This window comes from Actinophytocola algeriensis (assembly GCF_014203735.1).
GTDB lineage: Bacteria > Actinomycetota > Actinomycetes > Mycobacteriales > Pseudonocardiaceae > Actinophytocola > Actinophytocola algeriensis.
The window spans coordinates 282,480-339,079 of record NZ_JACHJQ010000004.1; the positions used below are offsets into that span (position 1 = coordinate 282,480).

The following is a 56,600-nucleotide window of genomic DNA, read 5'->3' on the forward strand; positions in this document are numbered from 1 at the left end:
GAGGACGTCGCCCAGATCTACCGGTCCGTGAGCCCGTTCAACATCAAGCGGACCGTGACCCTCTGCAACGGGACGCACCAGCCGGGAACGCTGGGCATGGTGCGGGCGCTCACGGACTCGCGGTTCCGGGACCGCAACGAGCGGTTCATCCGGGAGCGTTTCGCCGGGTCGGACACCTTCACCCTCATCAGCCGGGTGAGCGTGATCAACGGTGTCGCCATCACCCCGGACTGGTCACTGCCGGGTGACCGGCTGTTCGAATGGTCACCCGGTGACGACGGCTGAGCCCGGCAGGCTCGCGGCCTCCGTCCACCACCACGGTCGGCACGACGCCCTCATCGACACCCCTCCGCACGCCGCGCCGGGCAAGGTCGACGCGATCATCGTGCCGACCGCCCGTTCGGCGAAGGAGATGGCCTACGCCGTCAACCTGGCGAAGAGGCTCGGCTGTGTCCTGGTCGCCCTGTGCAGCAGGTGGTCCATCTTCACCGAAGTGGTGAAGGTCGCCCGTCCGTTCGGGACGGAGGTGATCGTCATCGACGCCCGGCGGCTGCCTCCCGGTGTCCTGCCGCGGTTCTCCACCGACCGGCTGCTCGCGGGCACCCGGTTCTACCGGACGACCGACACCAGCCAGAAACGCAACCTGGGCCTGCTCATCGCCCGGCTGAGCGGCTGGGAACGAGTGGCCTTCCTCGACGACGACATCACCATTCCCGAGCCTTCGGACCTGAAGGTGGCGGCAGGGCTCACCGATCGCTACGCGGGTGTCGGTCTCCAGATCGATCCGCGATCGCCCAGCTTCCCGGACAACTCCGTGGTGTGCCACGCCTACCGGGACGCGGGCGGTGACCAGGGCATGTTCGTCGGTGGTGGCGCGCTCGTCGTCGGGTCGGCGTCGATGACCTCGTTCTTCCCCAACATCTACAACGAGGACTGGTTCTTCCTCCTCGGCGAGGACAACCTGCGCCCGGTCACGATGGTCGGCCGGGCCCTGCAGCGGCCCTACGACCCGTACGAGGACGGCAGTCGCGCCCAGGTGGAGGAACTGGGGGACTGCCTCGCGGAAGGGCTGTTCTGGCTGTTCGACAACGGCGGGTCCATCCAGGACGCCGACGCGGTGTTCTGGCAGAGCTTCCTCGCGAGGCGGATCAGCTTCATCGCGGACGTGGTCGCCATGGTCAACCGCATGCCGGGGGGCGGTGGGAAGCGGCTGAGGATGCTGGCGGCCCTCAAGGCGGCCAGGGACCGCAGTGAGCGGATCAAGCCGGACCTCTGCACCCAGTTCGTCGCGAGGTGGCGGAACGACCGGGTCACCTGGCGCAACCACGTCGACGAGCTCCAGGAGCGGCACCGCGTCAAGAACGCGGAGAAGGTCCTGACGACCCTGGGGCTGACGGGGCAGTCGCGCTACCTGTCGTCATGACAGGGCCTTGACCAGGATCCGGCAGATCTCGACCTTCCGCAGCTCCCCGTTCTCCGGGTGCGTGAGGCAGGGGACGAGCCCGAACGGCCATTCCGTGAAGCCGCGGTGGTCGTAGAAGCGCGCCACGTCGTCGTTGGTCCGTTCGACCGCCAGCGCCACGCGGTCGTGTCCCCGGCCCGCCAGTTCCCGCTCCGCCGCGCTGATCAGCGCGGTGCCGAGGCCGTGGTCCCGGTGGTCGCGGTGGACCTCGAGGTGGGTCAGCAGCGGGATGCCCGGCAACCGGTCGCGGATCTCCGGTTCCTCCGCCGGTTCCAGCCACAGGTAGACGTCGCCGATCGGGCGGGTGCCCCGCCACGCGCTGAGGAGCACGCCGAGGTTCTTCGCCTGCCGGGCCAGGCGGTCGGCGAAGTAGTCGCGCTGGCCCAGGTGCGCGACGAGTGCCGCCAGGTCCTCGTCGTCGGCTGTGCGGATGTGTGTGCGCTGCATGGGCTCGCTCACACGGCGGGTGCGCTTTCGCGGATGACCAACGAGGTCGGGACCACCAGGGGTTCCTCAGGTGGGGTCTCTCCGGCCAGGTGGGCCAGCAGCATGGTGGCGGCCGCCTCGCCCATCTCCCTCGACGGCTGGCGGACCGTGGTCAGCGCCGGCTGGGTGTGTTCGGCGATGGAGATGTCGTCGAAGCCGATCACCGCCACGTCGTCCGGGACGGTGCGGCCCGCCGCGCGCAGGCCGTCCAGGACGCCGACCGCCATCAGGTCGTTGTGGGCGAAGACGCCGTCGAACTCGACGTTCTTCGCCAGCAGCTCCTCGATCGCGGCCTGGCCGCCGTCGCGGGTGAAGTCGCCTTCCGCGGTCAGGGCCGGGTCGAAGGCGTTCGCCGCCGCGCCGTGGAAGCCCGCTGTCCTGTCCCGGGTGCAGCCGAACGCCGCCGGGCCCGTCACCATGGCGAGACGGGTGCGGCCCAGGGTCAGCAGGTGGGCCGCCGCGTCGGCCGCGCCCTTGTCGTTGCTCGTCGCCACCGACGGGAAGCCGGGGTGGTGGCCGCGGTCGTCGATCATGACCACCGGGAGGCCGCCTTCGTGCAGGCTCGTGATGTAGGACAGCGTGTCCGGCGGCTCCACCAGCAGCAGGCCGTCGAAGGCGTTCGCCGACACGTGCCGCTGGAACTGGGTCAGGGACTGCTCGCCGCGGTTGACCGTGTGCAGGAGCAGGCCGTAGCCCCGCGCCTCCAGCACGTCCGACACGCCCTGCAGCACGTCGCCCATCCACGGCCACGTCAGGCCGGGGACCAGCATGCCGACGGTCTGGGTGCGGCCCCGCGCCAGGCCGACGGCACCCGCGCTCGGGGTGTAGCCGGTGGCGGCGATGACCTCGCGCACCCGGATGGCGGTCGCCGCGTCCACGTCACCCTTGTTGTTGAGCACGCGTGACACGGTGGTCTTGCTGACCCTCGCTCTTCTCGCGACCTCGGCGATCGTCACGCGCATGCAGGTCAGGATACGTTCACGACGCCCACTCCGAGGGCTGGACGGTCAGTTCCGCGGCGACCAGCTTCGCGAGCGGGCCGATGCGGCCGTCCTCCAGCAGGCCGTGTTCGACCAGGCGCCTGGCCACGTGCGGTGGCAGCTCGCCGACCGGCATGCCGCCGCCGAGGTGGCGGAACGCCGTGGCGGACATGGGGTCCGACGCGGTCAGCTCGCGGTAGCGGCCGAGCAGCCTGGCCCTCGGGTCGAGGTCGTCGACGGCCAGTTCGTCGAGCAGGTTCTCGTCGTGCAGGCGGGGCACGAGGTCCTCGATGCCCAGCCGGGGGCTCTGGATCAGCACCGCGGCGACCGCGCGGATCGCGAGCGGCAGGTGGTCGCAGCGCGCGACGAGGTCCCGCGCGTGCCGCTCCGACACCAGCCGTGCCCTGCCGACGAGCCTGCTCAGCATCGCGATCGCGGCGCTCGGGGTCAGCCGCGCCACCGGCACGCGTGCGGTGGCGTCGACCGCGGCGAGTGGCGAGTCGGCCGTCACCACGAACGCGCAGCCCGGCTCGGACACCAGCAGCGGCCGCAGTTGCGCGGCGGTCGTGCAGTGGTCGATCACGACGAGCGCCCGCTTGCCGGTCAGCGACTCGCGCCAGCGCGCCGCGGTGTCCGAGGACAGGCCCGCGCTCGCGAGGTCCACGTACAGCTGGCCGTCCGGGAAGCGCCACGCCGCCTGGTGCGCGGCCAGCAGCGCCACCGACGACTTGCCCGCGCCCGCGGGCCCGTGCACGACCACGACCTGCGGACCGGTCGCGTCGTCGCAGACGGCCGACACCACCGACCGGACCTCCTCTGCCCGGTCCACCACCGGTGCCTGGTGCGGCAGCTGGCAGCGGGTGCCCGCCGCGACCGGCGCGGTCGCGACCGGCTGCGCGAGCAGCGCGCTGTCGCGGTTGAGCATGGCGGCGTGCAGCTGCTGCAGCCGCGGCCCCGGTTCCAGGCCGAGCCCCTCGACCAGGCGGTTCCTGGCCTCGGTGAACGCCTCGAGCGCCGCGGCCACGTCACCGCTGCGGTACAGCGCGAGCATCAGCGCCGCCCAGCAGCGTTCGCGCAGCGGGTGGTCGGTGACGAGCCTGCGTGCGACGCCGACCTGCTCGGCGTGCCTGCCGACGGCCAGCTCCGCCTCCATCAGGTCCTCCTCGGCGAGCAGGCGCTGCTCGGCGAGCGCGTCGAGGTGGCCTGCGAGCGCGCGGCGGGGCGGCAGGCCCTCGCCGGCGTGGCCGCGCCACAGGCCGAGCGCCTGGCGCAGGTGGGTGCGGGCGCTCGCGGCTTCCCCTTCGGCGAGCGCGCGCCTGCCCGTCTCGGCGAGCCGGGCGAAGACGTGCACGTCCAGTTCCTCCGGCGCGGTGGCGAGCAGGTAGCCGCCGCTCTTGGACACGAGGCGGTTGCGGGAGCCCTGGTCGAGCGCGCGGCGCAGCGCGGTGGCGTAGGTGCGCACGTTGGACCGCGCCGACGGCGGCGGCCCGCCGTCCCACAGGACCTCGCCCAGCGCCTCGAACGACACCACCGTGTTCGGCGCCAGCGCGAGCGCGGTGAGCATGAGCCGGATCTTCGTCGACGACAGGTCGATGGCCGACCCGTCGTGGTACAGCTCCACCGGACCGAGCAATCGATAGCGGATGCTTTCGTACGTGTCCATGACATGCACCTCCCCAAGCGGTTCCATGCTGGGTGAGGCCGCTAACAACTCGCTAACAGGCGATGCCGGGTACGGTCCTGTCTGTGATCGTCGACGTGGTGCTGGCGGCGGAGGCGCGGCTGGCCGAGGGCCCGATCTGGGATCCGCGCAGCTCGTGCCTGCGGTGGGTGGACATCCAGCGGGGGCAGGTCCACCGGTTCGACCCCGCCTCGGGGACGGACACGTACTTCGAGGTCGGCGAGGACGTCGGCACGGTCGCCGTGCGGGCCGCGGGCGGGCTGGTCATCGCGACCACGTCGGGCCTGTACACGTGCCTCGACGACGGCGGCCGCAGGACACTGCTGCACGCCGTGGACACCGACCCGCCCGGCGGCCGCTTCAACGACGGCAAAGCCGACCCGTGGGGCCGGTTCTGGGCGGGCACCATGCTGGACGAACCCCGTGGCGCGGGCGCGCTGTACCGCATGGACCCGGACCATTCGCTGCACACGATGGTGACTGGAGTGTCCTGTTCCAACGGTCTGGCGTGGTCGCCCGACGGTGCCGTCATGTACTACATCGACACGCAGACCGGTGGCGTGGACGCGTTCGACCACTCGGTGTCGTCGGGTGAGCTGTCCGGCCGGCGCCGGATCGCCGACATCGACCGCGGCCACCCGGACGGCATGACGATCGATGCCGACGGTTGCCTGTGGGTCGCGCTGTGGGACGGGTGGGGGTTGCGGCGGTTCGCGCCGGACGGGCGGTTGCTGGCGACGGTCGAGGTGCCCGCGCAGCGGGTGACGTCGTGCGCGTTCGGCGGGCCCACGTTGTCCACGCTGTACATCACGACGGCGCGGGCCGGGTTGCGGGACTTCACGGACCAGCCGCTGGCCGGGTCGTTGTTCGCGCTGGAACCGGGGGTGCCGGGCATGGCCCCGGGGGAGTGGGCCGGGTGAGCTGGCCGACGCGGCTGCGGGAGCGGGGCGAGGATCCCGATCCGCGGTTCAGCTTCGCCAATGAGCGGACCTTTCTCGCGTGGATCCGCACCGCGCTCGCCCTGCTCGCCGCGGGGATCGGTCTCGAGGCGTTCGCGCCGCCGCTCGCGGTGCCCGGGTTGCGGCAGGTGCTCGCGGCGGCGCTGGTGCTCTCGGGCGTGTGGATCAGCGGACTCGCCTTCCGCCGCTGGTTGCGGAGCGAGGAGGCGTTGCGGGAGCGGCGGCCGCTGCCCGCGCCCCGGCTCGCGCCATGGCTCTCCTACGGCATCGCCGCCGTCGCCCTGGCCGTGTTCGTGCTCCTGGTGGTGGCCAACCTGCGTGGCTGAGCCTCCCGGTGTGCAGAACGAGCGGACGTCCCTCGCGTGGGTGCGGACCGCGCTCGGGCTCGTCGTCTGCGCCCTGCTCGCCGGGCGGTTGGCGGTCGTGCGCGGGGAGGGCTGGGCCATCGGGGCGGGCATCGCCGCCGCCGTGCTCGCCATCGGGGCCCTCGGCTGGTCGCACGACCGCTACCGCCGCGCCGCCCTGCGGTTGCACGCACAACGTCCCGTCGACTTCGCCGTGCCCGCGCTCGTGCTGACCGCCACCGTGGTCATGGTCGGGGTGCTGGGGTTCCTGCTGGTCGTGCTCTGACGAACGGTTCCGTCAGGTGCGGCGTCGCCAGTTCCGCGTCGCGGGCCAGCAGCGCCATGCGGCTGGCCCGCGCCAGCCCGGGGTCCTCCTCGTACACATAGGACACCGAGGGCGCCACCAACTGCACCGCGTGCACCAGCACGTCACCCGTCACGACCACCTGTGTGCCGCCGCCATCGACCACCACCGACTGGTGTCCCGGTGTGTGACCGGGCGTGGGGATCACCGTCACCCGTTCGCCTGACGGCAGCGACGACAGCACCGTCTCGCCCGGCACCTCCTGCAGGACGTCCGCCGCGCGCAACGGCCGCACCACGTACGACGCCACCGGGTCCGTCACCCACGCCACCTCGTCGCGGTGCAGCACGTACCGCGCGTTGGGGAACATGGGCTCCCCGGACGGTGTCACCGCCCAGCCGCAGTGGTCCGAGTGCAGGTGGGTCAGCACCACCGTGTCCACATCGGACAGCGCGACGCCGAGGGCGGACAGCGCGCCGGGCAGCGCACCCGGGACCGGCGCCCAGCCCTGCGCCGGCGCGCCTGCCGGCCCGATGCCCGCGTCCACCAGCGTCACGCCCGCCGCCGACCGGACGAGGAACGCGCGGAAGTCCAGCAGCCACCGGCCGTCGTGGCCGAACGCCGCCGGGTCCGCGCTCCTCGCCAGGACCCAGTCCCTCGGCGACGCGCCGGGGAACGCCGACTCCCACGCCACGTACGGGCCGCGGGCGTCACGCAGCGCTGTCACCGTCACCGCACCGACTGAACGTGTGCTCACCCGGTCGAGCGTAGGCCGAACTGCCACACATCCAGATACCGCGACCGGAACCCGGCTTCCGAGTACGCCAGGTAGAACTCCCACAGCCGCTCGAACACCTCGTCGAACCCCAGCGCCGCGACCCGGTCCCGCGCCGTGCCGAACCGGGTCCGCCACTGCGCCAGCGTTCGCGCGTAGTGCGGGCCCAGGCCGCGGCGCCGCTCGATCGACAGCCCCGCCTGTGCCGCCTGCTCCTCGATCACCGGCACCGACGGCAGCAACCCGCCGGGGAAGATGTACTTCTGGATCCAGTTGTGCGAGTGCCGGGTCGCCAGCAGCCGGTCGTGCGGCATCGTGATCGCCTGCAGCCCGATGCGGCCGCCCGGCGCCAGCAGGCGGGCCAGCGTGGCGAAGTACTCCGGCCAGAACTCCGCGCCGACCGCCTCGATCATCTCGACCGACACGACCGCGTCGTACGTGCCGGTCGCCGCGCGGTAGTCCAGCAGCTCGACCGTCACCCGGTCGGCCAGCCCGGCGGCGGCCACGCGCTCCTCCGCCAGCTTCTTCTGCGCCACGGAGATCGTCAGCGAGGTCACCGTCGCGCCGCGCAGCGCCGCCCGGATCGCCAGCGCGCCCCAGCCCGTGCCGATCTCCAGCACCCGGCTGCCCGCCGCGACCCCCGCGTAGTCGAGGATCCCGTCGATCTTGCGCAGCTGCGCCGCCGCCAGGTCGTCACCGGGCTCGAACCAGGCCGCCGAGTACGTCATCGACTCGTCCAGGAACGTCTCGAACAGCTCGTTCGACAGGTCGTAGTGCCGGTGGACGTTCTCCAGGGCCCCGTCGGGGGTGTTCAGCTCGGTCGCGGGACGGCGGGCGTCCACCCACCGGCGGAACGCCTGCAGCGGCGCGGGCACCAGCGTCGCCATCCGCGCGGCGAACGGGGTGAGCACGGCCGCCGGGTCGGGGCTGCACCAGTCGCCCGCCATGTGCGCCTCGCCGAAGCCGATGTTCGCCTGCGTGCCGAGCCGGTGGAAGAACGCCGACGGCCGCACGACCCGCAGCTGCGGGCCGCCCCGGCCGATCGTGGCACCGTCCGGAAAGGACACGGTGACCGGCAGGTCCCGCGCGGCGTGGCGGAAGAGCCGTTCCGCCACCCACGCGCGGAACGGCGAGGACGGTGGTGCGGGCAGCGCCGTCCGGCCGGTCCCGGTCGTCTCGGTCGTTTCGGTGGTCACTGCACACCCTCCTGTGGTACGTGGGGCGCGCGCGGCACCACCGGCAGCTTTCGCAGCCACAGCACGATGCCGTGGCGCTGGATCAGGAACCGCACTCGTTGCGGCACAAGGCAAAGCGTGTAGCCGAGCACTCGTCGTGCGGTGCCGGGGCCGACGCGGCGGCCGGTGAGCGTCGCCGTGAACGCGGGCTCGTCCTCCTGGCGCAGCGCGATCGTCAGTGACAGCCGCTCGTCCGGTGGTGGCAGCCGCATCCGGTAGTGGCCCGACACCTCGAGGAACGGGGACACGTAGAACTCCTTGTCCACCTCCGCGTGCCACCGCTCACCGGGGCGCAGCAGGTAGCAGTGCCGCTCGCCGTAGGTGTTGTGCACCTCGGCCACCACGCACAGCGGCGCCCCCGCCGCGTCCTCGCACCAGTAGACGGTCAGCGGGTTGAACACGTACCCGAGCGACCTCGGTGCCGCCAGCATGGTGATCCGCGCGGGCGCGGGGATCCCTCGGGTGGCGAGCCATTCCGTCAGGTTCGTCCGGATCGACCGGTCCGGGTCGCCGAGGTGGTCGGCCGCGCGGAACGACACCAGCCGGGACAGCGGCGATGTCAGGGGGAGGTCGTCGACGTCCACGAGCCACAGCCGCACGCGGTGGCTGAAGCGCCGGTCCAGCGCCCTGTGCCGCACGTGCGTGAGCTTCGCGGTGTACAGGATCACCAGTCCACCCCGAACGCGGCGGCCGCCCGCACCCCCGACGCGCAGCCGTCCTCGTGGAACCCCCAGCCGTGGTAGGCGCCCGCGTACACCGTCCGGACCGTCGCGAGCGAGGGCAGGAACTGTTGTGCCGCAACGGACTCCGGTGTGTACACGGGGTGCTCGTAGGTCATCTTCGCGAGCACGGCGCCGGGGGCGACCCGGTCGGTCGCGTTCAGCGTCACGACGTAGGGCACCGGTCCACCCAGTCGCATGAGCCGGTTCATGTCGTAGCTCACCAGCACCTGGTCGGCGCCGGCGCAGGCCGGTTTCAGGTAGTTCCACGAGGCACGCGCGCGGCGGGCCACCGGCAGCAGCGAGTCGTCCGAGTGCAGCCAGGTCTCGTTGCGGGAGTAGGTGAACGCGCCGAGGACCCGCTTCTCCTCCGGCGTGGGGTCGGCGAGGAGCGCGAGCGCCTCGTCGGCGTGCGTGGCCACGACCACCCGGTCCACGGTGTGCGTCTCGTCGCCGTCGTCGCGCACCTCGACACCGTGCGGCGTGCGGGCGACCGCCCGCACCGGCGTGCCGACGTGGACCGCGGTCAGCTCCTTCGCCGCGCGCTCGACGTACTCGCGGGACCCGCCCGCGACGGTCCGCCAGGTCGGTGCGCCGCCGACGGACAGCAGCCCGTGGTGGGCGAGGAAGCGGAACAGGTACCGCACGGGGTAGGCGCGGCTCACCTTCTCCGGTGCCGACCACACCGCGGAGACCACCGGCAGGAGGAAGTGCTCCGTGAAGTACCGGGAGTAACCCGCGGCGAACTCGCCCAACGTGACCTCCTCCCCGTCGCCGGCCAGTACGCGCCGCGCGTGGCGGTGGAACCGCGTGATCTCGGCCAGCATGCGCAGGTAGCGCGGTCGCAGCGCGTTGCGCGGCCGCGTGAACAGACCGGGGAGCCCCCGGGCGCCCGCGTACTCCAGGCCGCAGCCGAGGCAGCGCACACTCATCGACATCTCCGACTCGCGCGTGGTCACCCCCAGCTCGCCGAACAGGCGCAGCAGGTTCGGGTAGGTGCGTTCGTTGTGCACGATGAACCCGCTGTCCACGGCGACCGTGCCCGTGGGTGTCGGCACGTCGTGGGTGTGCGCGTGGCCGCCGAGCCGGGGCGCGGCCTCGAACAGCAGCACGTCGTAGCGGCGTTGCAGCAGGTAGGCGGCGGTCAGGCCGGCCACACCGGACCCGATGACGGCAACCCTCTCGGTAGTCATGCCAGTGATTCGGTGCCGGAGGGTGTTCGGCTTGCACCAGTCGCCCGCGCGCGTGGACGGTGCGCGGTCCGGCCGTGGATATTTCGGCGATGCGGGTCCGCGGTGGCATTTTTGACGCATCTGTGGCGCCAGTCGGCCGAACTTGTAACGAGCGCGGCCCGGGCAGCGATGCTGTATCGGCTCGCCCGTTGTTCGGGTAAACCATTGCTCTCGGGAATATCCGGCCGCGCCGTCCGGAATCTTCCCGTTGCCTTCGGAAAAAGCCTGACCGAAATGGGAGACATTCTCGCCAATGTCGCTAACATGTGCGGGTGGCAGCAACAGGCGCGGGGACGCCCAGGAGGCCGGTCAGACGCAGCGACAAGGTGTCAGAGGCGATCGCACGAGATATCGTCCGCCGAATCGGCGCCGAAGAGCTCGCCCCGGGAACGCAGCTGCCACCGGAAGCCAAGATGCTTGAGGAGTACCGCGTGGGTCGCGGCTCCCTGCGTGAGGCGCTGCGCATTCTGGAGGTGCACGGGCTGATCTCGATCAAGCCCGGCCCGCGCGGTGGCCCCACCGTCGACCAGGTCCACACCGAGAACTTCGGCCGCATGGCCACCCTGTACTTCCAGATGGACGGGGTGACCTTCGCGGATCTCATCGAAGCGCTGATCATCATGGAGCCCACGCTCGCCGCGCTCGCGGCGCAGCGGCACGACCCCCAGCTCGTCGTCGAGATGACCCGGTTCACCCGGCCGGCCCGCACCGACGACGAGGAGTACGCCCGTGACGCGGCCGACTTCCACCGGCTCGTCGCGGCCATGTCCGGTAACCCGGTCATGAGCCTGTTCGGGCAGTCGCTCAACGACATTGTGCGGGACCGGGTTTCCCCGCCGCTGTTTCCGAAGTCGCGACGACCCGCCGTCTTGAATGTCCACTGTGACATCGCGCGCGCGATCATCGACGGCGACGCGGACCGCGCCGAGGAACTGATGCGGGAGCACATGGCTGAATATGCGGCATATGTGCGGAGGCGGCATCCTGGACTCATGAAGGAGGTCGTGGACTGGCGCTGACTGGCCCTGGCTGGCCCCTGGCCGGCCCTGACCGGGCCTTGCGCCGGGCTCTGACTGAGCCATGACTGACGCTGGACGTGCTGACCGGAGCGCGCGGGTCCGGGTTGACGACGTTGTCGTTGACTGCGTGGTTCACAACGGATTAGGTAGGTTTGGTGACAGGGGACCGGAGGTCCGACGCGGAGCTCATCGCGGCTGTACGGCGCGGTGACTCCGAGGCGTACGGTGAGCTCTACGAGCGGCACCTGCACGCGGCGAAACGAGCCGCGTCGTGCCTGTCGAAGACGGCCGCGGAGCGGGAAGACCTGGTCGCGGACGCTTTCACCCGGGTGCTCCGGGTGCTGCGTGACGGCGGCGGCCCCACCGAGGAGTTCCGCGCCTACCTTCTCGTCACGCTGCGCAACGCCGCCATCAGCGGGGCGCGCGGCGCGACCGTGTCGTTGTACGCCGACGTGCCGGAGGTCTACCTCCCCCAGCCGGGTGGTGATCCGGTGCTGCACCAGTGGGACGCGAACGCCGCCGCGAGCGCGTTCGCGAGCCTGCCGGAGCGGTGGCGGACCGTGCTGTGGCACACCGAGGTCGAGGACGAGTCACCGGCCGAGATCGCGCCGCTCCTGGGACTGCGGCCCAACGGTGTCGCGGCGCTCGCGTACCGGGCGCGGGAAGGGCTGCGGCAGGCGTACCTGCGTGCGCACCTGACCGAGGTCGAGGGCCGCGAATGCCAGGCGACCGTCTCGAAGCTCGCCGGGTGGGTGCGCAGCAGCGTGCCGGACCCGCTCAGCCGCAAGATCAGCAAGCACCTCGCGCGGTGCGCCGAGTGCCGTGTCCGCGCCGACACCCTCGCCAAGGCCAACGCCGAGCTGCGCTCGTCGGTGGCGCCGCTGCTGCTCGGCGCGTCGCTGGCCGCCGGCTACCTGCCCGCGGCCGCGCCGGTGACGGTCGCGAAGACGCTGGTCGCGAAGGCCGCCGCGATCGTCGTCATCGCCGCGACGGCCGTGACCACGGTGGCGTCGTCGCCGCGCGTCGCCGCGTGCGACCCGCTGGCCCAGGTGCCCGCGCTGGCCGACCCGACGTCGGCCACCGAGACGATCATCCATGGCCCGGTCTCGTTCGCGCGGCCGACGGCGGGCGCGCCGTCCACAGGGGAACCCGCGGTCGACGGCGGTGGTGGCGCGATGCCGGCCGGCACGGAGGTCCCCGCCACGTCCGTTCCTGCCACGTCTGTCCCCTCGGCGGTCCCATCCCCGCCGCGTGCCTCCGTGGCCGAGGAGCGGATCGCCGCCAAGGAGGAGCGCAAGGCCGAGAAGGAAGCGGCCAAGTCGGCCCGCAAGGAGGCCAAGGAGCAGGCGAAGGCCGAGAAGAAGGCGGAGAAGGACGCCGAGAAGGACGACAAGGGCAAGTGACCCCGGGTCGGCGGTAGGCACCGCTCAGGGGTGCCGAACGCGAGACCCGTGGGGGTCAGCGCTCCGGCAGTCCCGCCGCCTTCCTGGTCAGGTACTCCCGTTCCGGGCGGCTCGACGTCGCCTTGGCCGCCCGCAGGTAGTGCTCGCGGGCCGCGGGCAGGTCACCCGACGCTTCCAGGAGGTGGGCGCGCAGGCCGTCCACGCGGTAGTGGCCTGCCAGGCGCGGGTCGGCGGCCGCCCGGTCGAGCGTGGCCATGGCCGCGGCCGGGCCGTGGACCTTCAGTTCGGCCACCGCCTGGTTGAGGGTGGTCATCGGGTTGTCCGCGATGCCGGCCAGCAGCCGGTACAGGCCGAGGATCTGCGGCCAGTCCGTCTCCGCGTCGCTGTCGGCCTCGTCGTGGACCGCCGCGATCGCGGCCTGCAGCTGGTAGGGGCCGAACCGGTCCGTCGACGTCAGCGCCTTCGACACCAGTGCCACGCCCTCCGCGATCGCGTCGCGGTCCCAGCGCGACCGGTCCTGCTCCGCCATCGGCACCAGGTCGCCCGCCGGGCCGGTCCGCGCCGCCCGCCGGGCGTCGGTCAGCAGCATCAGTGCCAACAGGCCCGTGACCTCGTGGTCGTCCGGCAGCATCCGGTGCAGCAGCCGCGTCAGCCGGATCGCCTCCGTCGTCAGCTCGACCCGCTGCAGCGACTCACCCGCCGTCGACGCGTAGCCCTCGTTGAAGATCAGGTACAGCACGTGCAGCACCGCGGCCAGCCGCTCGGGCAACTCCGGCGGCGCGGGCAGCCGGAAAGCCGAGCCCTTGATCTTCTGCTTCGCCCTCGTCACCCGTTTCGCCATGGTGGCCTCGGGCACCAGGAACGCGGTCGCGATCTCCGCCGTCGTGAGACCGCCGACCGCCCGCAGTGTCAGCGGGATCTGCGCCGACGCGGCCAGGTCCGGGTGGCAGCACAGGAACAGCAGCATGAGCGTGTCGTCCGCGTCGGCGGGTGGCGCGTCGGCCGCGGGGGACAGGAACCGGTCGCGCGGGATGTGCGTGCCCTCCGTGTCCTCCCGCCGCCGCCGCGCGATCTCGCTGCGCAGGTGGTCGGTCATCCGCCGGTGCGCGACCCGGATCAGCCACCCGGGCGGGTTGTCCGGCCTGCCGTCCCGAGGCCACTGCAGTGCGGCGTCGATCAGCGCCTCCTGCACCGCGTCCTCCGCGGCACCGAAGTCGCCGAACCGGCGCACGAGCGCCCCGAGGACCTGCGGCGCCAGCTCGCGCAGCAGGTCCTCGAGCGGGGCCGGGGTGCTCAGAACGGCTCCGGTCCGGACGGGATGGGCCGGACCTCGACGGTGTCGCCGACCGCGTCGACCACTCGTGCGGCGATCTCCATGACCCGTTCGTGTGACGCGCAGTCCAGGATCGCGTAGCTCACCAGCACCTCCTTGACCTCGGCGTACGGCCCGTCCGTGGTCACCACGCCGTCGGCGCTCTTGCGGATGGTCTTGGTGTGCGACGGGTCCGCGAGGCCCTCGGTCGCCACGAACTCGCCGGTCGCCGTCAGCTCCTTGTTCAGCTGCTCGTAGAAGTCGCAGGCCTCCTGGACCTCCTTGGGCATGGGCGCGTTCGGGTCCCAGTTCGCCATCGCCTCTCCCCAGGCCTCGGCGTTCGTGTAGGCCAGCATGATGTACTTCATGGTCACTCCTCCGTTCGGGGCTTACGGCGATACGTCGTAGCCGCCGGACCGCGCGGGACATCCTCCTCCAGAATCTTCCCGGCGGGATCCCCCGCGCCGGAGGCCGTGCGCGGCGGGCCGCGGTCGCGGCGGGTGGCGCACGCCCGCCGCACACCGGGTGGAACGAAACTTTCGGGAGCGCTCACACCAGGAAAGCCTTTTCCTCGGGAAAGACTGCCGCTACGCTCCGAAGCATGGATCGGCGCGACTTCCTGCGGTCTGCCGGAACCACGGCGGCAAGCGGTTACCTGCTGGCCGCGACTGCCGGCGTCGCCGCCGCGAGTGATCGTCCACAGTGGAACAGACGTTGGCGTTCCTACCTGTCGAACCCGGATTCCCACCCGCTGATCCCCAACGTCTCCCACGCGGGCTACCGGCGTGGCGAGTTGCCGCTGCCCAGGCTGGGCGTCCGGGTGAGCGTGACCGCGTTCGGCGCGGTCGGCGACGGCGTGACCGACTGCACGGCCGCGTTCACCGAGGCCGTCGAGCGGGTCGGCGCCACAGGTGGCGGCACCGTGTACGTCCCGCCCGGCACCTACCTGCTGACCGGCATCGTGTGGGTCCACCACAGCCGGGTCGCGATCCGCGGTGCTGGCCGCCACCGCACGCGCCTGTTCTTCGACCGTTCCCTGACCGAGTGCTACCGCCCCGGGTCGCGCAACGAGTGGTCGTGGTCCGGTGGTCTCGTCTGGTTCATCCCGCGCGAGCTGCGGGGCGCGCTGGAGGAGAGTGGCTTCACCGGCAACGAGGGCTGGCTCGCCAACCGGGACCTGTCCACCGTCACCGCCGACGTGCCACGCGGTCGCCGCCGGATCCCGGTCTCCGACCCGTCCGCGTTCCAGACCGGCCGCCACGTCCTGCTGCTGGCCGACAACACGACCGACAACTCACTGCTCGCCCACCTCGCGGGCGACGTCCCGGGCACCGCCACCTACGCGTGGGCGACCGCGGCCAAGCGCCTTCGCCCGGAGCTGACCGACTGGCCGCTCGCGGTCAACTTCGCGCGGTACCGGTTCCCGGTGCAGGTGCACCGGGTCGAGAAGGACGCGGTCGTGCTCGCGCAGCCGCTGAAGATCGACCTGCGGGCGGGCTGGTCGCCCCGGTTCGCCACGCTCGGTCCGGCGATCACCGAGTCGGGCATCGAGGACCTCACGATCGAGATGCGCCAGGTCCCGCAGACCGCCCACCACCTCGACCCCGGCTTCAACGGCCCGCACTTCCAGGCCGCCATGAACTGCTGGGTGCGCGACGTCGACCTGTGGCACGCCGACAACGGCTTCGGCTCCACGACCACCAAGGGCGTCACGATGACCGGCGTCCGGGTCGGTGGCCGCGCCCGGCACCACACGTTCATCTGCCGCGTCCAGACCCACGACCTGCTGGTCGACCACTTCGAGATCCCGGCCGCCACCACCCCGCTCGCGCCGGGCGCCGCGCACCACGGCATCAACACCGAGGGGTTCTCGTCGGGCAACGTGTGGTCGAACGGTGTCATGGAGGGCACGTTCGACTCGCACCGCGCGCTGCCGTTCGAGAGCGTGCGCACCGCGATCACGGTGACCAACAACGGCATCACCGGTGGCGCGGGTGACGCGGGACCCCGCTGGGGCGCGCGGTTCTGCCACTGGAACGTCGACGTGCTCGGCGGCCGCGCACACGGGGTGCGGCTGGAGGAGCACGCCCCGTACAGCGCGGCGGTCGGCGTGCGCGGGACCACCGGCCCGACGGATCATCCGAAGGACTTCACCGGCGAGCTGTCGTCGGTCGTCGACGCGCTCGACGAGGCGGTCCTGCCTGCGAACCTGTACGAAGCCCAGCTGCGCCACCGGTTGCGCGGCACGACCCAGGAGCGTGGCGATGCGTAGGACAACGAAGTCGACACTCGCGATCACGGCGGTACTGGTGGCCGCACTGGCGTGCGGCGCACCGGAGACGACGGCGCCCGCGAACCCGCCGAGCAGCGTTCCCGACACGCCGTCGGCGCCGGTCGAGCTGAACATCCTCGACGTGGCCGGCAACCTGCAGCTCACGCAGGGCATGATCGACGAGTTCGCCGCTGAGCACCCGGACATCGTCAGCAAGGTCAACTACACCAAGGCGACCGCGCCGGAGATGCCCGGCAAGCTGCAGGCCGAGCAACGCGGCGGATCGTCGCAGACCCACCTCGTGCTCACCGGCACCGACGGTCTCGCGTCGGTGATCGAGCAGGAGCTGGTGCTGAAGCTGTTGCCGGACTTCGAGGCCCGGTTCCCGAACCTGACCGGGAACTACCTGCCCGCGGCCGCGGACATGCAGGAACTGGCACAGGGACAGGGGATCACGGTCACGTTCTACCCGTCCGGCCCGCTGTTCGAGTACGACCCGAACGTGGTGAAGGACCCGCCGAAGACCACCGACGACCTGCTCGCGTGGGCGAAGGCCAACCCCGGAAAGTTCCAGTACGCGCAGCCCGCGAACTCCGGTCCCGGCCGGACGTTCCTCATGGGACTGCCGTACCTGCTGGGTGACGAGGACCCCAAGGACCCGGTGAACGGCTGGGACAAGACGTGGGAGTACCTGGCCGAGCTGGGCAAGTACGTCGACTACTACCCGACCGGCACCACCGACACCATGAAGAACCTGGCCAACGGCACGGTCAACATGGTCGCCACCACCACCGGCTGGGACATCAACCCGCGCGTGCTCGGCACGGTGCCCGCGCACATGGAGACGACCACGCTCGACGGCTTCCACTGGGTGACGGACGCGCACTACGCCGTCGTGCCGCGCGGGGTGTCGGAGGACGTGCTGTCGGCGAACCTCGCGCTGATCGAGTGGATGCTGCAGCCGGAACAGCAGGCGAAGGCGTACGACAAGGGCTACTTCTACCCGGGCCCCGCGGTCAAGGACGTGACGCTGGACATGGCGCCGCAGGAGTCGCAGGACGCGATCGAGAAGTTCGGGCGGCCCGAGTACGACCAGCTGATCGAGCACAACCCGCAGGAGACGTCGCTCCCGGCGGAGCAGCAGGTGGCCGCGTTCCAGCGCTGGGACCGGGAGATCGGCTCGGGGAAGACCAAGTGAGCGGAGCGAGCGGAGCGAGCGGAGTGAGCGGAGCGAACAGTTGAACACAGCCTTTGCTGAACTCCACATCGATCACGTCAGCCGTGCGTTCGGTGAGCACATCGCCTTGCGGGAACTCGATCTCACCATCAAGGGCGGCGAGTTCGTCGCGCTGCTGGGGCCCTCCGGGTGCGGGAAGTCGACCGCGCTCAACTGCCTCGCCGGGCTGCTGCCGTTGACCGGCGGGCAGATCCTCATGGACGGCAAGCGGGTCGACACGCTGCCGCCCGAGAAGCGCGGCTTCGGCATGGTGTTCCAGAACTACGCGCTGTTCCCGCACATGTCGGTGCGGCGCAACGTCGCGTTCGGACTGTCCATGCGCAAGGTCGCCCGCACCGAGCGGGAACGCAGGGTCGACGAGGCGCTGCGGCTCGTGCAGCTCACCGACCACGCGGCGAAGTTCCCCGCACAGCTGTCCGGCGGGCAGCAGCAGCGGGTCGCGATCGCGCGGGCCATCGTGCTGGAGCCGCGGCTCGTGCTGATGGACGAGCCACTGTCCAACCTGGACGCCGCGCTGCGGCTGGAGATGCGCTCGGAGATCCGGCGCCTGCACCAGACGCTCGGCCTCACCACCGTGTACGTGACGCACGACCAGGAGGAGGCGCTCGCGCTCGCCGACCGGCTGGTCGTGCTGCGGGACGGCCTCGTCCAGCAGATCGGGTCACCAGAGGAGGTGTACGCGCACCCGGCGAACCGGTACGTGGCCGGTTTCATGGGCTACCGCAACCTGCTGCCGGTCGCGATGTCCACATCGGACACGGTGACGGGCGAGGGGTTCACGCTGTCCGGGGTCAACCGCGACGGGCTCACCGAGGGCGCGGCGGTCGCCGCGTTCCGGCCGACGGACGTGACGGTCGCCGACACCGAGGGCGAGAACACCGTGCGCGCCGCGGTGGAGATCGTCGAGTACCACGGCCGCGAGCAGGCGGTCGAGGCCCGGCTGCCCGGCGGCGAGGCACTGCACGTGCGGACCGAGAGCCGCCTCGCACCCGGCGACGAGGTGCTGTTCCACGTGCCGCGCGAGCGGGTCCTGGTGTTCGCGCCATGACCGTGACCGCGCCGGAGCGGCCGAGCCTCAAGCACCGCCTGGCCGAACGCGGGGTCGACCGGACCCTGCTGCTGCTCGTGCCCGGCGTGCTGTTCGTGGTGCTCCTGTTCGCCTACCCGGTCCTGTATGGACTCCAGCTGTCGTTCCAGCCGGCCGAGGGCGGCAGCCCGTTCGCCAACTACAGCACGTTCTTCTCCGACCCGTACCTCGCGGACACGATCTGGACCACGCTGCGGCTCGCGATCCCGGCGGCGCTGATCAACGTGCTGGCGTCGATCCCGATCGCGTACCGGCTGCGGGGCAGGTTCCGCGGCAAGCGGTTCCTCACCACGATCCTCGTCGTCCCGATCACTCTCGGCACCGTCCTCACCGCCGAGGGGCTGAAGCAGTACCTGAGCCCGGTCGGCTGGTTCAACCGGATCCTGATGGCGCTCGGCATGGACGAGCCGATGCGGCTCGTGCCGAGCTGGACCGCGGTGCTGTTCTCGCTGATCATCACCGGGTTCCCGTTCGCGTTCCTGCTGACGCTGTCCTACCTGTCCGGCATCGACCCGACGCTGGAGCAGGCCGCGGCGACGCTGGGCGCGGACTGGCGGCGCCGCTTCCGGTACATCACGCTGCCGCTGCTCGCGCCAGGCCTCGCGATCACGTTCTGCCTGACGTTCGTGCTCGCGTTCTCCGTGTTCCCGTCGGCCTACCTGGTCGGGCTGCCGCAGGGGGAGACGCGGGTGATGTCGATCGCCGCGTACGAGGCCGCGTTCCGGGACGGCGACTACCCGATGGGCTCCACCATCGCGGTGATCATGGCGGTGGTGATGCTGGTGGTCATCGCGCTGGTGCTCGCCTGGCGGTCCCGGCTCTACCGCGGCGCGACGGGAGGCAAGGGATGAGGCTTGGTGGTCGCCGCCGGAAGTCCTCCGGGGTCTCGACGGCCCAGCTCCCCGCTGGGCGCACGGCCGAAAGGCCCGAGTACGACCCGGTACGAGGACCTTCCGGCCGCACGCCCAGCGAGAACCTGGATCCGCCGATACCCGCGAAGGATTTCCGGCGGCGACCACTCACCGTCGGCGGGTGGCTGGTGTGGGGCGCGGTCGCGTTCTTCCTCGTCAACCTGGTGGGGCTGGTCGCCTCGGTGGTGGTGAACTCGTTCGCCGTCACCTGGTTCGACACGTGGTGGCCGAGTGGGCTGACCGCGCAGTACTACAGCATGGCGTGGCAGGAGATGGCCCTGCTGGACGTGCTCGTGGTGACGCTGCAGGTGTCGGCGGCGGTGGTCGTGCTGTCGGTGCTCATCGGGGTGCCGACCGCGTACGCGCTGGCACGCAGGACGTTCTTCGGGAAGCGGCTGATCACCGTGCTGTTCCTGCTGCCGATCCTGTTGCCGCCCATGACCTACGGGATCCCGCTCGCGACCGTGCTGTACAAGTTCGACCTCGCGGGCAGCATGACCGGCGTGATCATCGCGAACCTGGTGCCGTCGGTGCCGTTCGTGGTGCTCACGATGACCCCGTTCATCGAGCAGATCGACCCGAAGATCGAGGCCGCCGCCCGCATGTGCGGGGCGAACACGGCCGCGGTGTTCGGCCGGGTGCTCGCGCCGCTCCTGGTACCGGGCATCCTCGCGGCGTCGATCCTCGTGCTGGTCCGGACGGTCGGCATGTTCGAGCTGACGTTCCTCACCGCGGGCCCCGGCAGCCAGACGCTCGTGGTGTCGTTGTACGAGGCCATGTTCTCGGCGGGCATCCGCGCGCAACAGGCGGTGGACGCCATGGCAGTGATCTACACCGGATCCATGCTCGTGCTCCTGGTGATCGCGCTACGGTTCGTGAACCCGACGCAGCTCGTCACCAGGCTGAAGGAGTGAGGCATGCGGCTGACCGGCCACGCGTATCCGTGGGACGTACTGGGGGACCCGGGTTTCGCGGGCCGTGCCGATGGCATGGCGACCGTGGCGCTGGCGGCCGCGTACCACTCGGTCCGCGCCGCGACGCCGCAGCACCCCAAGCACCAGCTGGTGACCGCGTCCTACGCCGCGCTGTACCGGCCGGTGCGCCCTTCGGTCTGGCAGGGCCGCCGCCTCCGGCCGCTCGAACCGGCGTGGATGTCCACACCGGACTCGTGGGGTCTCGCGGCCGACCGGTTGCGCGCCGCGGGGCTGCGGGTGTCGGCGTGGGTGGTGCTGACGCACAACTCCAGGCTCGGTACCGAGTTCCCGGACGTGGCGGTGGTCAACTGCTTCGGTGACCGGTACCCGTACGCGCTGTGCCCGTCCCACGAGGAGGTCCGCGCGTACGCGGCCACGCTGGCGGTGGAGGCGGCCGCGGAGGCCGACGAGGTGTCGCTCGAGGCGTGTGGCCAGCTCGGCCTGACGCACGGTTCCCACCACGAGAAGACCGAGAACGCCTGGACGACGACCGCCCAGCGGTGGCTGTCGGTGTGCTGCTGCACGGAGTGCCAGAAGGCGTGGTCCGACCGCGGCCTGGACCCGGTGTGGGTGCTCTCGACACTGCGGGAGGCCGTGCGCACGTCGTCGGAGGTGCCCTTCGCCGACGAACTGCTGGCCACCCGCCACGCGGCGACCGACCTGCTGCGCGCGGAGGTCCTGGCTGGCCTGGACGTGCCGGTGGTCCTGCACGCCCACCCGGACCCGTGGATGACGGGCGCGTCCCCTGGCCTGACCCCGTCCACCGGCCCCGATGTCTCCGCGCTGGTCGTCCCGGCGTGGCCGGTGGACAGCGCGCCGGTGGTGGCGGCGGCGGTCGAGCGGGGGCGGCCAGTGGATGCCTACGTGACGGTCCTGCAGTCCGAGGACGGTCTCGTCGACCACGCCCGCGCCGTGGCGGCGGCGGGCGCGACCGGGCTCGCCTTCTACCACCTGGGGCTGGCTCCGTCCTGGCGCCTGCCCACGATCACCGCGATGGCGAAGGCGGCTCAGCGGGCCTGATGGCTGGATTGCCGTACGTCGTTCTGGCAGGCAGCCTTGGGTGTGGTGTGGGGCTTGCACCCCCCGTGCGCGCCTTTCGCGCCTTCGGGTTCTGGTGGTGTCCTTTAGCCAATCCAGTAGCGGCGGTTGTGGCCGTCGCTGCTCTCCAGTACGCCGCCGCAGTGCTCGATCACCTTCTGCGACGCGGTGTTCGTCTCGTCGCACGTGAGCAGCGCGCGGGTAACACCGCGTGCGCGGGCCACCGGCAGGCTCTGTCGCAGGATCTCCTTCGCGTGGCCGCGGCCGCGGCGGGCGGGGAGGACGCAGTAGCCGATGTGCCCGCCGAGCACCGCGAGGGTGGCGTTCAACTCGTGGCGGATCGACGTGCGGCCGACGATGACGCCGCCGGCCTCGGCGACCAGGAACGTCGCCGGGACGAAGCCGTCGAGCCGCGCACCGGCCTCGACCTCCGCGAGCCTGCGCAGGTAGCCCGGCCAGTCCAGCCCGTCGAGGCCCAGGCCGAACACGATACCCTCGCGGGCCATCACCTCGTGCGCCGCGCGGAACTCCGCTTCGTCGCCAGGGCCGGGTGGGCGGAGTGTCAGAGCTGGAAGTGCCATACGACCATCACCGGGATGCCCGCGTCGGCGGCGGCCGTCGCCTCCGGTACCAGTGCGGCCAGCGACCACGGCCACACGTCCCACGGGCCGGGGTCGGTGGCGCGCTCACCGGAAGGCGGCGCCAGCACCGGTTCCACGCACCGCCGCACCTGGAAACCCGCCGCCAGTGCGGCGCGCACGTAGTCGCCGATCAGGTGCCGGTGCGCCGGCGCGCGGACCGGGCGTCCCTCGGCGTCCCGCAGTGACGGCACGGCGCCACGCAGCACCCGTTCCGGGTGCATGTCCGCGATCACCACGTGCCCGCCCGGCCGCAGGACGCGGGCGAACTCCGCCAGCACGGGGTCCAGCGACGGCACGTGCGTCAGCGCCAGTCCGCACGTCACGAGGTCCACGCCGGCGTCCGCGACCGGCAGCGCGGTCACGTCGCCGACCCGGAAGTCGTTGGCAGGCAGGCGTTTGCGTGCGCGGTCGAGCATGTCGGGCGACTTGTCGACACCGATGACCTGGTGCCCGCGCGCGGTGAGCAGTGCGGAGTACCGGCCGGTGCCGCACGCGGCGTCCACGGCCGGGCCGGGCGGCAGGTCCGCCAGGATCTCCGCGAGCACCGGTTCGTCCACGTCGAACGCCGAGTTCGGGCCGTCGTACGTCGGCGCCCACCGCCCGTATCCGTCCACTGTGGAGACCGGGGTGGTGGTGACGCCCTCGGTCAGCGCCGGGTCGTCGAGCAGCGTGCGGATCTCCCTGATCCGCGCCTCGACGAACTCCCGGTCGTGTTCACCGCCGAAGGCCCGCAGCAGCGCGAGGCCCTCCATCCCGAGCACGTACGACAGCGGCTGTTCATACCCCATCCGGCGAGGCTAGCCAGCCCGGCGCGGCGCGGGCGACCGATTAACCGCCGGTGTTGATGTCCACCAGCACGGTCGCCGCGGTCGCCGACGCCTCGGCCAGCACCTCGGCCACGCGGGCGTCGCCGGTCAGGTTCGGGTTGCCGCGCGCGACGAGGTCCCTGGCCAGCTCCGCCACCCGCGACGCCGCCGCGGCGATGTCCTTCGGCACCTCGGTTGCCTTGCGCAGCGCGGCTTTCCGCGCCGCGCCCTTCGCCGCGAGGTACTCCGTGTACGCGGCCGCGTCGGCCTCGGCGAGCCGCAGCAGGTCGGCACGCAGCCCGTCGGCGGTCGTCGCCACGGGTTCGTCGTCGCTGAAGCGGGCCGCCATCGCCACCAGTGCGGCGGCGGCGGCCGCGGTCGTCGCCGCCACCGCCCCGCCGCCCGGTGCCGCCGTGCGGGCCGCGACCGCGTCCAGGAAGGACTTCACGACAGACCGACGATGTCGCCGTTGTCGTCGAAGTCGATCCGCGTCGCCGCGGGCGAGGAGCCGAGCCCCGGCATGGTCCGCATGTCGCCCGCGATCGGGTAGACGAACCCGGCGCCGACCGACGCGCGCACCTCGCGGACCGGCAGCGTCCAGCCGGTCGGCGCGCCGAGCAGCTTCGGGTCCGACGAGATCGACAGGTGGGTCTTCGCCATGCACACGGGCAGCTCGCCAAAACCGTTGCGCTCGAAGCGGTCCAGCTGCCTGCGCGCGGTGGGGGAGTAGCTGACGCCGTCCGCGCCGTACACCTTCGTCGCGATGGTCTCGATCTTCTCCCGCAGCGGCGCCGACGACGGGTACAGCAGCCGGAACTCGCTCGGCTCCTCCGCCGCCTCGGCGACCACCTCGGCCAGCTCGACCGCGCCTGCGCCGCCCTCGGAGAAGTGGGTGGACACCGCGACGCGGGCACCCATCTCCTCGGCGATCTCCCGGATCACGGCGTGCTCGGAGTCGAAGTCGCCGGGGAACGCGTTGATCGCGACGACCGGTGACACGCCGTGCATGCGGATGTTCTCGATCTGCTTGCGCAGGTTCGCCGCGCCCGCGTGCACGTCGTCGGGGTTCTCCTTGAGCAGGTCCGCCGGCAGCGGCCGGCCCGCGACGATCTTGAACTTGCCGGAGTGCGCCTTGAGCGCGCGCACGGTCGCGACCAGCACGGCCGCGTCCGGTGCCTCGCCGGAGACGCGGCACTTGATGTTGAAGAACCGCTCCGCGCCCATGTCGGCGCCGAACCCGGCCTCGGTGATCAGGTAGTCGCCGGTGCGCAGCCCGATCAGGTCGGCGACCACGGACGAGTTGCCGGTCGCGATGTTCCCGAAAGGTCCACAGTGGACCAGCACGGGCGTGTTCTCCAGGGTCTGCATGATGTTCGGCTTGATCGCCTCGCGCAGCAGCACGGTCATCGCGCCCGCGGTCTCCAACTGCTCAGCGGTCACCGGTTCGCCGTCCACCGTGTACCCGACGACGATCCGCCCGAGCCGCTCCCTGAGGTCCTCCAGCCCGGTGGTGAGTGCGAGTGCCGCCATCACCTCGGACGCGGCGGTGATGTCGAACCCGGTCTGCCGGGTCACCCCGTCGGCCTTCGCACCGAGCCCGATCACGATGTTGCGCAGCGCCCGGTCGTTCATGTCGAGCACCCGCCGCCAGGAGATCTCCCGCGGATCGAGGTTCAGCGCGTTCCCCTGGTGGAGGTGGTTGTCGACCATCGCGGCGAGCAGGTTGTGCGCGGCCGTGACGGCGTGCATGTCGCCGGTGAGGTGCAGGTTCAGCAGCTCCATCGGCACGACCTGGCTGTACCCGCCGCCCGCCGCGCCGCCCTTGATGCCCAGCGTGGGCCCCATGGACGGCTGCCGCACAGCGACGGTCGCCTGCTTCCCGACGTGCTTGAACCCCTGGCCCAGCCCGACCGTGGTGGTGGTCTTGCCCTCACCCAGCGGCGTCGGCGTGATGGCGCTCACGAGCACGTACTTGGCCCTCGGCGCCCCCTTCAGCTCGTCGATCGCCTCGAGCCCGACCTTCATCACGTCCCGCCCGTAGGGCTCCAGCAGACGCGGCGGCAACCCCATGTCAGCGGCGATGTCGTCGATGGGCTTGAGCTTCGCGCCTCGCGCGATCTCCAGGTCGGACGGGAAGGCCATGGACACTCCTCGGGGTCACCGGTGGTCTGTGCTGCCTCCAGTCAACCAGCGAGCGCGGCGACGTGCCGCGAGGGTCAGAACCTGGTCGACGCGAACAGCAGGCGGGCGGCCGTGTCGTCGCCGGTGACGGTGAGCCAGCCGCTGTCGATGGCGGTGGTGAACGCCTCGTCGTCGCCGATGACGTCGTCCAATGTGTCGGAGTCGGTGTCGATGACCGCGTCCGGGCGGCCGTGCGGCTCACCCCGGCTCACGTCGGCCAGCGTGCCGTCGGCGACCCGCACGGTGAAGCGGTGGCGGCCGAGGCGTACCTCGTAGGTCGCGGTCCACGACTGCTCCGGCTGGAAGAAGCTGCGCAGCTTGAGCATGGCCGAGTCCGGGCCGACGTGGTCGCCGGACGGCTCCGGCGCATCCGCGCCCCACCGGCCCAGCGCGACGATGACCCCTTCCAGACAGGCGCCCCACTCGGTCAGCTCGTACACCTGGGAGCTCGCGGGCGGTGCCAGCGTGCGGCGGCGCAGGATGCCAGCGCCCTCCAGTTCGCGCAGCCGCTGGGCCAGGATCTTCGGGCCCGCGCCGGGCAGGCCGTCCTGCAGGTCGGTGAACCTCTTGGGGCCGAGCAGCAGTTCGCGGACGACCAGCATCGCCCAGCGCTCGCCCACGAGATCGAGCGCGGTCGCGATCGCGCAGCCGTCGTGGTACCGGCGGTTCGTCGCCATGCTTCCCATCTTACATGCGCGTACTTGCCCTTGACGCACCATCTTCTATCAGTTAGGAATGAACTACTTCCCAAAAGAAAGCAGGAGGAGCGATGCCCCAGTTCTTCATCGAGGCGCCGGAAGGTGTCCAGCCGCAGGCCAAGCAGAAGATGATGCGTGCGATCACCGACGCGATCGACGAGGCGTACCCCATTCCCGACGTACGGGTCTGGCTGCGCGAGTACTCACCGGACAACGTCTCGGTGGACGGCCGGACCGGCGCCGAGCCGATCAAGCCGGTGTGCTTCCTCGAGGCACCCGAGCTGACCAGCCTGGAAGCCAAGGGTGCACTGGTCACGAAGATCCTCGCCGCGGTCGACGAGGCCTACCGCGAGCTCGCGAACACCGAGGAGACGCTGATCCTGATGAACCACTACCCGCTGGAGAACGCGGCGTGGGCGGGCCGGCTCGGGTCCGAGATGCCGGAGGTGGTCGCGGCCATCGAGGCGCTGAACGCGTAACAGCACACGTGGGCGATGCCCTGAAAGGCGCTTTCGGGCACTGAACGCCCTGAAAGCGCCTTTCAGAACACCACCAGAAAGAATGTGGTCACGGCACAAGATGATTTTGGTCTAGACCTTCATCTTTTGGTTGTCCGTCGATACTGTTAGCGGAGAGTGACCGTTTCGCAACGTTGCGAGAGGAGTGTCATGCGTTTCCGCGTACTCGCCGTGACGACCGCCCTTGCGGCCGGTGTCGTCACCGGTGGAGTTGCCCAGGCGGGGGGATCCGTGGGCGTACCAGACGAACCAGTCGTCGTGACCGAGGGGCTGACCGTCCCGTGGGCGGTGTCGTGGCTGCCCGACGGCCAGTCCGCGCTGGTGACCCAGCGCAATGACTTCCGCGTGTACCTGGTGACGAGATCGGGCGAGAAGACCGACGTCGGCACGGTGCCGGAAAGTGAGGGTACCGGCGGTGAAGGTGGCCTGATGGGCGTCGCCGTCTCACCCGGTTGGGAGACCGACCAGTCCGTGTACTTCATGCACACGTCGTCCGACGGCAACCGCGTCGCGCGCATGACCTTCGACGGCACCGCGCTGTCGGACTACACCCCGGTCGTGCGCGGCATCCAGAAGAACCGCTACCACAACGGCGGCCGCCTGGCGTTCGGCCCGGACGGCTACCTGTACGCGACCGCGGGCGACGCCCAGCACACCGAGCTGTCGCAGGACCCGTCGTCCCTGAACGGCAAGATCCTGCGCTTCACGACCGACGGCGAACCGGCGCCGGGCAACCCGTTCGGCACGCTCGTGTACAGCCTCGGCCACCGCAACCCGCAGGGTCTCGCGTGGGACGCCGAGGGCCGCCTGTGGTCGGCGGAGCTCGGCCAGAACACGTACGACGAGCTGAACCTGATCGAACCGGGCGGCAACTACGGCTGGCCGGTGTGCGAGGGCGTCTGCGACGACCCCGAGTACACGAACCCGAAGGCGACGTGGACGACCGCGGAGGCCTCCCCGAGTGGCCTGGCGATCGTCGGCGACACGGCGTTCATGGGCGCACTGCGCGGACAACGCCTGTGGCGCATCGAACTGAACGGCACGGAAGCAGGCGAGATCACCTCGCACTTCCAGGGCACGTACGGCCGCTTCCGCGCGGTGGTCCCGGTCCCCGGTGCGAACGAGATCTGGCTGACGACGTCGAACGCCGACGCGAACGGCGGCCGGCCCCCCGGCGCCGACCGCATCCTGTCCTCGACGATCACCGGCTGACCGCGCAGGGCCCGTCGCGTGGACGCACGCGACGGGCCCGGTGGCCGGGACCGTCGCGGAAGAGCCCGCCGCCTGCCGGCTCGCCTTCCCGCGAGGGCTGGCGACGCTCGCGGAGCGGATCGTGCCGGCGCCGACTTCCTAGACGACCACCGCGCGCAGGCGGTCCGCCACGTCCTCCGGCAGGACGTCCGTGATGAACGCGCCCATGCCGGTCTCCGAACCGGCCAGGTACTTCAGCTTGTCGGCGGCGCGCTGGATCGACGACACCTGCAGGTGCAGGTACGCGTGCTCGCGCAGCGGGTCCGACACCGGGGCCTGGTGCCAGGCCGCCACGTACGGCAGTGGCTGGGCGTAGAGCCCGTCCAGGCGGCGCAGTACATCCAGGTACAGCACGGCGAAGTCGTCGCGTTCGGCGTCGGTCAGGGACGGGATGTCAGGGACCCGGCGGTGGGGGTACACGTGGACCTCCACCGGCCAGCGGGCGGCGGCCGGGACGAACGCGGTCCAATGGGACGACGTCGCGACCACGCGGGTGCCCGAGTCGCGTTCTCCCGCGAGGACGTCGGTGAACAGGTTGCGGCCGGTGCGGGCGTCGTACGCCGCCGCGTTGCCCAGCATCTGGCGGCTCTTCGGCGTCACGAAGGGATACGCGTAGATCTGCCCGTGCGGGTGGGCGAGCGTGACACCGATGGCCTCGCCCCGGTTCTCGAACGGGAACACCTGCTCCACGCCAGGCAGCGCGGCCAGCGCGGCCGTCCGGTCCGCCCACGTGTCCACCACGAGCCGCGCGTGTTCCGGCTTCAGCGTGGCGAACGCGGCGTCGTGGTCGCTCGTGAAGCACACGACCTCACAGCGGCCGACGCCGGGGCGTTGTGAGACCAGTGGCGGCAGGTCCGGCCCTGCGTCGCCGATCGCGTTCATCGACAGCGACGGGAAGCGGTTCTCGAACACCACCACGTCGTAGTCCGGTGACGGGATCTCCGTGTGCCGTTCCGCTGTGGACGGACACAGTGGACAGTCGGTCGTCGGCGGGTGGTAGGTCCGGCTCTGCCGGTGCGCGGCCAGGATCACCCACTCGTCGAGCACCGGGTCGTGCCGCATCTGCGAGGCGGTCGACACCGGGTCGAGCCTGCGCGGGTCGTGGAGCTCGCGCGCGGGAGCGTTGTCGTGGTCGAAGTAGATGATCTCGCGGCCGTCGGCGAGCTGTGCCGTGATGCGCTTCACCGTACCGCCTCGACCTTGACGATGCGCAGGTCGTCGACGTGCTCGGCGAGCGCCTCCCTGCCGTCGCCCGGCAGGCCGTCGTCGGTGATCACGACGTGGGCGTCGGACAGCCGGGCGATCGTGGACAGCCCGACGGTGCCCCACTTCGTGTGGTCGGCGAGCACCACGAGTCTCCTGCCCGCCGCGACGAGCGCGCGGTCGGTGTCGGCCTCGAGGAGGTTCGGTGTGGTGAACCCGGCCGTCTCGGCCATGCCGTGCACGCCGAGGAACACGATGTCCAGGTGCAGCTGTGCGAGCGCGGACACGGCGATCGGGCCGACCAGCGCGTCCGACGGGGTGCGGACACCGCCGACCACGACCACGTTCTGGTCCGTGCGCGGCGGGGCGTGCAGCACGTCCGCGATCCGCATCGAGTTCGTGACGATCGTGAGCCCGTCGACCGCGCGCAGCGCGTGCGCGAGCGCCCACGTCGTGGTGCCCGCCGACAGCCCGACCGCGGTACCGGGGGAGACCAGCTCGACCGCCGCGTTGGCGATCGCCTCCTTCTCCGGCTGCTGCCGCAGCGACTTGGCCTCGAAGCCCGGTTCCTCGGTGCTGGCGGACCTTGCGCGGGTCGCACCGCCGTGCACCTTGTCCAGCAACCCCTGTTGTGCGAGCGCGTCAAGATCGCGGCGGATCGTCATGTCGGAGACGCCGAGCATCTGCGCGAACTCGATGACCCGAACCGCGCCCCGCCTGTGGATCTCCTCGACGATCCGGGCTTGCCTCTCCGCTGCCAGCATTGCCTCTCCCAACCGGTAGGGCACCCCCGAGTCGATCGTCGATCCAATCATAAACCGACTCATTCGCACAGGCCCAGACGGTAGCGTCCCCACGCGGAGCACTGGCATCGAACACCCCGATCCGTGGGCCGTACCGGTCGTTTCCTGGGATGATCCTCGTGCCGATGCGACGCGCGCGCCTGTTGATCCGATGTTTGGTGACTGTTTGCGACTGTGTGCGATGACCCCGTGCGTTCTCCATGTTGACATATGTGCGCACATGCAGGAAGTGGGCGAATCACGGACTTCGGCCGGACGCGGTGGAGGACGAAGGCGGTGACCCCGTCCTCCACCGCACCGGCCGGTCCCGGTGTGCGGTGAACACCGGGACCGAAGCTCACCACCTGGCCCCAGGTGGCAGCGGTCCGATAATGGTCCAGACCATATCGTCGCACGTACCGCGCGGCAAGGGCGCGCAGAGATCGGACGTCTACGGAGCGTGAAGCTAGGTGTCCGGCACGTGAACGGGGTAGGTCACAAAAATACCACCGGTTTCGGTATGCCCCCTTGACACGCGCGTGGGCCGCCCGCAAAGGTTTCGATTCTGAGAGGTCGCGTTCACAAGTGTTGGTTTTTCTGGCCGCTCCCTGAGGAGGCGCACAATGATGAGCCCTCGTACGTTCGGCGCAGGCGGCGTTTCCGCCATCAACGTCGGACGGCGCACGCTGTTGAAGGGGATGCTCGGCGCGGGGGCGCTCGCAGGTCTCTCCGCGTGCGGCGGCGGTGATGGCGGGGGTGGCGGCGGCGAGGTCACGCTCGGCTCGAACTGGTCGGACGAGGTGCCCAAGAAGGCCATCGCCGACATGGTGAAGGGTTTCTCGGGTGGTGGCGTCAAGGTCAACACGATCGACCACAACTCGTTCCAGGAGAACATCAACAACTACCTGCAGGGCGGCCCGGACGACGTGTTCGGCTGGTTCGCCGGCTACCGCATGCAGTTCTTCGCCGAGCAGGGGCTGATCGGCGACATCAGTGACGTGTGGTCCGACATCGGCGGCGGGTTCTCCGACGCGATGAAGCAGCAGTCCACCGGCGCGGACGGCAAGCAGTACTTCGTGCCGCTGTACTACTACCCGTGGGCGATCTTCTACCGGAAGAGCCTGTGGCAGGAGAAGGGCTACACCCCGCCCACGACGATGGACGACCTCGTCGCGCTCTCCACGAAGATGAAGACCGACGGGCTCAACCCGATCGCGTTCGGCGACTCCGACGGCTGGCCCGCGATGGGCACGTTCGACTACCTGAACCTGCGCATCAACGGCTACGACTTCCACAAGGAGTTGATGGCGGGCGAGAAGCCGTGGAACTCGAACGAGGTCAAGGCGGTCTTCGACGCGTGGCGCGAGATCCTGCCCTTCCACCAGCCCGACGCGCTCGGCCGCACCTGGCAGGAGGCGGCGCAGTCGCTGCTGAACAAGGAGTCCGGGATGTACACGATCGGCATGTTCGCCGGTCAGCAGTTCCCCGAGGGCCCGGACCGCGACGACCTCGACTTCTTCACGTTCCCCGAGATCGACCCGGCCATCGGTGCCGACGTGGTCGAGGCGCCGATCGACGGCTTCATGATGGCGGCCCGCCCGCGCAACGAGGACGGCGCGAAGGAGCTGCTCTCCTACCTCGGCACCGCCAAGGCGGAGGACGCGTACCTCAAGTCCGACCCGAACAACATCGGCGCGCACGACGACGCGGACAAGACCGGCTACAACGCCCTGCAGCAGAAGGGTGAGCAGCTCGTCAGCGGCGCCAAGTCGATCTCGCAGTTCCTCGACCGCGACACCCGGCCCGACTTCGCCTCCACGGTGATGATCCCGTCGCTGCAGGAGTTCATCCGCAACCCCAACGACGTGGACGGGCTGACGAAGAGCATCGAGGACCAGAAGAAGTCGATCTTCGGTGGCTGACCTGATGACCCGGCCGGGGCGCACGGAGCGGAAAACCCGTGCGCCCCGGCCGAAGCACGCACGCACCTTGTCCACGATGGACAAGCTGACGGTCGTGCTGATGGTCGTGGTCCCCGCACTGATCGTCACCGGGCTCGTGTGGGTGCCCGCCATCTCGACCGTCGTCCTGTCGTTCACCGACTGGAACGGCATCGGGAACATCAGCGACATGAACTTCATCGGCGGACAGAACTACGTCGACGTCACGTCGAACTACCCGCCGTTCGGCCCGGCCATGGAGCACAACCTCATCTGGCTGGTGGTGTTCTTCTTCGGGCCCACCCTGCTGGGCATCTTCCTCGCGGTGCTGCTCGACCGCGAGATCCGCGGCTCCCGGATCTACCAGAGCATCTTCTTCCTGCCGGTCGTGCTGTCGCTCGCGCTGATCGGCTTCGTCTGGCAGCTGATCTACTCGCGCGACCAGGGCCTGCTCAACGCCGTGTTCGGCGGCCAGACCGACTGGTTCGGCGACCCGGACATCAACCTGTGGGCCGTGCTCGTCGCGGCCGGGTGGCGCCACACCGGCTACATCATGCTGCTGTACCTGGCGGGCCTGAAGGCCGTCGACCCGGCGCTGCGGGAGGCCGCCGCCGTCGACGGCGCGACCGAGGTGCGCACGTTCTTCCAGGTCATCTGGCCGGTGATGCGCCCGGTCAACATCGTGGTCCTGGTGATCACGGTGATCGAGTCGCTGCGTGCGTTCGACATCGTCTGGGTGATCAACAAGGGCAGGAACGGGCTCGAGCTGATCTCCACACTGGTCACGCAGAACGTGATCGGTGAGGCGAGCCGCGTGGGCTTCGGGTCCGCGCTCGCCACCATCATGATCGCGATCTCGACGGTGTTCATCGTGATCTACCTGATCCAGGTCATGCGGGAGCAGCGATGACGGCGGCGGTTCAGGAGACACCCGTGCGGACGCCGGTGCGGCGGCCCCAGCGTCGCCGGCCCGCGCGGGTCGTGCTGACGGTGTTCCTGACCGTCATGGCGGTCGGGTGGGTCTTCCCCGTGGCGTGGGCGTTCTACAACTCCTTGCGGGACTACGACTTCACGTCGACCCACGGGTACTTCTCGTTCGGCGGCTTCACGCTCGACAACTACGTGGACGCGTGGACGCGCGGCAACTTCGGGCAGACCTTCTACAACTCGATGGTCATCACGGTCCCGTCGGTGGTCATCACGCTGCTGCTGGCGTCGTCGGCCGCGTACGTGCTGGCGCGCTACACCTTCAAGTTCAACCTGGCGCTGCTCGCGTTGTTCACGGCCGCGAACCTGTTGCCGCAGCAGGCGTTGCTGGTGCCGCTGTTCCGGATGTTCCTCAACATCGAGGTGCCGTTCTGGTTCAGCGACTCCGGTTCGCTGTACGACACGTACTACGCGGTCATCGCGGTGAACATCGCGTTCCAGACCGGGTTCTGCACGTTCGTGCTGAGCAACTACATGAAGACCATCCCGAAGGAGATGACGGAGGCCGCGCTGGTCGACGGCGCTGGCGTGTTCCGCCAGTTCTGGCAGGTCGTGCTGCCGCTGTGCCGCCCGGCGCTCGCCGCGCTCGCGACCCTGCAGATCACGTGGGTGTACAACGACTTCTTCTGGGCGGTCGCGTTCATGCGGACCGGTGACAAGTTCCCGGTGACGTCGTCGCTGCAGAACCTGCGGGGCCAGTTCTTCACCGACTACAACCTGCTGTCCGCGGGCTCGGTGATCGTCGCGATCCCGACGCTCGTGATCTTCTTCCTGCTGCAGCGGCACCTGCGTGCCGGCCTGACCCTGGGAGCCACCAAGGGATGATCGTCCACCTGCGTGCCGACACGGTCAGCGTGGTCATCGACGCGCGCGACCTGCCGTCGATCGTCCACTGGGGAGCGCCGCTCGGCGACCTGTCCGAGGACGACCTGGTCCTGCTGGCGGACGACGCGATCTCGCCGATCCCGAACAACGCGCCGGACGTGCCCATCCCGGTCGGGCTGCTGCCGTCGGCCCGCCACGGCTACCCGGGCAGGCCGGGCCTGCGGGGGCACCGGTCGGCCGGCGACTGGCTGCCGTCGCTCACGCGGTCGTCGGTGGCCCGGTCGGCCTCGGAGGCCGTGTTCGACACCGAAGGCGGCGGGCTCAGTGTCCGGTCCACCGTGGAGCTGGCGCCGTCGGGTGTGCTGCGGGTCCGGCACGAGGTCAGGAACGACGGTTTCCGCGCGTACACCGTGGACGGCGTCGAGACGGCGCTGCCGGTGCCCGCGCAGGCGAGCGAGCTGATGGACTTCCACGGCCGGTGGATCCGCGAGAAGCACCCGCAGCGCAGGCACTTCGACCTCGGCTCGTGGGTGCGGGAGAGCCGCCGCGGCCGCACCGGGCACGACGCGACGCCCGCGATCCTGGCCGGTACCAGCGGGTTCGGGTTCCGCACCGGCGAGGTGTGGGCCGTGCACGTCGCGTGGAGCGGCAACCACGTCACCTACGCGGAGCGGGTCCACGAGGGCCGTGGCGTGCTGGGTGGCGGCGAGCTGCTGACCAGCGGCGAGGTGGTCCTCGCGCCGGGGGAGACGTACTCCTCGCCGTGGGTCTACGCCGCGTACTCCGGTGCCGGGATCGACGGGATCACCTCGGCGTTCCACCAGTGGATGCGTGCGCGCCCGTCCCACCCGGTGCGGCCGCGGCCGGTCGTCCTGAACACGTGGGAGGCCGTGTACTTCGACCACGACCTCGACCGCCTGAAGGGGCTCGCGGACGTGGCCGCGCGGGTCGGCGTCGAACGGTTCGTGCTGGACGACGGCTGGTTCCGCCACCGCAGGGACGACACCGCGGGCCTCGGTGACTGGTATGTCGACGAGGGCGTGTGGCCCGACGGGCTGTCACCGTTGATCGACCACGTCACCGGGCTGGGCATGAAGTTCGGCATCTGGGTCGAACCGGAGATGGTCAACCCGGACTCGGATCTGTTCCGCGCACACCCGGACTGGGTGCTGGCGCCGGGCGACGGCACGTTCCCGCCGACCTCGCGCAACCAGCAGGTGCTGGACCTCGCCCACCCGGACGCGTACGCGTACATCCTGTCGCGCCTGGACGCACTGCTGCGCGACAACGACGTGGCGTTCGTGAAATGGGACCACAACCGCGACATCATCGGCGCCAGGGTGCACGAGCAAACGCTTGCGGTGTACCGGTTGCTGGACGAGCTGCGGTCGCGGCACCGGGCCGTCGAGATCGAGAGCTGCTCGTCCGGCGGCGGCCGCACCGACCTGGAGATCCTCGCGCGCACCGACCGCGTGTGGGCCAGCGACTGCAACGACGCCCTCGAACGGCAGACGATCCAGCGGTGGACCGCGCTTTTGCTGCCGCTGGAGCTGATCGGCGCGCACGTCGGCCCGCCGCACTCGCACACGACCGGCCGCACGCAGGACCTGTCGTTCCGGGTCGCGACGGCGTTGTTCGGGCACTTCGGCATCGAGTGGGACATCGCGTCCGCGTCGCCCGCCGACCAGGAGGCACTCGCCGAGGCGGTGGCGTTCTACAAGTCGGTGCGCGGGCTGCTGCACACCGGCACGCTCGTGCGCGGCGACCTGCCGGACCCGTCGGCGACGCTGACCGGCGTGGTGGGGCCGGACGAAGCGGTGTTCTCGTACGTACAGCTGACCTCGGCGGAGCGCACCGTGCCCGCGCCGGTCCGGCTCCCCGGCCTGGCCCCTTCTCGCCGGTACGCGGTCACGCCGGTGACCCCCGGCGGGGCGCCACGGTCGCAGCAGGTCCCGCCGCCGTCCGGTGCCACGCGGGTCCTCTCGGGACGCGCGCTGACCGACGTGGGTGTGCGGCCGCCGGTGCTGATGCCGGAACAGGCGTGGCTGCTCCACCTCAAGGCGGTGTGAGCTCACCACAGACGCCCACAGGATCGTTTCGCTGTGCGGGCGATGACCGAGCTGTGCCGGGTAGCACGTTCGCCGCACCCCGTCGCGACCCGGCTCCTGGAGCTACAGCTCGTCGATCAGCCGCTGGACGCGATCGGCGTCAGCGGTGCGGTGATGGTTCCGGAACAGCTCCACGGCCTGTTGCCAGGAATCCCGGGCCTCCTCGTGGCGACCGAGCGCCACGAGCGAATGACCGAGCCCTTCGAGGACGTCGGCCTTGTTGTAGGTGTTACCGATGCCTTGAAGACGATCGGCAGCCCGCTGGTAGTAGTCCGTGGCTTGGGCGTGATCACCGGTGTGGTGGGCGATGTAGCCGAGGCTGTCCAAGGTGCCCGCTTCAGCCTCGGGATCGCGGTGACGGGAGAGTATGGAGAGCGCGGCCTCGCAATGCCCTCGAGCTTTGTCGTAGTCACCGAGCTGTGCGTGGCACCAGCCCATCGAGTTGAGTCCAGAGGCCTCCCACACCGGTGTGCCCAGGCGCCGGTACAGGGACACAGCGTGCATGAAGTGTTCTAGTGCTCGCTCGTGTTCCCCGTGCCGCGACCGGATGCTTCCGATGTGGCGGTGAGCGTCGGCCTGACCGCGGAGATCGTCGGTGTGCTCGGCCAAGGCGAGGGCGACTTGAAGATGCTCGAACGCTTCCGCGTTGCGATCCACTCGGTGCAACGCGCGGCCGAGACGGAGATAGGCACGGGCCCGGATGCCTGGGTCGTCGAGATCATTGGCGGCGGCCAGCCCGGCCTGCCAGACGACGAGGTCGTCGTGGCGGTGTTCGCGCCGGTCGTGGAAGTTTACCAGTGCCCAGGCCAGCTGCCACACGACGTGGTGCCACTCCAGCGTGGCGGTCAGCTGTTGCGTTGCCAGCAAACAAGAGTGTTCGGCCACGAACCACGCCTCGGCTGCCGCCTCGTCGGGCAGTGGTTGGGGCTCCTCCGGTGCTGGGAGGCTGAGTTCGATCGGTTGGCGAGGCGGCGGCAGGAGTTGGTTGCCGACATAGGCGGTGTGCAGGAAGAAGGCGACAAGCCGGCGCGTCGCGGCCTCCTGGTCTTCCTGAGTCTGGTTGCTGCCGACTTGTTCCGTGGCGTAATGGCGGACCAGGTCGTGCATCCGGTACCGACTGGAGGCTTCCTGGTCGATCAAGGAAACCTGCGTCAACCCGCGTAGCACCACCCTGGTTTGTGTCCTCGGCAATCCCGCGAGGTTGGCAGCGGCCCGGAGACTGATGTCCGGGCCGGGAGCGATGGCGAGCAGGCCGAGCACCCGGGTCTGTTCCGAGGTGAGGGCGGCATAGGACCAGGAGAGCACTGTCGGCAGGCTGACCGCTGGATCGTCGTCCTCCAACGCACTCAACCGGGCTTCGCGGAGATCCTCGGCCACAGAAGCGAGCGAGCTGTGGGGGTTGGTCTGTACGCGGCCGGCGACGATGCTCAATGCAAGCGGAATCCCTCCGCAGTAGGCCAGGATCTCGTCGGTAGCGGCGGGTTCGGCGGCGATCCGGTCGGCACCGAGCCGCGCGGACAGCAGGGCGCGGGCCTGGGACTCCGGCAGGACGTCGATGGGCACGTGGCGGGCGCCGTGTCCGGTGATGAGGCCGGTGAGCCGGTTGCGGCTGGTCACCAGGACGAGACAACCGGAGGTGCCGGGGAGCAGCGGACGGACCTGGTCGGAGTCCCGTGCGTTGTCCAGTAGCAGGAGCATCCGCCGGCCGGCGATCAGGCTTCGGTACAGCCCGGCCTGCGAGTCGAGGTTGGCCGGGATCCGTGCCGCGGGCACCTCGAAGGCGTCCAGCAGGTTGCGGATGGCCTCGGCCGGCGGCATCGGCGATCCGGAGGGGTCGAACCCGCGCAGGTTCAGGTACAGCTGGCCGTCGGGAAAGCGGTCGGCTACCTGGAAGGCCCAGTGCACGGCCAGCGCGGTCTTGCCGATGCCGCCGCCACCGGCGACGGTCGAGATCAACACCGATCCATCGTCCACAGTGGACTCGTCGAGAAACCTCAGCAACGTCTTCAGCTCCGCGGCACGGCCGACGAAATCCCGGGTCGGCGCCGGAATCTGGCGCGGCACCACCTCGCCTGGCGTGGCCTGGACGCGCTCGCCGGGGGCGACCGAGGCGAGGAGCCGCACGGTCTCGTCAGCGGAGGGGCGCCGGGCCGGGCTCGGGTCGACCAGTGCGGACAGGACGGTGGCCAGCGGTTCGTCCACCATGCCTTCCGCGGCGACCGACAGGGTCATGCCGAGCGAGAACATGTCCGACGCGGCCGACGCGGGGTGCCCGTCCAGCACCTCCGGTGCCAGGTAGCCGGGAGTCCCGGCGTTCCGCTCGCTTCCGGTCACGGTGACCTCGGCCCACACCGCGACGCCGAGATCGGCGAGCTTCGCCGTCCCGTCCTCGGCGAGGAGCACGTTGCCCAAGGTGACGTCCCGGTGCACCATGCCTCTGGCGTGCATGGCCGACAACGCCGTGGCGATCTGCCTGCCGACGTGTGCCGCCCGGCGTGGCGGCAGCGGACCGCCGGCCCGCACGACCTCGGCGAGACTGCGTGCCGGCAGGTACTCCATCACCAGCCACCGCACACCGTCCTCGACGACCACGTCGAATACGGTGACCACGTTCGGGTGAAGCAGTCCAGCCCCGATCCGCGCCTCCCTGCGGATACCCTCGCGGTCCCCGGTACTCGCCTGCTTCACCGCGACCACCCGGCGAAGCTCCACGTCAGTCGCCCGCCACACCTCCCCCATACCGCCCGCGCCCGCAACGTCCTCGAGCCGGTACCTACCCGCGATGACGTCCCCGCTACGCACCGTTCCAGACTAAACGACAGGTGATAATGGCGGAGTGGCCACGAAGATCAGGAAGTACCAGCCGGGCGAGGAGCGGGTGTTGTACGACATCTGCCTGTTGACCGGCGACAGCGGCGTGGACGCGACCACGTTGTACCAGGACCCGCGGTTGCTCGGCGAGGTGTACGTCGGCCCGTACCTGCGCTTCGCCGCGGCCCTGGCCCTGGTCGGCGTGGACGATTCCGGCGTCGCCGGGTACGTGCTGGGCGTCCCGGACACCGTCGCGTTCGAGCGGTGGTGCGAGCGCGAGTGGTGGCCTGAGCTGCGGGAGCGCTACCCGCTGGGCACCTTCCCCGACAGCTCTCCTGACGACCGCATCGTCCGCCTGATCCACACCCCGCCGGCCGCGAGCCCGGACGTGGTGGAGCGCTACCCGGCGCACCTGCACATCGACCTGTTGCCCAGACTGCAAGGCAAGGGCGACGGCCGCCGGTTGCTGACCGCGCTGCTGGACGGCCTCGCGGCGATGGGCGCGCCGGGCATCCACCTGGGTGTGAGCCTGGCCAACGAGAACGCGATCGGCTTCTACCGCCGCATGGGTTTCACCGACGTGCAGGCGTACACGCACTCGCTCGTGATGGCCCGCGTGCTGTGAAAGACGCGTTCGGGGCGTCGCCGGTGCCGTGAAACGCGCGTTTGGGCCGTTGAGTGCCCCGAAAGCGTCTTTCAGGGCGTGACCGGTGCCGTGAAAGCGCCTTTCACGGCACCACAGCACTAGATGCCGAGGTGGGTGGCCACCTTGTCCGTGTGGGTGTCCGCGTCGCCGAAGGCCAGTGCGCTCGACATCGCGTGGCGGGTGTAGTGGTGCAGGTCGTGTTCCGCGGTGAAGGCGATGGCGCCGTGGACCTGGTGGCCCAGTGCGCAGACCCGCTCGTAGGCCTCGCTCACCCACGACTTCGCCACCGACACCTCGACGTCCGAGGGCAGGTCGCGGGACAGGCGCCAGATCGCCTCGTACGCGATGAACCGGGCGCTCATCACGTCGATGGCCATGTTCGCGCAGTGGTGTTGCACGGCCTGGAAGGCGCCGATCGGTTTGCCGAACTGTTCGCGTTCCTTGGCGTACGACACAGTCTTGTCCAGTACCGCCTGTGCGCCGCCGACCATCTCCGCGCAGGTGGCCGCCGCGCCGTACGCCTCGATGGGCGCCGTCGAGACCGGTGCGCCGGAGACGGGACCGTGCTCCACCCGGTACGTCGGGGCTGGGCCCACCACCGTCACCGGCGTGCACGAGGCCTCCGTCGTCAGCACCAGACCCGAAGGGCCGACCACGAGCAGAGCGGAAGCTTCCGCTGCCCACGGGACCAGTGCCCCGGAGAACGGCACGTACGCGAACACCTCACCGGCCGCGACGCGGGGACGCAGCGACGGGACCGCCATCCCGCAGATCAGCGACGAGAGGTACGGCACGGCGACGCGCGCCCGGCCGAGTTCCTCGATGATCAGGCACGCCTCGAGGAAACCGAAGTCCTCGAAGGGCAGTGCCTGCCAGCCGAGGTCGGTGATCTCCTTCCAGACGTCGTCGCCGGTGCGGCCCGCCAGGAACTCGCGGGCCGTGTCGGCGACCATCCGCTGGTCCTCCGTCAGGGTCAGGTCCGCCATCAGCGCCTGCCGGGGATCTTGTCCGAGCGGACCCACACGCCGGGCCGCTCCTCCCAGAACAGCTGCACCAGCACGCCACCGGTCTGCTTCGGGTGGATGAAGGTGTGCTTCCAGCGGGCACCGTCCGTGACGCCCTCCTCGTCGTCGAAGGTGGGTACGTCGTGGTGCCGGCACGCGTCGAGCGCCGCGTCCCAGTCCGCGACCTGGAACGTCACGTGGTGCGCGGCGGGACCGTTGCGGGACAGGAACTTGTCGATGAACGAGTCGTCGCCGCGGGAGGTGATGACCTCCAGGCAGATGCTGGAGCCGGGCACGTTCAGCACCAGGTCCGCCATGTCCGGGTGCTCGTCGTCGGCGGTGCGCCACACCTCGACCACCCCGAGCAGTTCGCGGTACCACGCCGACAGCTCGTCGCGGTCCGGGAAGGCCTGGCAGACGTGGTCCAGGTTCACGATGCCGAGCGTCGGACCGTCCACAGGGGACGTCGGGACCGGGACGGCGGCCTCGTCGCCCGTCATGGTCAGCGCGCCGGGGCCGCGGAGGCGGAACAGGACGCCGGGGCCGTGTGCGGGCGGGGACAGCGACGCCTCCACCCACTTGCCCGGCACGCCGTCGGTGATCTTGATGCCGCGTTCGTCCAGTTCGGTCACCGCCGCGTCCAGGTCCGGGACCTCGACACCGATGTGGTGCAGGCCGGGACGGCCGCCGTGGTCGTCCAGCCAGCGCTGGATCGGCGAGTCGTCACCGGACGGCGCCAGGACCTGCCATTCGTGGCCCCACGTGCCGGGGATCTCCAGGCGGGCGCCGCGGACGCCGGCCGGGGCGTTGTCCCAGCGGTGCGTGGTGCGGAAGCCGAACAGCTTCTCCAGCAACGACACCTGCGGTTCGAGGACAGGAACCGCCTGCGCGACGTGGTCTATGCGGTAGATCTGCATGGCGGTTCCCTTCAGCTCGGGTGCGGCTCGATCCAGTCGTACTCGTTGTCCACCAGTTCCTTGACCAGCCGCAGGTTGTAGCGGTTCATGGCGGCGACCCGCTCGGCCAGCCCCGCGACCTGCTTCTCGAACTCGTCGGCCGGGAACACGCTGTTCACCAGGCCCAGCTCCAGCGCCCGCGCGGCGTCGAGCTGGATGCCCGTGAACAGCATCTCCTTCGCGCGCGCCTTGCCGATCCGGCGGGGCAGCCGCTTCACACCACCCCACCCGGGTGCGGAGCCGCCGAACTCCGGCTGGTCAGGGTCCTCGCCGCCGTTCATGTACTTCGGCTGGTACGGGGGCCGCGCGGACAGCGTGATCTCGACCAGGCCCATCTTCGCGGTGTCCGAGCACACGATGAAGTCCGCCGCCAGCGCCAGCTCCAGGCCGCCGCCGACCGCGTAGCCGTGCACGGCCGCGATCACCGGCACCGAGAGGCGCTCCAGCATGGAGAACGTCTTCTCGCCGAGCCTGCCCTGCTCGATGCGCTCCTTCTTCGTCAGGCCCTCGGACCACTTCAGGTCCATGCCGGCGCAGAACGCCCGCTCACCGGCGCCGCGCAGCACCACCACGTGCACGTTGTCGTCGTCGTCCGTCTCCGTGCAGAACCGCCGCAGCTCGGTCATCGACTCCGGAGTCAGCGCGTTCAGCTTCTCCGGCCGGTTCAGCGTGAGCCACGCGACCCGGTCCTCGATCCGGACGTCCAGCGTTTCGTAGGTCATGTTTCCCTTTCCCCGACAACGAAGTCTCTAGCTCTTGGGCAGTCCGAGCCCTCGGGTGGCGATGACGTTGCGTTGGATCTCGGTGGTCCCACCCAGAAAAGTAGCCGCTACCGAGTCCAGCCGCAGATGGGTGAACGCGGCACCGAGCGGCGCGTCCTCGCGCTGCCACAGCTCGGCGAGCTGCCCGAACGCCTTCGCACCGGTCCGCGCGAGCCGCTGGTGCAGCTCCGCGCCGAACAGCTGGCTCACCGAGCCCGCGTAGTCACCCGAGGACGTCGAGTGCCGCGCGAGGTTGTACAGCACCCGGACCTCGGTGTACCGGCGGGCGATCTCCAGCCGCAGCCCCTCGGTGTCCGGCCGGGCGTGCGCCCGGCCCTCGTCCGACTTCAGGTACTCGACCAAAGTGGACAGTGCCTGCTCGAACTTGACGGTGGCGCCGATGCCCGCCCGCTCGAAGCCGAGCGCGGTCATCGCGACGTACCAGCCGCGGTTCTCCGCACCGACGCGGTTCGCGACCGGCACGCGGGCGTCGTCGAAGAACACCTCCGCGAACGGGGTGTCACCGCGGATGTCGGTGATCGGCCGGACGGTCACACCCGGTGTCTCCGTGTCCACCAGCAGGAACGTGATGCCCTTGTGCTTCGGCGCCGCCGGGTCCGTGCGCACGAGCACGAACATCCAGTCGGCCTGCGCGCCCAGCGACGTCCACACCTTCTGGCCGTTGACGACGTAGTGGTCGCCGTCGCGCACCGCGCGGGTCCGCAGCGACGCCAGGTCCGACCCGGAGCCCGGCTCGGAGAACCCTTGCACCCACGTGGTCTCCCCGCGTGCGATGCGGGGCAGGTGCTCGGCCTTCTGCTCGTCCGTGCCCAGTTCGAGGATCGTCGGGCCGAGCAGGAACGCGCCGATGCCGTTCACCGTCGGCACGCGCGCCCGCATCATCTCCTCCTGCAGGATGAACTCCTGCTCCGCGGACAGCCCGGCGCCGCCGTACTCCCTCGGCCACTGCGGGGTGATCCACCCGCGCTCCGCCAGCGCGGCGGCCCAGGCGAGCGCGCCGTCGCGGCGGGCGGGGTCGGGTGACCGGCGGTCCACGGCCCAGCTGTAGCCCCACACGTCCTCGGGCTCCAGGCTGTGCTCCGCCTCGGGGTCCGGCCGGTAGGACGCCGGGAAGCGCGTGGTCACGAACGACCGCACCTCGTCCCGGAACTCGGCCTCCTCGGGGGTGTCTTCCCAGTTCACCGTGTTGCCTCACCGTCCCACGTCGTGTCCGTGATGCCGTGGTCGCCCTGCTCGCGCAGCTTGTACTTGGCGACCTTGTCGGTCGGGGTGCGGGGGAGCGCGGCCACGAACTCGACGTACCGCGGCACCATGAACTTCGGCAGCCGCTCCACGCAGAACTCCACCAGCTCCTCGTGCGTCAGCGACTTCCCCGGCCGCAGCACGACCACGAGCTTCACGTCCTCGTCTTCCAGCTCCGACGGGACCCCGATCGCCGCGCTCTCGAGGATCGCCGGGTGTGTGTTGATCTCTATCTCCAGGTCGAACGCCGAGATGTTCTCGCCACGGCGGCGGATGGAGTCCTTCATGCGGTCGAGGAAGTAGAAGTACCCGTCCTCGTCGCACCACACGCGGTCACCGGTGTGGAACCACAGGTTGCGGAACACGTTCGCGGTCGCTTCCGGTGTCCCGTAGTAGCCGCTGGTGATCACGTACGGCTGCTTGGGCCGCAGCACCAGCTCACCCGGCTCGCCCGCGGGTAGCTCACGGTCGTGCTCGTCGACCACCGCCGCCGTGAACCGTTCCGAGTGGACGGTCCCGCACGAGCCGAGCCGCCACTCGCCGTACGGGCTGCCGGTCGCGATGCCGGCCTCGGTCGACGTGTAGGTCTCCACCGACCGCACGCCGAACCGTTCCCGCAGCGGCGCGTCCAGCGCGGACTTGCCCATGTAGAACATCTCGAGCGGGTGGTCCTTGTCGCGGGCATGCGGTGGCGCGCTCATCAGGATCGGGATCATCGAGAACACGGAGAGCGCGAGCTGCGCGTCGAAGTGCCGCACGTCGTCCCAGAACCCGGACGCGCTGAACCGGTCCACCACCGCGATCGACCCACCCGACAGCAGCGCGGAGAACACCCCGTCCCACAGCCCCGCCGCGTGGAACAGGGGCAGCGGGCAGTACGTCGTCTTGCCCCACCGGTCGAGGTAGTTCAGCGAGTCGTACGCGCAGGTCAGTGCGAGTGAGTGGGACACCATCGCGCCCTTGGACGGACCCGTGGTGCCGGACGTGTACATGATCGCCTGCAGGTCCGAGAACACGACACCGGCACGCGGCTCGGTCGCGTCGCGGCCCCGCAGGCTGTTGAGGCTGACCGCACCCGCTGGTGGTGTTCCCCGGACCACCAGCCGGGTCAGGCCCGGCAGGCGTTCGAGCGGAAGTGTTTGTCTGTTCGGGTCGCAAGCTCCCCGAAGCCTGCCGAGGTACTCCTCGTCGATGATCAACGTGGTCGAGTCGGAGCTGAACAGGACGTGTCTCAGCACCTCGCCGCGGTGTGCCGTGTTGACCGGCACCGCGACCGCACCCAGGCGGGCGAGAGCGAAGACCACCGACACCAGCTCAGGGCAGTTCGGCAGCATGACGGCGACGTGGTCGCCCTTGCCGACACCCATTCCGATCAGCCCCTGCGCGACGCGGTTGGCGTCGGTGTCCACGTCGCGGTAGGTGAGATCGCCGTCACGAAAACGTAGAAAGGGCTCGGTCCCATGACTGTCCGCACGTGACCTGAGCACGTCGCCGAGTACGAAACTTTCCACCGGCCCATCGGAGCACGGATACCAACAAAGTGCACAAAGGTCGGATGTATCGGTGATCGACTGGTTCGTGCACGCAGCGTCTGCTGCTAGGCTCCGCGTACGTCATCGACCTGTTCACCAGGGAGGTTTGCCTTGCGGCTCATGCGAGTGGGCGTCCTCGGCGCGGAACGGCCCGTCGTGCTCGACGACGGCGGTCGCGCGTTCGACCTGTCCGGGCTGACGAACGACATCGACGGGGCGTTCCTGGCCGATGACGGCATCGCGCGGGCGCGCGCGGCCCTCGCCGCGGGTGCGCTACCCGCCGCTGACGTGGCCGGGGAGCGCGTCGGCGCGCCGATAGCACGGCCGCCCGCCGTTGTCTGCGTCGGTATGAACTACGCCGCACATGCCGCCGAGTCAGGTGCCGCACCGCCCGAGCACCCCGTGATCTTCTACAAACATCCGAACACTGTGGTCGGGCCGAACGACGATGTGATCCTCCCGAGGGGTGCCGCGAAGGTCGACTGGGAGGTCGAGCTGGGCATCGTGATCGGCAGGCGCGCCCGCTACCTGTCCTCCCCGGAGGATGCCTTCGGGTACATCGCCGGTTACGTGCTGTCGAACGACGTGTCCGAGCGGGCGCTCCAGCTGGAGGTCTCCGGCGGGCAGTGGTCGAAGGGCAAGTCGTGCGAGACGTTCAACCCGCTCGGCCCGTGGCTGGTGCCCGCCGCCGACGTCGGCAACCCGCAGGCGCTTGGCCTGCGGTCGTGGGTCAACGGCGAGGTCCGGCAGGACTCGAACACCGCCGACATGCTGTTCGGCGTGGCGACGCTGATCCACGACATCAGCCAGTACACGGTGCTCGAACCGGGTGACCTCGTGAACACGGGTACGCCACAGGGGGTCGCGCTATCGGGCCGCTTCCCATACCTTTCGATCGACGACGTGGTGGAGATCGAGATCGACGGGCTCGGCAGGCAGCGTCAGGTGGTCGTCAAGGGCTGACGCCCGTTCGCGGGAGAAGGGAAGACGAGTTGGGCACGCGGGTCGCGTTGTTCGCCACGTGTCTCACCGACACGTTCTTCCCGGACACCGCCCGGGCGGTGGTCCGCCTGCTGGAGCGGCTCGGTTGCGACGTCGACTTCCCGGCGGCGCAGACCTGCTGCGGCCAGATGCACTACAACACCGGCTACCGCGCGCACGCGGTGAAGCTCGCGAAGCGGCACGCGAAGGCGTTCGACGGCTACGACGCGGTGGTCGCGCCGTCCGGGTCGTGCGCGGGGATGGTCCGGGAGGTGTACCCGGACCTGCACAGACGTACCGAGTCGGTGGCAAGGCGAACGTACGAGCTGTCCGAGTTCCTGGTGGACGTGCTGGGCGTGACCGACGTCGGCGCGTACTTCCCGCATCGCGTCACCTACCACCCGACCTGCCACTCGCTGCGCATGCTCGGTGTTGGCGAGAAGCCGCTCGAGCTGTTGCGCCACGTCCGCGGCCTGGACCTGGTGGAGCTGTCAGGGGCCGACTCGTGCTGCGGGTTCGGCGGCACGTTCGCGCTCAAGAACGCCGAGACGTCGACCGCGATGCTCGCCGACAAGATGACCCACGTGCTGGAGACCCGCGCACAGGTCGTGACGGCGGGTGACAACTCGTGCCTCATGCACATCGGCGGCGGGCTGTCGCGGCTGAAGACCGGCGTGCGGTCGCTGCACCTGGCGGAGATCCTGGCTAGCACGGAGGAGGAGCCATGGGCCGCAACCCCGTGACGTGGCTGGGCAGCCCGACCTTCCCGAACGCGGCGCGGGACGCCCTGTCCGACGTCCAGCTGCGCGGCAACCTCGCGCACGCCACCACGACGATCCGCACCAAACGCGCGGCCGCGGTCGCGGAACTGCCGGACTGGCAACGACTTCGTGAGTCCGGTCAGGCCATCAAGGACGAGGTGCTGTCCAACCTGGACAGCTACCTGGAACGACTGGAGGCAGCCGTCACCGCGCGTGGCGGCATCGTGCACTGGGCCAGGGACGCGGCCGAGGCGAACGAGATCGTGCTGCGGCTGGTGAAGGAGGCGGGTGCCTCCGAGGTCGTGAAGGTCAAGTCCATGGCCACCGCGGAGATCGGCCTCAACGAGGCGCTCGAGGAAGGTGGCGTCTCGGCCATCGAGACCGACCTCGCCGAGCTGATCGTGCAGCTCGGTGACGACCGCCCGTCCCACATCCTGGTACCCGCGATCCACCGCAACCGCTCGGAGATCCGCGACATCTTCCGCTCCCGGATGTCCGGTGTGGAGGACCTGTCGGACACGCCGGCCGAGCTGGCGGAGGCGGCCCGCGCACACCTGCGGCGCAAGTTCCTGTCCGCGAAGGTCGCCATCTCGGGCGCCAACTTCGCGGTCGCCGACACGGGTTCGGTCGTGGTGGTGGAGTCCGAGGGCAACGGGCGGATGTGCCTCACGCTGCCGGAGACGCTGATCACGGTGATGGGCATCGAGAAGCTCGTGCCGACGTGGTCGGACCTGGAGGTCTTCCTCCAGCTGCTGCCGAGGTCGTCGACGGCGGAGCGGATGAACCCGTACACGTCGGTGTGGACCGGGGTGACCCCCGGCGACGGGCCGCGGAAGTTCCACCTGGTGCTGCTGGACAACGGCCGGACCCAAACGCTGGCCGACCGGGTCGGTCGGCAGGCGCTGCGGTGCATCCGGTGCTCCGCCTGCCTGAACGTGTGCCCGGTGTACGAGCGGACCGGCGGCCAGGCGTACGGCTCGGTGTACCCGGGGCCGATCGGCGCGATCCTGACACCGCAGCTGGGTGCGGGCACCGACGACCCGCAGACCGCGGCACTGCTGAAGTCGCTGCCGTTCGCGTCGTCGCTGTGCGGTGCCTGTTACGAGGTGTGCCCGGTGCGGATCGACATCCCGTCGGTGCTGGTGCACCTGCGCGGCAAGGCGGTCGAGGGCACGCACACACCGGAGTCGGTGGCGATGGCGGCGGCGTCGTGGGTCATGCAGTCGCCGGCGCGGTTCCGGCTGGCACAACGCGCGGCGTCGGTGCTGCGGCTGATATCCAGGCGCGGCAAGGTGAAACGGCTGCCGTGGCCGGGTTCAAAGTGGACGGACTCGCGCGACCTGCCCGCGCCGGCCGCGGAGACGTTCTCGGCGTGGTGGCGGAGGACTCGTGGCTGACGCACGTTCGGTGATCCTGGGCCGGATCCGCGCGGCGCTGGCCGACCGCCCCGGCCCGGTGACGGTGCCGCGCGAGTACGACCGCGTTCGCGACCTGGGTGATGTGCTGACGCTGTTCGAGAAGCAGGTGGCGGACTACCGGGCGGTCGTGCGGCGGGTGGCGGAGTCGGCGCTGCCCGCGGAGATCGAGTCGTCGCTCACGGCACACGGGGTTCGGGTGATGGTGACCCCGGCGGACGTGCCGACGTGGTGGCGGGTGGGCCAGTTCGTGTGGTCCCTCGACGCGCCGATGTCGCCGCTCCCGAACGCGGCACTCGACCGCGCGGACGGCGTGCTGACCGGTTGCGCGGTGGCGATCGCCCAGACGGGCACGATCGTGCTGGACGCCGGGTACGCGCAGGGACGGCGCGCGCTGACCCTCCTGCCGGACTACCACCTGTGCGTGGTCCACGCGGACCAGGTGGTGGCGACGGTCCCGGAAGCGTTGGCACGCCTGGAGTCGACACGTCCGCTGACGTTCATCTCCGGCCCGTCGGCGACGAGCGACATCGAGCTGGACCGCGTGGAGGGCGTACACGGCCCTCGCAACCTCGAGGTCCTGATCGTCGGTTAAGCCTGCGACGGGTCGCCTGCTTGGAGCTGCCGCAGCTGCGCGGCGATCGCCCCGGTCTCGGGCGACTGGTCGTGGCCGGGGTGGTGGATCCACCAGCCGGGTCCCCAGCGCAGGACCCGCCCGAACAGCGTGAGGACGAGCCCGTCGTCGAAGGTGCCCGCGGGTACGCGGATGTCCCGCACGAGCGGATCGTCCTCGACGAGCACGTCGAACCGGCCATGGCCCGGCTCGTAGCGCTCGACCCGCTCCTGCCAGCAGTCGAAGAACACCCAGCCCGAGCCGTCCTCGGGGGCGTAACAGAGCACCCGCTTGTCCGCGAGGAGACTCGGCGGCCCGAACACCGCCTCGACCTCACTGCGGCGGACGTCGCGGTCACCCACCCAGTCGCGCAAGGTGGTGAACGGCACCCACTCGTCGGCGGTGAGCATCCGGTCGACGGAGAGATACCCGAAGCGGTGGAAGAGTTCGGCGTACACGGACGCCACCTCGGGCACACAACGCCGCTCGGCCCCGAAGATCGCCGTGAAGGGCCCGTGCACACCGAGCTTGCCGTACCGGCCGAGAGCGTCGACGGCCGCGCGGTGCTCGTCGTCCCGATCGTCGAGGAACGTGAGGTTGGCGAGCATGGCGGCGGCGGAGAGCTGCATCTCCCGCCCCGTGGCCGCGAACATCCCGGACCGGGTGAACATGAGGGGCACGAGATCGAGCCAGTGGCGCCTGAGGTCATCCGAGGACCGCACAAGTCGATCTTAGTGTGCTAGACCGCGACGCCGATCACCTTTTCCGGGATGAGCCGCGCGATCACGCGTTTCACCTCGGCTGGTTCGGGTGGCGGGTCCTCCCCGACGTACTTGTGCGACAACCGTTTCGGCAGGTCCCTGTCCGGGTCGTCGACCACCTCCACCGTGCCGCGGATCTCCACCGTGCGGTACGGGTCCGCCAGGTCGAAGATCGTCAGGCTCACGCGGGGGTCGCGGGCGATGTTGCGGATCTTCCGGCGGGCGGCGGTGCTGGAGAAGACCACCGCGTCGTCGTCGAGGCCCACCCAGATCACCGACGTCTGCGGGGAGCCGTCCGGGTTCAGCGTGGCCAGGGTCGCGAAGTTCCTGCCGTCGATCAGTTGCCGGGTGGCGTCGTCGAGGATCACCTCTCCACCGTATTCCGCCGCCCGGTGTGCTTGCGGGGGAGTGGACGTGCCGATCCATTTCCGGTCCGCGTTCCATGCAGCTCCCGAGTCCATCCTCCTCACGGACGCGCCGATGCGTCCGTGAGGAGGACAACCAATGGGACCGAACGACGCAGCGGCACCCCGGCTCGAAGGGCTGGGCGACCTCACACCCACCTTCTCGGTGACGGTGCTCCACCTCCACCCCGATGCCGATCAGGCCGGCGCCTTCCGCTCGCTCGTCGGGTACCTCCGAACGGAGCTCGACACGCCAGGGCACCCCGACTTCATCGCCGAGGTGGAGCGGGTCCTCGCCGTGCTCGACGGCGCGATCCTCGTCGTCTCCGCGGTCGAAGGGGTGCAGGCGCAGACCCGGATCCTGCTGCGTGCGTTGCGCCGCCTGAGGATTCCCACGCTGATCTTCATCAACAAGACCGACCGGCGCGGTGCCGGCCCGGACCGCGTGCTGGCGCAGTTGAACAAGCTCGCGCCCGCGGTCCGCCCCGGCGACGTCGAGGCGCTCGCCGAGTATGACGACGACGTCCTCGCCGCCTACCTCGACGGGCAACCGGCCCCGGACCGGTTGCGGGACAGGACCTGTGACGTCACCGTCCACCCCGTCTTCGGCGGCTCCGCCATCACCGGGGCCGGGATCGGCGCGCTGACGAACGCGATCACCGACCTCCTGCCGGTCACGACCCCGGATCCCACCGCGCCCCTGTCCGGGACGGTGTTCAAGATCGAGCGCGGCATCGCCCACGTGCGGCTCCACGCGGGCACACTGCGGCTGCGTGACCGCGTCGACGGCGGCAAGGTCACCGTCCTCGGCATGTTCGACCGCGGCGGTCCCGTCAGCATGCGCGCGGTCCCCGCGGGTCGGATCGCTACCGTGCAGGGACTCGATGTGCGGGTCGGGGACGCGATCGGGGACGCGCGGTCCAGCACAGCCCACCACTTCCCGCCGCCCGCACTGGAAACGGTGGTGCACCCGGAAGACCCGCGCCAACGGGTGGCGCTGCACGCGGCCCTCACCGAGCTGGCCCGGCAGGACCCGCTGATCGGGCTGCGGAACGACCTCGCGATCTCGCTGTACGGCGAGGTGCAGAAGGAGGTCGTCGAGGCGACCCTCCGGACGGAGTACGGCATCGCGGTGACGTTCTCGGACAGCGAGGTCATGTGCGTCGAGCGGCTGTGCGGGGTGGGCGAAGCCGTGCGGTACAAGGAACACAACCCGTATGCGGCGACCGTGGGGCTGCGAGTCGAGCCTGGAGGGCCGGGGGTGCGGTTCCGGCTGGTGGTGGAGCTGGGCTCACTGCCGCTGTCGTTCTTCACCGCGGTGGAGGAGTCCCTGCGTGACGAGTTGCGCCACGGGCGGCGGTGGGAGGTGACCGACTGCCTGATCACCATGACCCACTCCGGCTACTTCTCACCCGTCACGACCGCGGGCCACTTCCGCGACCTGACCCGCGTCGTGCTCCGCGACGCGCTGGCCGAGGCAGGCACCCGTGTGCACGAGCCGGTGCTCCGCTTCCACCTGGAGATCCCGGACGATCTGGTCGGCACCGTGCTCCCCGCCATGACCCGCGTCCACGCCATCCCGCACACGACCACCCCCGACGGCGACCTGTGCGTGGTCGAGGGGGAGGTCCCGGCGGCTCACGTCCACGACCTCGAACGCCGCCTGCCTGGGCTGACCCGCGGCGAGGCGGTGCTGTTGACCACGTTCGACCGCTACCAGGCGATCTCCAAAACGGGGGTCGTACGTTCGAATCTACCGGGGCGTCACCTGACCATGCCTGACGGTTCTGTCAGCGCTCTTGAAAGGGCCGCGTGACATGGTCATGACATGGAACCGGGTTACTCTCGGTCCTCGGGATACATCCCGCCGCCTCCTCACGGGAGGGCTCGTGGAATGCGGTGTGGTCGTCTCTCAGGGTCGGAACGACGAGCTCGGGTAAGGCATGTTGACGCCTCGGTCGTCCACCATTTGGCGCTCCTCGTAGCTGGGCGGCGGGAAGGAGTTGGCGTCGTGCTTCGGGGGCGCGGGGGTGTAGTCGACGTGCGGAGCCGGTTCGTTCCACGACTCCTCGTGGCGCGATTGCTTCGGCACGGCGACCTTCGGCGAGTCGTTGTTGTTCACCGGCACGACGTCGTAGAGGTCGTCGCCCCGACCGGTGCGCAGCATCCAGGCCTGAAGGCCCTGGAGTTCGCTGTAGAGGGCGGGGCCGGCCTGCTCCGCGAGCTGTTTCCGGGACTCCTCCAGCCGATCCGGTTGGGTGAGCAGTTCGTTGAGCAGGGCCGAGATCTGATCGACCCGAAAACGCCCGGCGGGCAGGTACGCCTCCTGGGCGCTGCGCAGGATCAGCTGGCCAGTCGGGTCAGACAGTTGTGGAGCATCGGACGGTCGAGTCGTCTTGTCCGTGAACCACTTGTAGCGAAGGCGAGTGCGTTGAATCGTCCACGTAGACATTACAAGCCTCGTTTCTGTTTAGCCACTGCCGCTTCCGGGACTGGTCCCGATGAGTAACGCGCGTCTCAACGTAGCGGATACCGGTGGTACCAGAAGGAGCACAACGAACACTCATTCGGTTGGAATGGGGAAACGCCGTGGGACAGCAGGTCGAGCGGATAATCGAACCCGAAACCTGCTAGACGTGCGAATTTTCGGTAACCGGTGTTGTCGACCCCACCCAAACAGGGTTCCTCCGTGGCGGGCACAGGTCACTTTTCGTGATTCCCGCCCGCCAAGCCATGCCGTCGAGCCAGGACGACCGTGTTCGGCCGCCTCCGGCGGCGGGGAGGTGTGAACAGGTCCTGCAGGTCGCCGCGGACGTCGGATCTCAGAGGCCGGTCCAGGCTAGTGCTGTGTCCACCAACGTTTGCCGGGTCCTGCGGCGGGTTCGGCCAAGCCGACGGTGATCGCCGTACCCGGGGTGGGGCTGGTATGCCGTGAAAGGCGCGTTCAGGACATCGCCGACGCTGTGAAAGGCGCGTTGAGGGCGTTGAGTGCCCTGAAAGCGCCTTTCGCAGCGTGGTCAACGCCGTGAAAGCGCCTTTCACGGCACAACGGGACGTCGCGAGGGCGCGAGAGACGCCGGGGGCGCCGGGGGCGCAAGCCCCACACCACATCGCAGGCAGACCACCGAAAAAGAGTCCCTGCCAAAGAACCACGTTGCCAACCCAGGGAGCCATCCCAGAGACCTGCCCCTCCGGCGAGGAGCCGCCGGAGGCAAACCCGTCCGGAGGCAAACCCGTCCGGCGACAAACCACGAACCCACCCCGGCCAACGTAAGTGGACACAGCACTAGCTGGCTCGCCAGGCTGACGTCGAGGACGGCAACCGGCCGGGCATTACTCGATCGAAGTCTGTCGAGCTGCGCCCCGGGAGAACGCGATTCCAGCCGCCGGTGTCACCTACCTGCCGGGCGGCGCGACCGTTCTCCCACCGGGTGGCGTAGATGTCAGTCCGGGCGGCGAGAATTGCCGCGAGGAACGCGACCTTCCTTTCGGGGACCGACCGGCGTCGACCGGGCTCGGATGCCCTCGAAGAAGCCAGTTTCTGCCGAACCTGGTGGTGCCGCGGTGCCGTGCAACCTGCAGATTGCGGACGGGAAGCGTGCGTCTTTCAGGACATGACCCGAAGCACCCGGACGGGCGCCGAAAGGCGTCCGTGGCGAAAAAGCCCGCCCGCAGGCAGACCCGCACACAACGTAAAAGAACTGCATAACCGAGGAGCCATCCCAGAGACTTGCCCCTCCGGCGAGGAGGCCCGCCGGCAGGACGCCCGGCCGGCGAGGACAGGGCGAAGGCCACCCGCCGCGGTCGGCTCCAACCGCGGCGAATGGCCTGAATCAAGCGGCCGGACGATTCCGGGCGTCAGGCCTGACGAAGCTGGTCCGGGAGTTGGCGTTGTTGCTGAACGCCGTCGGCTGGCACTCGTAGAGCGTCGGGTCGATGGCCTGCGCGGCGTTTCCTCGACGCCAGAGGACTCGATGTCGAAGTCGGACCGGACCTGTGCGAGGCGTTCCCGCCAGTTCGCGGGCAGGTGCGCGGTGATCGCGTCGAGGCGGGCCTGGTCGGCGGGGACAGCTCCGCGTGACGACGTTCCGCCATGTCGGACATCTGACAGCCACCAGTACTGATCGGATCAATGAGGACACAGGATCGCGCGAGGGGTGGATTCTGTGATCCGGCTGCGGTATACATCGGATGTCTTATCTCGAAGTGGAAGGGGACGGCGGCTCACATGGCCCGCATCACCGGCATGGATGTGCGCGACATCCGGTTCCCCACCTCGCGGGAGCTCGACGGGTCCGACGCGATGAACCCCGATCCCGACTACTCCGCCGCCTACGTCGTGCTGCGCACCGACGACGGGCCCGACGGGTACGGGCTCGCCTTCACCATCGGCCGGGGCAACGACGTGCAGGCCGCCGCCATCAAGGCCCTGGACCACATGGTCGTCGGGCGGCCGGTGCCGGAGACCGCGTTCGAGCTGGCCGCCCTCAGCCGGGAGCTGGTCGGCGACTCGCAGCTGCGCTGGCTGGGCCCCGAGAAGGGCGTCGCGCACATGGCGATCGGGGCCGTGGTCAACGCGGCATGGGACCTCGCCGCGCGGCGGGCGGAACGTCCATTGTGGAGGTTCCTGTCCGAGTTGTCGCCGGAGGAGCTGGTCGCGCAGGTCGACTTCCGGTACCTCTCCGACGCCCTCACCGAACAGGAGGCACTCGACCTCCTGCGCAGGCCGGGGCGGGCGGCGCGGATCGCGGAGATAGAGCGGGACGGCTACCCGGCCTACAGCACCGGCGCGGGCTGGCTCGGGTACACCGACGAGAAGATGGTCCGGCTCGCGAAACAGGCCGTCGCCGACGGGTTCGCGATGCTCAAGCTCAAGGTCGGCGGCGACCTCGACGACGACATCCGGCGCATGCGGCTCGCGCGGGACGCGGTCGGGCCGGACATCCGGATCGCCGTCGACGCCAACCAGCGGTGGGACGTCGAGCCCGCGATCAAGTGGATGCAGGCGCTGAGCGAGTTCGACCCGTACTGGATCGAGGAGCCGACCTCGCCGGACGACGTGCTCGCGCACCGGGCGATCGCCGAGGCCATCGCGCCGATCCGGGTCGCGACCGGCGAGCACGTGCAGAACCGGGTGATGTTCAAGCAGTATCTGCAGGCGGGCGCGTTGTCGGTGCTGCAGATCGACGCGGCCCGGGTCGGCGGGGTCAACGAGAACATCGCGATCCTGCTGCTCGCCGCGAAGTTCGGCGTGCCGGTGTGCCCGCACGCCGGCGGCGTCGGCCTGTGCGAGCTGGTCCGGCACCTGTCGATGTTCGACTACGTGGCAATCTCCGGCACGCAGGACGACCGCGCGATCGAGTGGGTGGATCAACTGCACGAGCACTTCACCGACCCCGCTATCGTGCGCGGCGGACGCTACCTCGCGCCCACGGCCCCGGGTTTCTCCGCGCGGATCAACGACGAGGCGCTCGCCCGGTACGCCTTCCCCGACGGTCCTGAGTGGAGTGAGAAGTGACCGATTTTGACGGGCTGACAGCGGTTGTCACCGGCGGTGCGTCGGGTATCGGTGCCGCGGTGGCGAAGACGCTGACCGAACGCGGCGCCAAGGTCGCGGTCCTCGACGTCAACCCCGGCGATGACGGCATCCGCTGCGACGTCTCCGACGACACCGAGGTCCGCGCCGCGATCGCCGCGGTCGTCGAGCGGTTCGGCGGCGTCGACGTGCTGGTCAACAACGCGGGCATCGGCGCGCAGGGCGACGTGGCCGGCAACGACGACGCCGAGTGGCACCGGGTGCTGGACGTGAACGTGGTCGGCATGGCCCGCGTGACCAGGGCCGCGCTGCCGCACCTGAAGAACAGCGGGTGCGCCGCCGTGGTCAACACCTGCTCGATCGCGGCGTGGCAGGGCCTGCCGAACCGGGTCCTGTACTCGGCCAGCAAAGGCGCGGTGCTCGCGCTGACGCTGGCCATGGCGACCGACCACCTCGACGACGGCATCCGGATCAACTGCGTGTGCCCCGGCACCGCGGACACCCCGTGGGTCGGCAGGCTGCTCGACGCGGCCCCGGACCCGGAGAAGGAGCGTGCCGCGCTCGCCGCCCGCCAGCCGATGGGCAAGCTCGTGACCGCCGACGAGGTGGCGCACGCGATCGCCTACCTGGCAAGCCCCCTGTCCGGCTCGACCACCGGGACCGCCCTCGCGGTCGACGGTGGCATGTACGGCCTGCGTCCACGACCGCGGGTACCGGGAGCGGAGTGAAGGAGCGGCCGCCGTCTGGACCGAGGAGCGCGCGCAGGCGCGCCAGCGCCGAGCACGCGACGAGGGACGACGGCGGTTGAGCGGATGAACGAAGCGACCAATTGAACACAGTTCCCTTTCTCTCTCCAGCATCAAGGAGGATGCGATGCGCAAGACCATCGGCGCGGTCGCGGCGGTCGCCGCGCTGGCCGTCGCGGTGAGCGGCTGTGGGTCCACGAAGGACACCGCGGGTGGTGGCGGCGGCGGTGGTGGGGACGGCAAGATCGGCGCCACGGTGCCGCTGTTGACCTCGCCGTTCTGGCAGGCGTACAACAACTACGTGCCGGGGATGGCGAAGGAGGCGGGCCTCGACGCCCTGCCGACCGTCAACGCGGACAACGACACCCAGAAGCAGATCACCGACATCAACAACCTGCTCAACCAGGGCGTCAAGGGCCTGGTGGTGACCCCGCTCGACTCCGCGGCCATCGTCGCGGGCCTCAACCAGGCCGAGCGCAAGGGCGTGCCGGTGGTGTCGGTCGACGTGGCACCCGAGTCCGGCAAGGTCGCGATGGTCGTGCGCGCCGACAACAAGGCGTACGGCACCAAGGCGTGTGACGTGATCGGCGAGAGGGTGCCGGAAGGCAAGGTCATCCAGATCATGGGTGACCTGGCGTCGGTCAACGGCCGCGACCGGTCCGAGGCGTTCCGCGCGTGCGTGAAGGAGAAGTACCCGAAGCTCACCGTGCTGGAGATCCCGGCGGACTGGCAGGCGGAGAAGGCCGCGTCCGGACTGGAGGGGCTGCTGACGGCGAACCCGGACGTCAAGGGCATCTACATGCAGGCCGGTGGCGTCTACCTCGCGCCGACGCTGCAGGCCCTGGAGCGCAAGAACCTCAAGTTCCCGGTCGGCGACCCGAAGCACATCGTGCTGGTCTCCAACGACGGCATCCCGCAGGAGCTGGACGCGATCCGGGCCGGCGAGCTGGACGCGACCGTGTCGCAGCCCGCGGACGACTACGCCAAGTACGGCATGTACTGGCTGAAGAAGGCCATGGCGGGCGAGACCTTCTCCGAGG

At 70.2% G+C, this 56,600-nt stretch carries 53 protein-coding genes (2 of these 53 cut by a window edge); 28 read left to right on the top strand and 25 right to left on the bottom strand.

Annotated features, from left to right (window positions below; translation table 11 throughout):
- Together FHR82_RS19165 and FHR82_RS19170 are read left to right on the top strand one after the other, a co-directional pair.
- Positions 1-285, top strand: partial view of an XRE family transcriptional regulator gene (locus FHR82_RS19165; protein WP_225944080.1) — the 3' portion only. 717 nt of this gene lie to the left of the window's left edge; 285 of the gene's 1,002 nt are visible here — the last part of the coding sequence; the start codon falls outside the window, past its left edge; the stop codon is at positions 283-285.
- Positions 272-1,423, top strand: coding sequence for a hypothetical protein (locus FHR82_RS19170; RefSeq protein ID WP_184811830.1), 1,152 nt, complete (start codon positions 272-274; stop codon positions 1,421-1,423). The genes FHR82_RS19165 and FHR82_RS19170 overlap by 14 nt, the downstream gene beginning before the upstream one ends.
- On the opposite strand, the gene FHR82_RS19175 is transcribed toward FHR82_RS19170, so the two are convergent.
- The 3 genes from FHR82_RS19175 to FHR82_RS19185 are packed head-to-tail and all read right to left on the bottom strand — an operon-like array spanning position 1,418 to position 4,591.
- On the bottom strand, positions 1,418-1,909 hold the full coding sequence (locus FHR82_RS19175; protein ID WP_184811831.1) for a GNAT family N-acetyltransferase: 492 nt from the start codon (positions 1,907-1,909) through the stop codon (positions 1,418-1,420). The genes FHR82_RS19170 and FHR82_RS19175 overlap by 6 nt on opposite strands.
- Positions 1,910-1,917: 8 nt before the next feature.
- A complete protein-coding gene (locus tag FHR82_RS19180) occupies positions 1,918-2,910 on the bottom strand; it encodes a LacI family DNA-binding transcriptional regulator (protein ID WP_184811832.1) in 993 nt (330 codons plus the stop codon).
- A 16-nt stretch (positions 2,911-2,926) separates the two neighbouring features.
- Positions 2,927-4,591 carry an AfsR/SARP family transcriptional regulator gene (locus FHR82_RS19185; protein ID WP_184811833.1) on the bottom strand — a complete coding sequence of 555 codons (1,665 nt, stop codon included), beginning with the start codon at positions 4,589-4,591 and terminating at the stop codon, positions 2,927-2,929.
- 83 nt (positions 4,592-4,674) lie between these two features.
- On the opposite strand from FHR82_RS19185, the gene FHR82_RS19190 reads away from it, so the two are divergent.
- The 3 genes from FHR82_RS19190 to FHR82_RS19200 are packed head-to-tail and all read left to right on the top strand — an operon-like array spanning position 4,675 to position 6,198.
- On the top strand, positions 4,675-5,529 hold the full coding sequence (locus tag FHR82_RS19190) for an SMP-30/gluconolactonase/LRE family protein (RefSeq protein WP_221464002.1): 855 nt from the start codon (positions 4,675-4,677) through the stop codon (positions 5,527-5,529).
- Positions 5,526-5,894: a YidH family protein gene (locus FHR82_RS19195; protein ID WP_311771167.1), complete on the top strand. Its 369-nt coding sequence runs from the start codon at positions 5,526-5,528 to the stop codon at positions 5,892-5,894. Before FHR82_RS19190 ends, FHR82_RS19195 begins: the two co-directional genes overlap by 4 nt.
- Positions 5,887-6,198, top strand: coding sequence for a DUF202 domain-containing protein (locus tag FHR82_RS19200; RefSeq protein ID WP_184811836.1), 312 nt, complete (start codon positions 5,887-5,889; stop codon positions 6,196-6,198). Before FHR82_RS19195 ends, FHR82_RS19200 begins: the two co-directional genes overlap by 8 nt.
- Here FHR82_RS19200 and FHR82_RS19205 read toward each other — a convergent pair.
- From FHR82_RS19205 to FHR82_RS19220, 4 genes are read right to left on the bottom strand one after another with little or no spacing between them, the layout of a single operon-like run.
- Positions 6,158-6,973 carry an MBL fold metallo-hydrolase gene (locus FHR82_RS19205; protein WP_311771168.1) on the bottom strand — a complete coding sequence of 272 codons (816 nt, stop codon included), beginning with the start codon at positions 6,971-6,973 and terminating at the stop codon, positions 6,158-6,160. The two genes, FHR82_RS19200 and FHR82_RS19205, sit on opposite strands and share 41 nt — an antisense overlap.
- The gene (locus FHR82_RS19210) at positions 6,970-8,187 is read right to left on the bottom strand and encodes an SAM-dependent methyltransferase (protein ID WP_184811838.1); all 1,218 of its coding nucleotides are present in this window, start codon (positions 8,185-8,187) and stop codon (positions 6,970-6,972) included. The genes FHR82_RS19205 and FHR82_RS19210 overlap by 4 nt, the downstream gene beginning before the upstream one ends.
- On the bottom strand, positions 8,184-8,894 hold the full coding sequence (locus FHR82_RS19215) for a DUF1365 domain-containing protein (protein WP_311771169.1): 711 nt from the start codon (positions 8,892-8,894) through the stop codon (positions 8,184-8,186). The genes FHR82_RS19210 and FHR82_RS19215 overlap by 4 nt, the downstream gene beginning before the upstream one ends.
- Positions 8,891-10,138 carry an NAD(P)/FAD-dependent oxidoreductase gene (locus FHR82_RS19220; RefSeq protein WP_184811839.1) on the bottom strand — a complete coding sequence of 416 codons (1,248 nt, stop codon included), beginning with the start codon at positions 10,136-10,138 and terminating at the stop codon, positions 8,891-8,893. The genes FHR82_RS19215 and FHR82_RS19220 overlap by 4 nt, the downstream gene beginning before the upstream one ends.
- Before the next feature lie 365 nt (positions 10,139-10,503).
- Between FHR82_RS19220 and FHR82_RS47505 the strand changes: the two genes are divergently transcribed.
- Positions 10,504-11,196 carry a FadR/GntR family transcriptional regulator gene (locus FHR82_RS47505; RefSeq protein ID WP_184811840.1) on the top strand — a complete coding sequence of 231 codons (693 nt, stop codon included), beginning with the start codon at positions 10,504-10,506 and terminating at the stop codon, positions 11,194-11,196.
- Positions 11,197-11,351: 155 nt separating this feature from the next.
- Positions 11,352-12,599: a sigma-70 family RNA polymerase sigma factor gene (locus FHR82_RS19230; RefSeq protein WP_311771170.1), complete on the top strand. Its 1,248-nt coding sequence runs from the start codon at positions 11,352-11,354 to the stop codon at positions 12,597-12,599.
- Positions 12,600-12,654: 55 nt separating this feature from the next.
- Here FHR82_RS19230 and FHR82_RS19235 read toward each other — a convergent pair whose 3' ends face one another.
- On the bottom strand, positions 12,655-13,896 hold the full coding sequence (locus FHR82_RS19235; protein WP_184812456.1) for an RNA polymerase sigma factor: 1,242 nt from the start codon (positions 13,894-13,896) through the stop codon (positions 12,655-12,657).
- Entirely contained in the window at positions 13,893-14,279 is a 387-nt protein-coding gene (locus FHR82_RS19240; protein ID WP_184812457.1) for a YciI family protein, read from the bottom strand. Before FHR82_RS19240 ends, FHR82_RS19235 begins: the two co-directional genes overlap by 4 nt.
- Before the next feature lie 233 nt (positions 14,280-14,512).
- Here FHR82_RS19240 and FHR82_RS19245 point away from each other — a divergent pair, with 233 nt between their 5' ends.
- Genes FHR82_RS19245 through FHR82_RS19270 form a run of 6 tightly spaced genes read left to right on the top strand, consistent with a single transcriptional unit; the run spans position 14,513 to position 21,412 of the window.
- A complete protein-coding gene (locus tag FHR82_RS19245; RefSeq protein WP_184811842.1) occupies positions 14,513-16,183 on the top strand; it encodes a glycosyl hydrolase family 28-related protein in 1,671 nt (556 codons plus the stop codon).
- Positions 16,176-17,381: an ABC transporter substrate-binding protein gene (locus FHR82_RS19250; protein WP_184811843.1), complete on the top strand. Its 1,206-nt coding sequence runs from the start codon at positions 16,176-16,178 to the stop codon at positions 17,379-17,381. The genes FHR82_RS19245 and FHR82_RS19250 overlap by 8 nt, the downstream gene beginning before the upstream one ends.
- A gap of 40 nt (positions 17,382-17,421) precedes the next feature.
- Entirely contained in the window at positions 17,422-18,468 is a 1,047-nt protein-coding gene (locus FHR82_RS19255) for an ABC transporter ATP-binding protein (RefSeq protein WP_184811844.1), read from the top strand.
- Positions 18,465-19,358: an ABC transporter permease gene (locus FHR82_RS19260; RefSeq protein WP_184811845.1), complete on the top strand. Its 894-nt coding sequence runs from the start codon at positions 18,465-18,467 to the stop codon at positions 19,356-19,358. Before FHR82_RS19255 ends, FHR82_RS19260 begins: the two co-directional genes overlap by 4 nt.
- A complete protein-coding gene (locus tag FHR82_RS19265; protein ID WP_184811846.1) occupies positions 19,355-20,332 on the top strand; it encodes an ABC transporter permease in 978 nt (325 codons plus the stop codon). Before FHR82_RS19260 ends, FHR82_RS19265 begins: the two co-directional genes overlap by 4 nt.
- 3 nt (positions 20,333-20,335) lie before the next feature.
- On the top strand, positions 20,336-21,412 hold the full coding sequence (locus FHR82_RS19270; protein WP_184811847.1) for an alpha-amylase family protein: 1,077 nt from the start codon (positions 20,336-20,338) through the stop codon (positions 21,410-21,412).
- 104 nt (positions 21,413-21,516) lie between these two features.
- Here the strand turns inward: FHR82_RS19270 and FHR82_RS19275 are convergent, their stop codons facing one another.
- The 5 genes from FHR82_RS19275 to FHR82_RS19295 form a co-directional block, all read right to left on the bottom strand.
- Positions 21,517-22,011, bottom strand: coding sequence for a GNAT family N-acetyltransferase (locus FHR82_RS19275; protein ID WP_184811848.1), 495 nt, complete (start codon positions 22,009-22,011; stop codon positions 21,517-21,519).
- Positions 21,993-22,859, bottom strand: coding sequence for a class I SAM-dependent methyltransferase (locus tag FHR82_RS19280; protein ID WP_184811849.1), 867 nt, complete (start codon positions 22,857-22,859; stop codon positions 21,993-21,995). Before FHR82_RS19280 ends, FHR82_RS19275 begins: the two co-directional genes overlap by 19 nt.
- Positions 22,860-22,899: 40 nt before the next feature.
- The gene (locus FHR82_RS19285; RefSeq protein ID WP_184811850.1) at positions 22,900-23,325 is read right to left on the bottom strand and encodes a cyclodeaminase/cyclohydrolase family protein; all 426 of its coding nucleotides are present in this window, start codon (positions 23,323-23,325) and stop codon (positions 22,900-22,902) included.
- Positions 23,322-25,019 carry a formate--tetrahydrofolate ligase gene (locus FHR82_RS19290; RefSeq protein ID WP_184811851.1) on the bottom strand — a complete coding sequence of 566 codons (1,698 nt, stop codon included), beginning with the start codon at positions 25,017-25,019 and terminating at the stop codon, positions 23,322-23,324. Before FHR82_RS19290 ends, FHR82_RS19285 begins: the two co-directional genes overlap by 4 nt.
- Positions 25,020-25,093: 74 nt before the next feature.
- The gene (locus FHR82_RS19295; protein ID WP_184811852.1) at positions 25,094-25,735 is read right to left on the bottom strand and encodes a winged helix-turn-helix transcriptional regulator; all 642 of its coding nucleotides are present in this window, start codon (positions 25,733-25,735) and stop codon (positions 25,094-25,096) included.
- A gap of 92 nt (positions 25,736-25,827) precedes the next feature.
- Here FHR82_RS19295 and FHR82_RS19300 point away from each other — a divergent pair, with 92 nt between their 5' ends.
- Both FHR82_RS19300 and FHR82_RS19305 read left to right on the top strand, forming a co-directional pair.
- Positions 25,828-26,235 carry a tautomerase family protein gene (locus FHR82_RS19300; RefSeq protein ID WP_184811853.1) on the top strand — a complete coding sequence of 136 codons (408 nt, stop codon included), beginning with the start codon at positions 25,828-25,830 and terminating at the stop codon, positions 26,233-26,235.
- Positions 26,236-26,532: 297 nt separating this feature from the next.
- Positions 26,533-27,486, top strand: a complete 954-nt coding sequence (locus FHR82_RS19305) for a PQQ-dependent sugar dehydrogenase (protein ID WP_221464003.1) — start codon at positions 26,533-26,535, stop codon at positions 27,484-27,486.
- A 138-nt stretch (positions 27,487-27,624) separates the two neighbouring features.
- On the opposite strand, the gene galT is transcribed toward FHR82_RS19305, so the two are convergent.
- Together galT and FHR82_RS19315 are read right to left on the bottom strand one after the other, a co-directional pair.
- Positions 27,625-28,710 carry a galactose-1-phosphate uridylyltransferase gene (gene galT, locus FHR82_RS19310; protein WP_184811855.1) on the bottom strand — a complete coding sequence of 362 codons (1,086 nt, stop codon included), beginning with the start codon at positions 28,708-28,710 and terminating at the stop codon, positions 27,625-27,627.
- On the bottom strand, positions 28,707-29,492 hold the full coding sequence (locus FHR82_RS19315; protein ID WP_184811856.1) for a DeoR/GlpR family DNA-binding transcription regulator: 786 nt from the start codon (positions 29,490-29,492) through the stop codon (positions 28,707-28,709). Before FHR82_RS19315 ends, galT begins: the two co-directional genes overlap by 4 nt.
- Before the next feature lie 641 nt (positions 29,493-30,133).
- Here FHR82_RS19315 and FHR82_RS19320 point away from each other — a divergent pair.
- From FHR82_RS19320 to FHR82_RS19335, 4 genes are all read left to right on the top strand, one after another.
- Positions 30,134-31,432, top strand: coding sequence for an ABC transporter substrate-binding protein (locus tag FHR82_RS19320; protein ID WP_184811857.1), 1,299 nt, complete (start codon positions 30,134-30,136; stop codon positions 31,430-31,432).
- A gap of 76 nt (positions 31,433-31,508) precedes the next feature.
- The gene (locus FHR82_RS19325; protein ID WP_225944081.1) at positions 31,509-32,360 is read left to right on the top strand and encodes a carbohydrate ABC transporter permease; all 852 of its coding nucleotides are present in this window, start codon (positions 31,509-31,511) and stop codon (positions 32,358-32,360) included.
- Positions 32,357-33,262, top strand: coding sequence for a carbohydrate ABC transporter permease (locus tag FHR82_RS19330; protein WP_184811858.1), 906 nt, complete (start codon positions 32,357-32,359; stop codon positions 33,260-33,262). The genes FHR82_RS19325 and FHR82_RS19330 overlap by 4 nt, the downstream gene beginning before the upstream one ends.
- A complete protein-coding gene (locus FHR82_RS19335) occupies positions 33,259-35,331 on the top strand; it encodes an alpha-galactosidase (protein WP_184811859.1) in 2,073 nt (690 codons plus the stop codon). The genes FHR82_RS19330 and FHR82_RS19335 overlap by 4 nt, the downstream gene beginning before the upstream one ends.
- A gap of 102 nt (positions 35,332-35,433) precedes the next feature.
- Here FHR82_RS19335 and FHR82_RS19340 read toward each other — a convergent pair whose 3' ends face one another.
- Positions 35,434-38,172 carry a protein kinase domain-containing protein gene (locus tag FHR82_RS19340; RefSeq protein WP_184811860.1) on the bottom strand — a complete coding sequence of 913 codons (2,739 nt, stop codon included), beginning with the start codon at positions 38,170-38,172 and terminating at the stop codon, positions 35,434-35,436.
- 34 nt (positions 38,173-38,206) lie between these two features.
- Here FHR82_RS19340 and FHR82_RS47510 point away from each other — a divergent pair, with 34 nt between their 5' ends.
- Positions 38,207-38,806, top strand: coding sequence for a GNAT family N-acetyltransferase (locus FHR82_RS47510; RefSeq protein ID WP_221464004.1), 600 nt, complete (start codon positions 38,207-38,209; stop codon positions 38,804-38,806).
- 119 nt (positions 38,807-38,925) lie between these two features.
- Here FHR82_RS47510 and FHR82_RS19350 read toward each other — a convergent pair whose 3' ends face one another.
- The 5 genes from FHR82_RS19350 to FHR82_RS19370 are packed head-to-tail and all read right to left on the bottom strand — an operon-like array spanning position 38,926 to position 44,322.
- Complete coding sequence (locus FHR82_RS19350) at positions 38,926-39,813, bottom strand: acyl-CoA dehydrogenase family protein (protein ID WP_184811861.1); 888 nt, start codon at positions 39,811-39,813, stop codon at positions 38,926-38,928.
- Positions 39,813-40,748: a VOC family protein gene (locus tag FHR82_RS19355; protein WP_184811862.1), complete on the bottom strand. Its 936-nt coding sequence runs from the start codon at positions 40,746-40,748 to the stop codon at positions 39,813-39,815. Before FHR82_RS19355 ends, FHR82_RS19350 begins: the two co-directional genes overlap by 1 nt.
- Before the next feature lie 11 nt (positions 40,749-40,759).
- Positions 40,760-41,509, bottom strand: a complete 750-nt coding sequence (locus FHR82_RS19360) for an enoyl-CoA hydratase/isomerase family protein (RefSeq protein ID WP_184811863.1) — start codon at positions 41,507-41,509, stop codon at positions 40,760-40,762.
- A gap of 27 nt (positions 41,510-41,536) precedes the next feature.
- Entirely contained in the window at positions 41,537-42,751 is a 1,215-nt protein-coding gene (locus tag FHR82_RS19365; RefSeq protein ID WP_184811864.1) for an acyl-CoA dehydrogenase family protein, read from the bottom strand.
- Positions 42,748-44,322: an AMP-binding protein gene (locus FHR82_RS19370; protein ID WP_184811865.1), complete on the bottom strand. Its 1,575-nt coding sequence runs from the start codon at positions 44,320-44,322 to the stop codon at positions 42,748-42,750. The genes FHR82_RS19365 and FHR82_RS19370 overlap by 4 nt, the downstream gene beginning before the upstream one ends.
- 132 nt (positions 44,323-44,454) lie before the next feature.
- Between FHR82_RS19370 and FHR82_RS19375 the strand changes: the two genes are divergently transcribed.
- Genes FHR82_RS19375 through FHR82_RS19390 form a run of 4 tightly spaced genes read left to right on the top strand, consistent with a single transcriptional unit; the run spans position 44,455 to position 48,095 of the window.
- Positions 44,455-45,306, top strand: a complete 852-nt coding sequence (locus tag FHR82_RS19375) for a fumarylacetoacetate hydrolase family protein (RefSeq protein WP_184811866.1) — start codon at positions 44,455-44,457, stop codon at positions 45,304-45,306.
- 29 nt (positions 45,307-45,335) lie between these two features.
- Positions 45,336-46,067: a (Fe-S)-binding protein gene (locus tag FHR82_RS19380; protein WP_184811867.1), complete on the top strand. Its 732-nt coding sequence runs from the start codon at positions 45,336-45,338 to the stop codon at positions 46,065-46,067.
- Positions 46,049-47,482: a LutB/LldF family L-lactate oxidation iron-sulfur protein gene (locus FHR82_RS19385; RefSeq protein WP_184811868.1), complete on the top strand. Its 1,434-nt coding sequence runs from the start codon at positions 46,049-46,051 to the stop codon at positions 47,480-47,482. Before FHR82_RS19380 ends, FHR82_RS19385 begins: the two co-directional genes overlap by 19 nt.
- A complete protein-coding gene (locus tag FHR82_RS19390; protein WP_184811869.1) occupies positions 47,475-48,095 on the top strand; it encodes a LutC/YkgG family protein in 621 nt (206 codons plus the stop codon). The genes FHR82_RS19385 and FHR82_RS19390 overlap by 8 nt, the downstream gene beginning before the upstream one ends.
- Here FHR82_RS19390 and FHR82_RS19395 read toward each other — a convergent pair.
- The gene (locus tag FHR82_RS19395) at positions 48,092-48,784 is read right to left on the bottom strand and encodes a hypothetical protein (RefSeq protein WP_184811870.1); all 693 of its coding nucleotides are present in this window, start codon (positions 48,782-48,784) and stop codon (positions 48,092-48,094) included. The genes FHR82_RS19390 and FHR82_RS19395 overlap by 4 nt on opposite strands.
- Positions 48,785-48,852: 68 nt before the next feature.
- Positions 48,853-49,239, bottom strand: coding sequence for a PPOX class F420-dependent oxidoreductase (locus FHR82_RS19400; protein ID WP_311771218.1), 387 nt, complete (start codon positions 49,237-49,239; stop codon positions 48,853-48,855).
- 139 nt (positions 49,240-49,378) lie between these two features.
- Between FHR82_RS19400 and FHR82_RS19405 the strand changes: the two genes are divergently transcribed.
- A complete protein-coding gene (locus FHR82_RS19405) occupies positions 49,379-51,094 on the top strand; it encodes a GTP-binding protein (protein ID WP_184811872.1) in 1,716 nt (571 codons plus the stop codon).
- Positions 51,095-51,190: 96 nt separating this feature from the next.
- Here the strand turns inward: FHR82_RS19405 and FHR82_RS19410 are convergent, their stop codons facing one another.
- Positions 51,191-51,730, bottom strand: a complete 540-nt coding sequence (locus FHR82_RS19410) for a hypothetical protein (protein WP_184811873.1) — start codon at positions 51,728-51,730, stop codon at positions 51,191-51,193.
- Between the two features lie 1,776 nt (positions 51,731-53,506).
- Here FHR82_RS19410 and FHR82_RS19415 point away from each other — a divergent pair.
- The 3 genes from FHR82_RS19415 to FHR82_RS19425 all read left to right on the top strand — a co-directional run.
- Complete coding sequence (locus FHR82_RS19415) at positions 53,507-54,796, top strand: enolase C-terminal domain-like protein (RefSeq protein ID WP_184811874.1); 1,290 nt, start codon at positions 53,507-53,509, stop codon at positions 54,794-54,796.
- The gene (locus tag FHR82_RS19420; protein WP_184811875.1) at positions 54,793-55,542 is read left to right on the top strand and encodes an SDR family NAD(P)-dependent oxidoreductase; all 750 of its coding nucleotides are present in this window, start codon (positions 54,793-54,795) and stop codon (positions 55,540-55,542) included. The genes FHR82_RS19415 and FHR82_RS19420 overlap by 4 nt, the downstream gene beginning before the upstream one ends.
- Positions 55,543-55,687: 145 nt before the next feature.
- Positions 55,688-56,600 carry the 5' portion of a sugar ABC transporter substrate-binding protein gene (locus FHR82_RS19425; RefSeq protein WP_184811876.1) on the top strand. The gene runs 125 nt beyond the window's last position, so 913 of the gene's 1,038 nt are visible here — the first part of the coding sequence; the start codon lies at positions 55,688-55,690; the stop codon falls past the right edge of the window.

Excerpts from the sequence above, each read along its gene's own strand:
- FHR82_RS19265 (WP_184811846.1), top strand. The coding sequence starts at position 19,355 with ATGAGGCTTGGTGGTCGCCGCCGGAAGTCCTCCGGGGTCTCGACGGCC.
- FHR82_RS19300 (WP_184811853.1), top strand. The coding sequence starts at position 25,828 with ATGCCCCAGTTCTTCATCGAGGCGCCGGAAGGTGTCCAGCCGCAGGCC.
- FHR82_RS19275 (WP_184811848.1), bottom strand. The coding sequence starts at position 22,011 with ATGGCACTTCCAGCTCTGACACTCCGCCCACCCGGCCCTGGCGACGAA.
- FHR82_RS19245 (WP_184811842.1), top strand. The coding sequence starts at position 14,513 with ATGGATCGGCGCGACTTCCTGCGGTCTGCCGGAACCACGGCGGCAAGC.
- FHR82_RS19220 (WP_184811839.1), bottom strand. The coding sequence starts at position 10,138 with ATGACTACCGAGAGGGTTGCCGTCATCGGGTCCGGTGTGGCCGGCCTG.
- FHR82_RS19360 (WP_184811863.1), bottom strand. The coding sequence starts at position 41,509 with ATGACCTACGAAACGCTGGACGTCCGGATCGAGGACCGGGTCGCGTGG.
- FHR82_RS19270 (WP_184811847.1), top strand. The coding sequence starts at position 20,336 with ATGCGGCTGACCGGCCACGCGTATCCGTGGGACGTACTGGGGGACCCG.
- FHR82_RS19330 (WP_184811858.1), top strand. The coding sequence starts at position 32,357 with ATGACGGCGGCGGTTCAGGAGACACCCGTGCGGACGCCGGTGCGGCGG.
- FHR82_RS19295 (WP_184811852.1), bottom strand. The coding sequence starts at position 25,735 with ATGGCGACGAACCGCCGGTACCACGACGGCTGCGCGATCGCGACCGCG.
- FHR82_RS19410 (WP_184811873.1), bottom strand. The coding sequence starts at position 51,730 with ATGTCTACGTGGACGATTCAACGCACTCGCCTTCGCTACAAGTGGTTC.
- FHR82_RS19395 (WP_184811870.1), bottom strand. The coding sequence starts at position 48,784 with ATGTTCACCCGGTCCGGGATGTTCGCGGCCACGGGGCGGGAGATGCAG.
- FHR82_RS19290 (WP_184811851.1), bottom strand. The coding sequence starts at position 25,019 with ATGGCCTTCCCGTCCGACCTGGAGATCGCGCGAGGCGCGAAGCTCAAG.
- FHR82_RS19185 (WP_184811833.1), bottom strand. The coding sequence starts at position 4,591 with ATGGACACGTACGAAAGCATCCGCTATCGATTGCTCGGTCCGGTGGAG.
- FHR82_RS19240 (WP_184812457.1), bottom strand. The coding sequence starts at position 14,279 with ATGAAGTACATCATGCTGGCCTACACGAACGCCGAGGCCTGGGGAGAG.
- FHR82_RS19405 (WP_184811872.1), top strand. The coding sequence starts at position 49,379 with ATGGGACCGAACGACGCAGCGGCACCCCGGCTCGAAGGGCTGGGCGAC.
- FHR82_RS19385 (WP_184811868.1), top strand. The coding sequence starts at position 46,049 with ATGGGCCGCAACCCCGTGACGTGGCTGGGCAGCCCGACCTTCCCGAAC.
- FHR82_RS19260 (WP_184811845.1), top strand. The coding sequence starts at position 18,465 with ATGACCGTGACCGCGCCGGAGCGGCCGAGCCTCAAGCACCGCCTGGCC.
- FHR82_RS19250 (WP_184811843.1), top strand. The coding sequence starts at position 16,176 with ATGCGTAGGACAACGAAGTCGACACTCGCGATCACGGCGGTACTGGTG.
- FHR82_RS19415 (WP_184811874.1), top strand. The coding sequence starts at position 53,507 with ATGGCCCGCATCACCGGCATGGATGTGCGCGACATCCGGTTCCCCACC.
- FHR82_RS19335 (WP_184811859.1), top strand. The coding sequence starts at position 33,259 with ATGATCGTCCACCTGCGTGCCGACACGGTCAGCGTGGTCATCGACGCG.
- FHR82_RS19320 (WP_184811857.1), top strand. The coding sequence starts at position 30,134 with ATGATGAGCCCTCGTACGTTCGGCGCAGGCGGCGTTTCCGCCATCAAC.
- FHR82_RS19175 (WP_184811831.1), bottom strand. The coding sequence starts at position 1,909 with ATGCAGCGCACACACATCCGCACAGCCGACGACGAGGACCTGGCGGCA.
- FHR82_RS19325 (WP_225944081.1), top strand. The coding sequence starts at position 31,509 with ATGGACAAGCTGACGGTCGTGCTGATGGTCGTGGTCCCCGCACTGATC.
- FHR82_RS19350 (WP_184811861.1), bottom strand. The coding sequence starts at position 39,813 with ATGGCGGACCTGACCCTGACGGAGGACCAGCGGATGGTCGCCGACACG.
- FHR82_RS19315 (WP_184811856.1), bottom strand. The coding sequence starts at position 29,492 with ATGCTGGCAGCGGAGAGGCAAGCCCGGATCGTCGAGGAGATCCACAGG.
- FHR82_RS19180 (WP_184811832.1), bottom strand. The coding sequence starts at position 2,910 with ATGCGCGTGACGATCGCCGAGGTCGCGAGAAGAGCGAGGGTCAGCAAG.
- FHR82_RS19280 (WP_184811849.1), bottom strand. The coding sequence starts at position 22,859 with ATGGGGTATGAACAGCCGCTGTCGTACGTGCTCGGGATGGAGGGCCTC.
- FHR82_RS19355 (WP_184811862.1), bottom strand. The coding sequence starts at position 40,748 with ATGCAGATCTACCGCATAGACCACGTCGCGCAGGCGGTTCCTGTCCTC.